Here is a 54,298-nt window from a genome sequence, read left to right on the forward strand (position 1 = left end):
AATGCGGTGTGTCAGATGACATGTTCGTCAACTGACACACCGCATTCGCGAGCAAGCCCGCTCCCACAGTGGGATTTGCGTCAGGCGTTGGGTTACTCGGCTATCTGCAACTTGCGCGACTCGGTGTACACGTAGCGCACCTTTTCATATTCGAACGGCGTGTTCAGTTGGCCGTAGCGGAAACTGGTCTGGTAGCGCTTGTCCACGCCGCGCAGGAGCAAGAGCTCCGGGTGGTTGGAGCTGACTTCCGAGACGTTCAGGAAGTTGATTGCCGATTCAGCGGTGTAGTCCACCAACAGTCCCGAGGTGTCGCGCAGGTTCGAGGGGCCGAAGATCGGCAACACGAAATACGCGCCGCCCGGCACGCCGTAGAAGCCCAAGGTCTGACCGAAATCTTCGCTCTGGCGCGGCAGGCCCATGGCGGTGGCCGGGTCCCACAGGCCGGCGATGCCGACGGTGGTGTTGAGCAACAGGCGCGCCGTGGTTTCCATCGAACGCTTGCCCTTGAATTGCAGCAGGCTGTTCATCAGGTTCGGCACGTCTCCCAGGTTATTGAAGAAATTGCTGACCCCGGTGCGCACGAAGCCGGGGGTGATGTAGCGATAACCATCGACCACGGGCAGGAAGACCCATTGGTCGAAGCGGTAGTTGAAGTGATAGACCCGGCGGTTCCACGATTCCAGCGGGTCATAGACGTTCAATGCGTTAAGGGTCGAACGCTCGAACTCGCGTTGGTCCAGCCCCGGGTTGAACTTGAGCTTGGTCAGCGGTTCCTTGAAACCGTCCGAATCCACCACCACAGGTGCATCGGCCTTGCTGTTGTCGGCCTGGACCATGCCCGCACTGATTAACGCAGCGATAAGCAGCAGATATTTAGCCACGGAAAAACTCCAGCATGGCGTCGCTGTTGACGCGGTAATTAAGGTTGCCGCAGTGGCCGCCCAGTGGATAAACCGTCAGGCGATCGCCAAAGGTCTTGCGCAGGAAGCCCAGGTCGCCCGGGCCGAGAATGACGTCGTCGGCGTTGTGCATGACCGAAATCTTCGGGCTGGCCTGCAAATAATCCTTCAGTGCGTACAGGCTGACCTGGTCGACCAGTTGCAGCAGGCTGCCGCCGTCGGTGCGCGCGCGCCACATCGGGATCACCTGCTCGGTGAGGTAGCAGTCGAAATCGCATTGCAGCGCGCGCTTGAGAAATGGCGTCAGGCTGGTGCTTTCGGTGATCGGGAATTTCGGCGGGATGATCAGGCCGCGACGGTTGATCAGGTCCGAGGTGAAGGCGATGTCGGCCGCCGAGAAACGGAACGAGGTGCCGATCAACATCGCCATTTGCTCGTTGCTCAGGTGTTGCTTGGACTGCTGGAAGTCATACAGCAACGCATCGTTGAGGTCGATGTAGCCTTTTTGCTGGAAGTAGCGGGTCAGCTTGTTCAACACCAGTTCATAAAAAGTCGTGGTGCTGTTGATGCCCTTGACCTCGGTCTGGACCAATTTGTCCAGGTTGGTGATCGAGGTGTAGAGGTTCACCGGCGGGTTCAGCAGCAGCACCTTCTTGAAATTGAAGCTGCGCCGGGTTTCGTCCAGGTGGGCGACGAAGGCCGCGTCCAGGGCGCCGAGGCTGTAGCCGGTGAGGTAGTACTCGGTGACGGGGACTTTCGGGTTCTGGGCGCGTACCGCCTGCATCACCCGGTACATGTCTTCGGCGTCTTCCTTCGTGATGCCCGGCGTGGCGAAGCGCGAAGCGGCACTCATGAAGTCGAAGCTGGTGGGCGAGGACAACTGCACCACGTGGTAGCCGGCCTTGTAGTAGAGGCGCTTGAGGTACTCGTTGAGGGTGCTGTCGTAGCGGGCACCGGTGCCGGCGATCAGGAAAATCAGCGGCGCGGGTTTGTCCTGGGTGGCCATGCGGTAGGTGAGGCTTTTTACCGGCCAGAAGTTGTCCGGCAGGATGAACTCGCGTTCCGGGCGCAGGGTCAGGCTGTGGTCCGCCTGATTGATGTCTTCGATCAGTGGCAGCTCCGGACGCAGGTCCGGCGGCGTGGTGGCGATGGTCGCCTCGAACGGGTTGGTCAAGGGGTAGCCATAGCTGGCGGCGTCAATATCTGCCGCCAGCGCGGACGCACTCAGGATAAGGCCGCCGAGGAGGGCAGCGAAGCGCAAGGAACGGAGCATGACTAGATCCCTTAGAGGAAGGTGCCGAATGAGGTTCGCAGCCTATGACCACCGAAGCGGAGCCAAGTGCCATGACAGGCACAAAACAGGCACGGACGGGGCGCGATAGTAGCGGGACGATACACGGTCACGCGCAGTGGCGGCTAGTTATCTGGTATTTACTGTATTTCGTCTGCAAACCTCACTGGGAGGGGCGCCAATTGCGCGAAATCATTAGCTGGCGTTCTGATGTCGTTTCTCGTTGCTTCGACGTCGCAGGCAGAGCAGGTTCCGGAGCGGCACAGGTTGATGATCGATCCTGTCAGTACTCCACTGGCGTTCAGACCGGTTTGAGGGCGAGCGTGATGGGGGCGCTGAGCATCATAACTATACGTTGACGCCGCCCGGCATCCGTCGGGCGCAGCACTTTCGGGGAAGTAACGATGAAGATGCGACGACTCTTGGGCGCAGGTGCCGCACTGGTACTGGCCATCAGTTCCACCTTGGCCAGCGCCGAAACCAAAACCCTGAGCATCGGTTACGTTGACGGCTGGTCCGACAGCGTCGCGACCACCCACGTGGCCGCCGAAGTGATCAAGCAGAAACTCGGTTATGACGTGAAGCTGCAAGCGGTCGCGACCGGGATCATGTGGCAAGGCGTGGCCACCGGCAAACTCGACGCGATGCTCTCGGCCTGGCTGCCGGTGACTCACGGCGACTATTGGACCAAGAACAAGGACAACGTGGTCGATTACGGCCCCAACTTCAAGGATGCCAAGATCGGCCTGATCGTGCCGGAGTACGTCAAGGCCAAGTCGCTCGAGGATCTCAAGACAGACGACTCGTTCAAGAAGCGCATCGTCGGCATCGACGCCGGTTCAGGCGTGATGATCAAGACCGAGCAGGCGATCAAGGATTACGACCTGACCGGTTATCAACTCAAGGCCAGTTCCGGCGCCGGCATGATCGCCGAGCTGACCCGTGCCGAGAAGAAAAACGAATCCATCGCCGTTACCGGTTGGGTGCCGCACTGGATGTTCGCCAAGTGGAAACTGCGTTTCCTGGAAGACCCGAAAGGCGTCTACGGCGCGGCTGAGACTGTAAACAGCATCGGCAGCAAGGAACTGGGGACCAAGGCGCCAGAAGTGGCGGAATTCCTGAAGAAGTTCCAGTGGGCTTCGAAGGACGAGATCGGCGAGGTCATGCTGGCCATCCAGGAAGGCGCCAAGCCGGACGCTGCTGCCAAGGATTGGGTCGCCAAGCACCCGGACCGCGTGAAGGAGTGGACCGGCAAGTAATCGGCCTGGTTTGACTGTTCCGAAAACCGCATGACGTTGTGTCATGCGGTTTTTTTGTGCCCGCAGATCCTTAGTCTTGCACAAAACCCTGGGGGAGCGGGCTTGCTCGCGAATGCGGTGGGTCAGTCAACCATGTGTTGACTGACCCACCGCATTCGCGAGCAAGCCCGCTCCCACAGGTTGGGCTGCGCAAATGTTCGGGAAGCACACTTAGCCGTCATGTCGTTCTAATACTAAGGTCGTCTGGAACCTGGCCTGGAGCCGCATAGAGTAGAGCTGTTCCAAATAAATCTGTGCTGCGAGGATAAAAACAATGAACGACAGCATTTACCTCTCGATTCAAAACAGCCCGCGCTTCAAGGAGCTGGTGAAGAAACGAGAAAGGTTCGCCTGGATTCTCTCGGCGATCATGCTTGGGCTGTATTCCGGCTTCATTCTTCTGATCGCCTACGGGCCGCATATTCTCGGGGCCAAGATGAGCCCTGGGGCCACCATCACTTGGGGTATCCCCATCGGGGTCGGCCTGATTCTCTCGGCCTTCGTCCTGACCGGTATCTACGTACGGCGCGCCAACGGCGAGTTCGACGACCTGAACAATGCGATTCTCAAGGAGGCTCAGCAATGATCCGGCGTCTACTGGCTCTATTGAGCGTCGCAGCGTTCGCACCGGGCGCCTGGGCGGCTGATGCCCTGACCGGTGCCGTGCAGAAACAACCCCTCAACGTCGCCGCTATCCTGATGTTCGTGGCCTTTGTCGGCGCGACGCTATACATCACCTACTGGGCGTCCAAGAAAAACAATTCGGCGGCCGACTACTATGCGGCCGGCGGCAAGATCACCGGCTTCCAGAACGGCCTGGCAATCGCGGGCGACTACATGTCGGCGGCGTCCTTCCTGGGCATTTCCGCGCTGGTGTTCACCTCCGGCTACGATGGCCTGATCTACTCCATCGGCTTCCTGGTGGGCTGGCCGATCATTCTGTTCCTGATCGCCGAACGCCTGCGCAACCTGGGTAAATACACCTTTGCCGACGTGGCGTCCTATCGCCTCGGGCAAACCCAGATCCGCAGTCTGTCCGCCTGCGGCTCGCTGGTGGTGGTGGCGTTCTACCTGATCGCGCAAATGGTCGGTGCCGGCAAGCTGATTCAGCTGCTGTTCGGCCTGGACTACCACGTCGCGGTGATCCTGGTGGGTATCCTGATGTGCCTCTACGTGTTGTTCGGCGGCATGCTGGCCACCACCTGGGTGCAGATCATCAAGGCGGTGCTGTTGCTGTCGGGTGCTTCGTTCATGGCCCTGATGGTCATGAAGCATGTCAACTTTGACTTCAACATGTTGTTTGCCGAAGCGGTCAAGGTCCACCCTAAAGGCGAGGCGATCATGAGCCCCGGCGGCCTGGTGAAGGATCCGATCTCGGCCTTCTCCCTCGGCTTGGCGCTGATGTTCGGCACCGCTGGCCTGCCACACATCCTGATGCGCTTCTTCACCGTGAGCGACGCCAAGGAAGCGCGCAAGAGCGTGCTGTATGCCACTGGCTTCATCGGCTACTTCTACATCCTGACCTTCATCATCGGCTTCGGCGCGATCCTGTTGGTCAGCACCAACCCGGCCTTCAAGGACGCGGCAGGTGCCTTGCTGGGCGGCAACAACATGGCGGCGGTGCACCTGTCCAACGCAGTGGGCGGCAGCATCTTCCTGGGCTTCATCTCGGCGGTGGCGTTCGCGACCATCCTGGCGGTAGTAGCGGGCCTGACCCTGGCCGGTGCCTCGGCGGTGTCCCATGACCTGTATGCCAGCGTGATCAAGAAAGGCAAGGCCAACGAGAAGGATGAGATTCGGGTCTCGAAAATCACCACCATCTGTCTGGCGGTGCTGGCGATCGGCCTGGGCATCCTGTTCGAGAAGCAGAACATCGCGTTCATGGTGGGCCTGGCGTTCTCCATCGCGGCGAGCTGCAACTTCCCGGTACTACTGCTTTCGATGTACTGGAAGAAACTGACCACCCGTGGCGCGATGATCGGCGGCTGGCTGGGCCTGGTCAGTGCCGTGGGCCTGATGGTCCTCGGCCCGACCATCTGGGTGCAGATCATGGGTCACGAGAAGGCGATCTTCCCGTACGAATACCCAGCGCTGTTCTCGATGGCCATTGCGTTCGTCGGCATCTGGTTCTTCTCCATCACCGACAAATCGGCTGAAGGCGTCAACGAGCGGGCGCTGTTCTTCCCGCAGTTCGTGCGTTCGCAGACTGGTTTGGGGGCGAGTGGGGCGGTTAGTCACTGATGTAGAGACAAGTGCTTGAAGAAATACCCTGGTCGAGAGGCTGGGGTATTTTTTTGCATGTGATATTGCGTGGTCTGTGAGGGCGCTTTCGCGAGCAAGCCCGCTCCCACACTGGATCTGTGTACGACGCAAATCCCCTGTGGGAGCGGGCTTGCTCGCGAAGGCGTCAGACCAGTCACCGCGGATGTAAAAGAGGGCATAAAACAAAACAGCCCCTGCTCTTATATAAGAAGCAGGGGCTGTTCCGGTAACGCTTGGGACCTAGCGCAAGGCAGGTCTTACTTGCGATCTTCCAGCTGGGTAATGTCACGCGACTCGTAGCCGGTGTACAACTGGCGCGGGCGGCCGATCTTGTACGGGCTGGAGAGCATTTCCTTCCAGTGGGAGATCCAGCCCACGGTCCGCGCCAGGGCGAAGATCACGGTGAACATGCTGGTTGGAATGCCGATCGCCTTGAGGATGATCCCCGAGTAGAAGTCGACGTTCGGGTACAGCGAGCGCTCGATGAAGTACGGGTCGGTCAGGGCGATCTCTTCCAGGCGCATGGCCAGTTCGAGTTGCGGATCGTTCTTGATCCCCAGTTCCTTGAGCACTTCGTCGCAAGTCTGCTTCATCACGGTGGCGCGTGGGTCGCGGTTCTTGTAGACCCGGTGACCGAAGCCCATCAGCTTGAACGGATCGTTCTTGTCCTTGGCCTTGGCGATGAACTTGTCGATGTTCGAGACATCGCCGATTTCATCGAGCATGGTCAGTACCGCTTCGTTGGCACCGCCGTGGGCCGGGCCCCAGAGCGCGGCGATACCGGCGGCGATACAGGCGAACGGGTTGGCACCCGACGAGCCGGCCAGGCGCACGGTGGACGTGGAGGCGTTCTGCTCGTGGTCGGCATGGAGGATGAAGATCCGGTCCATGGCCTTGGCGAGCACCGGGCTGATCGGTTTGATCTCGCACGGGGTGTTGAACATCATATGCAGGAAGTTCTCTGCATAGGTCAGGTCGTTGCGCGGGTACATCATGGGCTGGCCCATGGAGTACTTGTAGACCATGGCTGCCAGGGTCGGCATCTTCGCCACCAGGCGGATCGCGGAGATTTCGCGATGCTGGGGGTTATTGATGTCCAGGGAGTCGTGGTAGAAGGCGGAGAGGGCACCGACGACGCCGCACATGACGGCCATCGGGTGGGCATCGCGACGGAAACCGTTGAAGAAGGTCTTCAACTGTTCGTGAACCATGGTGTGGTTCTTCACCGTGCTGACGAACTGGGCCTTTTGCTCTGCGGTTGGCAGCTCGCCGTTGAGCAGCAGGTAGCAGGTTTCCAGGTAGTCCGATTTTTCAGCCAGTTGCTCGATCGGGTAGCCGCGGTGCAGCAGGATGCCGTTGTCGCCATCGATGTAGGTGATTTTCGACTCGCACGAGGCGGTCGACATGAAACCTGGGTCAAAGGTGAAACGGCCCGTGGCCGTCAGGCCCCGTACGTCGATTACATCGGGACCAACGGTGCCGGTTAAAATGGGCAGCTCGACGGGGGCTGCGCCCTCGATGATCAACTGCGCTTTTTTGTCAGCCATGTGGCCTCCTATTAATGCTTGGAATCATCAGACAGACCCCCCACGCAGGGCCCGCACCACTATAGTGAGATAAATCCGAATGTCAATTTGCCTAAAGTCTTGCTCCAGAAGGCTTTAACCGGACTTTTTCCGCGAAATTGCCTGCCGTTTACGCCTTTTGCGCCATATGTGCAATGCGCTATTAGGGGAAGGTGAACGCGTTGTCATTAGTAGCCTAACTGTCTATACTCGGCCACCGACCGCCAGGGGCTTTTGGGCCTGCTTTCTTGGGGGTCGTCACTCCCTGGGTGGTGAGTACCTGACCAGTGCGCGCCCCAACAACTTTGCCCTGATTGTTAGGGGCTCTTCAGTGTGAAAAAAAAGCCGTGAAAAGCCAACGACCTGTAAACCTAGACCTAAGGACCATCAAACTCCCAGTCACTGCTTACACGTCCATTCTTCACCGTATTTCCGGTGTCATCCTCTTCGTCAGCCTGGCCATCATGCTTTATGCATTGGACAAGTCGCTCGATTCGGAAGAAGGCTTCGGTCAGGTGAAGGCGTGTCTGACCAGTCCGCTAGCCAAGCTAGTGATTTGGGGCATCCTGTCCGCCTTGCTGTATCACTTGGTTGCCGGTGTGCGCCACTTGATCATGGACATGGGCATCGGTGAGACGCTGGAAGGCGGCAAGCTGGGCTCGAAAATCATTATCGCCGTGTCTGCGGTGCTGATCGTTCTGGCAGGAGTCTGGATATGGTAACCAACGTCACGAACCTTTCGCGTTCGGGCCTCTACGACTGGATGGCCCAGCGTGTGTCTGCGGTCGTTCTCGCGGCTTACTTCATTTTCCTGATCGGATATGTCGTGGCAAACCCTGGCATTGGCTATGCCCAATGGCATGAACTGTTCGCAAACAACTGGATGCGTATCTTCAGTCTGCTGGCACTTGTCGCACTGGGCGCCCACGCCTGGGTCGGCATGTGGACCATCGCGACCGACTACCTGACGCAAATGGCGTTCGGCAAGTCGGCGACTGCCGTACGTTTCCTCTTCCAGGCGGTATGCGGCGTTGCGATGTTCGCTTACTTCGTCTGGGGTGTGCAGATTCTCTGGGGTATCTGATTCATGGCTAACATTCCAACGATTTCTTTCGACGCCATCATCATTGGTGGTGGCGGTGCCGGCATGCGCGCGGCGCTGCAACTGGCGCAGGGCGGTCACAAGACTGCCGTGATCACCAAGGTTTTCCCGACGCGCTCGCACACCGTTTCCGCCCAGGGTGGCATCACCTGCGCCATCGCTTCGGCCGACCCGAACGATGACTGGCGCTGGCACATGTACGATACCGTCAAGGGTTCCGACTACATCGGTGACCAGGACGCTATCGAATACATGTGTCAGGAAGGCCCGGCCGCGGTGTTCGAGCTGGACCACATGGGCATGCCGTTCTCCCGTACCGAGCAAGGTCGTATCTACCAGCGTCCGTTCGGCGGGCAGTCCAAGGACTACGGCAAGGGCGGCCAGGCTGCGCGTACTTGCGCGGCGTCCGACCGTACCGGTCACGCACTGCTGCACACCCTGTACCAGGGCAACCTGAAGGCCGGTACCACGTTCCTGAACGAGTACTACGCGGTTGACCTGGTGAAGAACCAGGACGGCGCCTTCGTCGGTGTGATCGCGATCTGCATCGAAACCGGCGAAACCACCTACATCCGCGCCAAGGCCACCGTACTGGCGACCGGCGGTGCGGGCCGTATCTACGCATCCACCACCAATGCCCTGATCAACACCGGTGACGGCGTCGGCATGGCCCTGCGTGCTGGCGTGCCGGTACAAGACATCGAAATGTGGCAGTTCCACCCGACCGGCATCGCCGGCGCCGGTGTACTGGTGACCGAAGGTTGCCGTGGTGAAGGTGGTTACCTGATCAACAAGCACGGCGAGCGTTTCATGGAACGTTATGCGCCGAACGCCAAGGACCTTGCCGGTCGTGACGTCGTGGCTCGTTCGATGGTTAAAGAGATCATCGCCGGCAACGGCTGTGGCCCGAACGGCGACCACGTGATGCTCAAGCTCGATCACCTGGGCGAGGAAGTGCTGCACAGCCGCCTGCCAGGGATCTGCGAACTGTCCAAGACCTTCGCTCACGTCGATCCGGTCGTCGCGCCGGTTCCAGTGGTTCCAACCTGCCACTATATGATGGGCGGCGTTGCCACCAACATCCACGGCCAGGCGATCACCCAGAACGGCGAAGGCGTGGACGAAATCATCCCTGGCCTGTTCGCGGTGGGTGAAGTGGCTTGCGTATCGGTCCACGGTGCCAACCGCCTGGGCGGCAACTCGCTGCTCGACCTGGTGGTCTTCGGTCGTGCTGCCGGCCTGCACCTGGAGAAGGCGCTGTCCGACGGTATCGAGTATGACGATGCCACCGACGCCAACATCGAAGCCGCCCTGGCGCGTCTGTCCGCTCTGAACGAGCGTACCGAAGGCGAAGACGTGGCAACCCTGCGTCGCGAGTTGCAAAACTGCATGCAGAACTACTTCGGTGTGTTCCGTACTGGCGAATACATGCAGAAGGGTATCGCCCAGCTGGCGCAATTGCGTGAACGAATCGCCAACGTGAAGATCAACGATAAGTCGCAGGCGTTCAACACTGCCCGTATCGAAGCGCTGGAATTGCAGAACCTGCTGGAAGTGGCCGAAGCCACCGCCATCGCCGCAGAAGTGCGTAAAGAGTCCCGTGGCGCCCACGCCCGCGAAGACTTCGAAGACCGTGACGACGAAAACTGGCTGTGCCACACCTTGTACTTCCCGGGTGAAAAACGCGTCGCCAAGCGTGCCGTGAACTTCTCGCCGAAGACTGTTCCGACTTTCGAACCAAAAGTCCGGACTTATTAAGGGTGACCGCTATGTTGCAAGTCAGTGTTTATCGCTACAACCCTGATCAGGACGCTGCGCCGTTCATGCAGGACTTCCAGGTCGACACCGGTGGTAAAGACCTGATGGTGCTGGACGTGCTGGCCCTGATCAAAGAGCAGGACGAGGGTTTCTCCTATCGTCGCTCTTGCCGCGAGGGCGTTTGCGGCTCCGACGGCATGAACATCAACGGCAAGAACGGCCTGGCCTGCATCACGCCGTTGTCGGCCGTGGTCAAGGGCAACAAGCTGGTGGTGCGTCCGTTGCCAGGTTTGCCGGTTATCCGTGACCTGGTCGTCGATATGAGCATCTTCTACAAGCAATACGAGAAGGTGAAGCCATTCCTGCAGAACGACACGCCGGCTCCGGCCATCGAGCGTCTGCAGTCTCCGGAAGAGCGTGAGAAGCTCGACGGTCTGTACGAGTGCATCCTGTGCGCTTGCTGCTCGACCTCGTGCCCATCGTTCTGGTGGAACCCGGACAAGTTCCTGGGCCCGGCCGCCCTGCTGCAAGCGTATCGCTTCCTGGCAGACAGCCGTGACACCAAGACGTCCGAGCGTCTGGCTTCGCTGGATGACCCGTTCAGCGTATTCCGCTGCCGCGGGATCATGAACTGCGTCAACGTCTGTCCGAAAGGCCTGAACCCGACTAAGGCCATCGGTCACATTCGTAACATGCTGCTGCAAAGCGGCGTGTGATTCAGCTGCTGTACCCGTAGGACCGTTGTACCCGTAAAGGCCAGGGCGCGGGCTTCAACCCGCGTCATGGCTATAACCAGAACAGCCGCTTACAAAGCGGCGGTTCTTATTTTGAAGAAATGAGACAAGCAGGGGCATCCGGGCTGGTACCCGGACTATCAGCGTGATCCTAAGTGGCTTGTTTTAGTCGCTGCACTCGGACTTCTGCAAGTTTGCTCGGTGTTTTCGCCGGTGGTGTTCCCCTAATCGAGGGTGACCAAGCATGCAAGAAAGCGTGATGCAGCGCATGTGGAACAGTGCCCACCTCTCCGGTGGTAACGCTGCCTATGTGGAAGAGCTCTACGAGCTCTACCTGCACGACCCTAACGCTGTGCCAGAAGAATGGCGCACCTACTTTCAGAAGTTGCCCGCTGACGGTAACTCTGCCACCGATGTTTCGCACTCGACGATTCGCGATCATTTCGTGCTGCTGGCAAAGAACCAGCGCCGCGCTCAACCGGTGTCTGCCGGCAGCGTGAGCTCCGAGCACGAGAAGAAGCAAGTTGAAGTGCTGCGACTGATCCAGGCCTACCGGATGCGTGGCCACCAGGCAGCCCAGCTTGACCCGCTGGGGCTGTGGCAGCGTCCTGCACCTGCAGACCTGTCGATCACTCACTACGGCTTGACCAATGCCGACCTTGATACGACCTTCCGTGCCGGCGACCTGTTCATCGGCAAAGAGGAAGCGAGCCTACGCGAAATTCACGAAGCGTTGCAGCAGACATATTGCCGCACCATCGGCGCTGAATTTACGCACATCACCGATTCCGAGCAGCGCCAGTGGTTCCAGCAGCGTCTGGAAAGCGTTCGTGGCCGTCCGACGTACTCCGCCGACATCAAGAGCCACTTGCTCGAGCGCGTCACCGCCGGTGAAGGCCTGGAAAAATACCTGGGTACCAAATACCCGGGCACCAAGCGTTTCGGCCTGGAAGGCGGCGAAAGCCTGATTCCGATGCTCGACGAGCTGATCCAGCGTTCCGGTTCCTACGGCACCAAGGAAGTCGTCATCGGCATGGCCCACCGTGGCCGCCTGAACGTTCTGGTCAACACCTTCGGCAAGAACCCGCGCGAGCTGTTCGACGAGTTCGAAGGCAAGAAGAAGGTCGAGCTGGGCTCCGGTGACGTGAAATACCACCAGGGCTTCTCGTCCAACGTGATGACCACCGGCGGCGAAGTCCACCTGGCCATGGCCTTCAACCCGTCCCACCTGGAAATCGTTTCCCCGGTGGTCGAGGGTTCGGTCCGTGCCCGCCAGGATCGTCGCAACGATCCGACCGGCGAGAAGGTGCTGCCGATCTCCATCCACGGTGACGCGGCATTCGCCGGTCAAGGCGTGGTCATGGAAACCTTCCAGATGTCGCAGACCCGCGGTTTCAAGACCGGCGGCACCGTGCACATCGTGATCAACAACCAGGTCGGTTTCACCATCAGCAACCCGCTGGACTCGCGCTCCACCGAGTACGCAACCGACGTCGCGAAAATGATCCAGGCGCCGATTCTCCATGTGAATGGCGATGACCCGGAAGCCGTGCTGTTCGTGACCCAGTTGGCCATCGACTACCGCATGCAATACAAGCGCGACGTGGTGATCGACCTGGTCTGCTACCGTCGTCGCGGTCACAACGAGGCCGACGAGCCAAGCGGCACCCAGCCGCTGATGTACCAGCAGATCGCCAAGCAGCGCACCACCCGTGAGCTGTATGCCGAGCGCCTGACCCAGAGCGGCGTGCTGGATGCCGGCCGCGTCCAGGAAAAAGTCGATGAATATCGCAACGCCCTGGATAACGGCCTGCACGTGGTAAAAAGCCTGGTCAAGGAACCGAACAAGGAACTGTTCGTGGACTGGCGTCCGTACCTGGGCCACGCCTGGACCGCGCGTCACGACACGCGTTTCGACCTCAAGACCCTGCAGGAATTGTCAGCCAAGCTGCTGGAAATCCCGGAAGGCTTCGTGGTCCAGCGCCAGGTTGCGAAAATCTACGAAGACCGGCAGAAGATGCAAGCCGGTGGCCTGCCGATCAACTGGGGTTACGCCGAAACCATGGCGTACGCGACCCTGGCGTTCGAAGGTCACCCGATTCGCATCACCGGCCAGGACGTAGGCCGCGGCACTTTCTCGCACCGCCACGCGGCGCTGCACAACCAGAAAGACGCCAGCACCTACATCCCGTTGCAACACCTGTACAAGGGCCAGCCACGTTTCGACCTGTACGATTCGCTGCTGTCCGAAGAAGCCGTCCTGGCGTTCGAATATGGCTATTCCACCACCGAGCCAAATGCCCTGGTGATCTGGGAAGCGCAGTTCGGCGACTTCGCCAACGGTGCCCAGGTGGTTGTCGACCAGTTCATCACCAGCGGCGAGCACAAGTGGGGCCGTCTCTGCGGTCTGACCATGCTGTTGCCACACGGTTATGAAGGGCAGGGGCCGGAGCACTCTTCGGCACGTCTGGAGCGTTACCTGCAACTGTGTGCCGAGCACAACGTCCAGGTTTGCGTACCGACGACTCCGGCGCAGATCTACCACCTGCTGCGTCGTCAGGTCATCCGTCCGCTGCGCAAGCCGCTGATCGTGCTGACACCGAAGTCGCTGCTGCGTCACAAACTGGCGATCTCCACGCTCGAGGATCTGGCCGAAGGCTCGTTCCAGACGGTCATTTCGGAAATCGACACCCTGGACGCGGCGAAGGTCACTCGCCTGGTCATGTGCAGCGGCAAGGTCTACTACGACCTGCTGGAAAAACGTCGTGCCGAAGGCCGCGAAGACATCGCCATCGTGCGTATCGAGCAGCTTTACCCGTTCCCGGAAGAAGACCTGATGGAGGCCATCGCGCCTTACACCAACCTCACCCATGTGGTGTGGTGTCAGGAAGAGCCGATGAACCAAGGCGCGTGGTACAGCAGCCAGCATCACCTGCGTCGCAGCATCGGCAACCATAACAAGGCCCTGGGCCTGGAATATGCCGGCCGTGATGCTTCTGCTGCACCTGCGTGTGGTTATGCGTCGATGCACGCCGAGCAGCAGGAAAAACTGCTGCAAGATGCCTTCACTGTTTAACGCCTTCGCGCTGACTGAAACCGAATTTTAAGGACCCACAGATAATGGCTATCGAAATCAAAGCCCCGTCATTCCCGGAATCGGTTGCCGATGGCACCGTTGCCACCTGGCACAAGAAACCAGGCGAGGCCGTCAAGCGTGACGACCTGATCGTCGACATCGAGACCGACAAGGTCGTGCTGGAAGTATTGGCCGAAGCTGACGGCGTGCTGGGCGCAATCATTGCCGAGGAAGGCGCTACCGTTCTGTCGAACCAGGTCCTGGGCTCGATCGAAGAGGGCGGCGCTGCTGCTGCCGCTCCAGCCGCCGCTGCTGCACCGGCTGCCGCTCAGGCAGCTGCGCCTGCTGCTTCGGGCGAAGACGATCCAGTCGCCGCGCCTGCTGCTCGCAAGTTGGCTGAAGAGAATGGCATCAACATCGCTTCCGTTGCCGGCACTGGCAAGGGCGGTCGTGTGACCAAGGAAGACGTGGTGGCAGCCGTTGCCGCCAAGAAAGCCGCGCCAGCCGCCGCGCCTGCCAAGCCTGCCGCACCTGCCGCCGCCGCTCCGGTGTTCGCTGCCGGTGATCGCGTTGAAAAACGCGTTCCGATGACCCGCGTTCGCGCCACCGTGGCCAAGCGTCTGGTTGAAGCCCAGTCGAACATGGCGATGCTGACCACCTTCAACGAAGTCGACATGACCGAAGTCATGGCGCTGCGTTCGAAGTACAAGGACCTGTTCGAGAAGTCCCACAACGGCGTACGCCTGGGCTTCATGTCGTTCTTCGTCAAGGCTGCCACCGAAGCGCTGAAACGCTTCCCGGCCGTCAACGCGTCGATCGACGGTTCCGACATCGTCTACCACGGCTACGCCGACATCGGTGTCGCGGTCTCCAGCGACCGTGGCCTGGTGGTTCCGGTACTGCGCAATGCCGAACTGATGAGCCTGGCCGAAATCGAAGGCGGCATCGCCACCTTCGGCAAGAAGGCCCGTGACGGCAAGCTGTCCATCGAAGAGATGACCGGCGGTACGTTCACCATCACCAACGGTGGTACATTCGGTTCGATGATGTCGACCCCGATCGTCAACCCGCCGCAAGCGGCTATCCTGGGCATGCACAACATCCTGCAGCGTCCGATGGCGATCAACGGTCAGGTCGTGATTCGTCCGATGATGTACCTGGCTCTGTCCTACGATCACCGCCTGATCGACGGCAAAGAAGCCGTGACGTTCCTGGTCACCATCAAGAACCTGCTTGAAGATCCGGCTCGTCTGCTGCTGGATATCTGATTTTCGCCGCGAGGGCCGGTCTGTCGACCGGCCTCTTGCTGAAACAACCGGTTTCGTCCCTCGACGGTCACCCCCAGTGATCGTCCGGTTTGATTCGAAAAGGAATGACTCATGACTCAGAAATTCGACGTGGTAGTGATTGGTGCGGGCCCTGGCGGCTACGTAGCGGCCATCAAGGCTGCGCAACTGGGCCTCTCCACTGCCTGCATCGAGAAATACACCGACAAGGAAGGCAAACAGGCCTTGGGCGGTACTTGCCTGAACGTCGGTTGCATTCCGTCCAAGGCGCTGCTGGACAGCTCCTGGAAATACAAGGAAGCGAAAGAAAGCTTCAACGTTCACGGTATCTCTACCGGTGAAGTGAAGATGGACGTCGCCGCGATGGTTGGCCGCAAGGCTGGCATCGTCAAGAACCTGACCAGCGGTGTCGCCACCCTGTTCAAGGCCAACGGCGTGACCTCCATCGAAGGCCACGGCAAGCTGCTGCTGGGCAAGAAAGTCGAAGTGACCAAGCCAGACGGCTCGGTTGAAGTGATCGAAGCCGAAAACGTCATCCTGGCACCCGGCTCGCGTCCAATCGACATTCCACCGGCTCCGGTCGACCAGAATGTGATCGTCGACTCCACCGGCGCCCTGGAATTCCAGACCGTGCCAAAACGCCTGGGCGTGATCGGCGCTGGCGTGATCGGCCTCGAGCTGGGTTCGGTATGGTCGCGCCTGGGCGCTGAAGTGACCGTGCTCGAAGCCCTCGACACCTTCCTGATGGCCGCTGACACCGCGGTATCCAAGGAAGCGCTGAAAACCCTGACCAAACAGGGCCTGGACATCAAGCTGGGCGCTCGCGTGACCGGTTCGAAGGTCAACGGCGAAGAAGTCGTGGTGACCTACACCGACGCCAAGGGCGAGCAGACCATCACCTTCGACAAGCTGATCGTTGCGGTCGGCCGTCGTCCGGTGACCACCGACCTGCTGGCTGCCGACAGCGGCGTGGAAATCGACGAGCGCGGCTTCATCGCGGTCGATGACCATTGCGCTACCGCCGTACCGGGCGTGTTCGCCATCGGTGACGTGGTTCGCGGCATGATGCTGGCCCACAAGGCATCCGAAGAAGGCATCATGGTTGTCGAGCGCATCAAGGGCCACAAAGCCCAGATGAACTACGACCTGATCCCTTCGGTTATCTACACCCACCCGGAAATCGCATGGGTTGGCAAGACCGAGCAGGCCTTGAAAGCCGAAGGCGTTGAAGTTAACGTCGGCACCTTCCCGTTCGCCGCCAGTGGCCGTGCCATGGCAGCCAACGATACCGGTGGTTTCGTGAAAGTCATCGCCGATGCCAAGACGGATCGCGTATTGGGCGTTCACGTCATTGGCCCAAGCGCTGCCGAGCTGGTACAGCAAGGCGCGATCGGCATGGAATTCGGCACCAGCGCTGAAGATCTGGGCATGATGGTCTTCTCCCATCCGACCCTGTCCGAAGCCTTGCACGAAGCGGCCCTGGCCGTAAATGGCGGCGCCATCCACGTGGCCAACCGCAAGAAGCGTTAATAGACAATAAGAAACCACGGCGGTATGGCCCGTCGTGAGCCTTGCGAGCAAGACTCACCGCGGAATATCCGCTGGACGCAGCCTTGCGTAGCGACACCGGTTCACCGGAACGCTACGCAAGCAGCAGTCACAGGTGGTGCGGCACCAGAACGGTGCAGCACCGAATGCGCAGTACCTAACGAAGACGGTAATAAGCATGAATCTTCACGAGTATCAGGGTAAGCAGCTGTTCGCTGAGTACGGCCTGCCAGTATCCACCGGCTACGCGGTAGACACCCCGGAAGCGGCAGCAGAAGCTTGCGACAAAATCGGCGGCAGCGAATGGGTTGTCAAAGCCCAGGTTCACGCCGGTGGTCGCGGTAAAGCGGGCGGCGTCAAGCTGGTTCGCAGCAAAGAAGACGCCAAAGCCTTCGCACAGCAGTGGCTGGGCAAGCGTCTGGTGACTTACCAGACTGACGCCAACGGCCAGCCAGTCACCAAGATCCTGGTTGAATCGTGCACTGATATCGCTAAAGAGCTGTACCTGGGCGCTGTCGTTGACCGTTCGAGCCGCCGCATCGTGTTCATGGCATCCACCGAAGGTGGCGTGGACATCGAGAAAATCGCTCACGATACCCCTGAGAAAATCCTCAAGGCCACCATCGATCCACTGGTTGGCGCACAGCCATTCCAGGGTCGCGAGCTTGCATTCCAGCTGGGTCTGGAAGGCAAGCAGGTCACTCAGTTCGCCAAGATCTTCGTAGGCCTGGCCAAGCTGTTCCAGGACCACGACCTGGCCCTGCTGGAAGTGAACCCGCTGGTGATCAAGGCCGACGGCGACCTGCACTGCCTCGATGCCAAGATCAACATCGACGCCAACGCCATGTACCGTCAGCCTAAGCTGAAGACTTTCCACGATCCGTCGCAAGACGATCCGCGCGAAGCGCACGCTGCCAAGTTCGAACTGAACTACGTAGCCCTGGAAGGCAACATCGGCTGCATGGTCAACGGTGCCGGCCTGGCCATGGGTACCATGGACATCGTCAACCTGCATGGCGGCAAGCCAGCCAACTTCCTCGACGTGGGCGGCGGTGCTACCAAGGAACGTGTTACCGAAGCGTTCAAGATCATCCTGTCCGACACCAACGTCGCTGCAGTACTGGTCAACATCTTCGGCGGCATCGTTCGCTGCGACATGATTGCCGAAGGCATCATCGGCGCCGTGAAAGAAGTCGGCGTGAAAATCCCGGTTGTTGTTCGCCTTGAAGGCAACAACGCTGAGCTGGGCGCTAAAGTACTGGCAGAAAGCGGTTTGAACATCATCGCTGCTACCAGCCTGACCGACGCTGCTCAACAAGTCGTTAAAGCTGCGGAGGGCAAATAATGAGCGTCCTGATCAACAAAGACACCAAGGTTATCTGCCAGGGCATTACCGGTTCGCAAGGTAGTTTCCACACCCAGCAAGCCCTGGAATACGGCACCAAGATGGTTGGCGGCGTAACTCCGGGCAAAGGCGGCACCGAGCACCTGGGCCTGCCCGTGTTCAACACCGTGAAAGACGCTGTAGCCGCCACTGGCGCCACTGCCAGCGTGATCTACGTTCCAGCACCTTTCTGCAAGGACTCCATCCTTGAAGCAGCGTTCGGCGGCATCAAGCTGATCGTCTGCATCACCGAAGGCATCCCGACCATCGACATGCTGGAAGCCAAGGTCAAGTGCGACGAGCTGGGTATCACCCTGATCGGCCCTAACTGCCCAGGCGTGATCACTCCGGGCGAATGCAAGATCGGCATCATGCCAGGTCACATTCACTTGCCAGGCAAGGTCGGTATCGTGTCCCGTTCCGGCACCCTGACCTACGAAGCCGTGAAGCAGACCACTGACGCCGGTTTCGGTCAGTCGACTTGCGTCGGCATCGGCGGTGACCCGATCCCAGGCTCGAACTTCATCGACATCCTGAAGCTGTTCCAGGAAGACCCGAAGACCGAAGCGATCGTCATGATCGGTGAGATCGGCGGTTCGGCTGAAGAAGAAGCGGCTGCCTACATCAAGGCCAACGTGACCAAGCCGGTTGTTTCCTACATTGCTGGTGTGACTGCTCCTCCGGGCAAGCGCATGGGCCATGCTGGCGCAATCATCTCTGGCGGCAAAGGCACTGCAGACGAGAAGTTCGCTGCGCTGCAAGACGCAGGCGTAAAAACCGTGCGTTCGCTGGCAGACATCGGCAAGGCCCTGGCCGAGCTGACTGGCTGGGAAATGAAGAAGTAAGCTTCGGCTGACCTTTTCGTTCCAGCAACAAAGGCCACCTCCGGGTGGCCTTTGTCGTTTCTGGCCGACTGTACAGCCGTTTTACTTGGGAAATGTAGGGAGGTCCTTGTGGCGAGGGAGCTTGCTCCCGCTCGGCTGCGAAGCAGTCGTAAACCAGGCTGCGCCGTCTTACCTGAATAGATCCGGTTTGCCTGTATTGGGGCTGCTGCGCAGCCCAGCGGGAGCAAGCTCCCTCGCCACAAAGGCATGAGCGCATTGCATTGTGGGAGCGAGCTTGCTCGCGATGACGGAATTACAGTCGTCAACCATTTAGATGCAAAAACGCGACACAGGGAGCGTCGTGCATCGGATAGTTTGCCCCTTTACAGTGCGTTTTATCGCCAAATTCGTTAGGCTAGCAGCCATTTTTGCGATCGCTGCCCAAAAGGAAGCGCCGCGCTAAACGGGTCGGTCCCATACGGATCGGCAGCATTTCCCTCTACCCTCGGGGAAATCCCTCTCTAAATTCCGATTCAGTAGTGTGGTTTCCTTAATGAAAGTGTTGAAAGGCCAGGACATCCTGGCGCTTGGTTTCATGACATTTGCCCTGTTCGTCGGGGCTGGCAACATCATCTTCCCGCCTATCGTCGGTTTGCAGTCCGGGCCCCATGTCTGGATGGCGGCGCTGGGCTTCTTGATCACCGCGGTCGGGCTGCCGGTCATCACGGTCGTTGCGTTGGCCAAGGTCGGTGGCGCGATGGATGCCCTGAGCAGCCCCATCGGCAAAATCGCCGGTGGGTTGCTGGCGGCGGTGTGCTACCTGGCTGTCGGCCCGCTGTTCGCCACGCCACGTACCGCCACCGTTTCGTTCGAAGTCGGCTTGGCGCCTCTGACCGGTGAAAGCCCGCTGGCGCTGTTCCTCTACAGCGCGGTGTATTTCCTGCTGGTGTTTTTCATCTCGCTCTACCCGGGCCGCCTGCTGGACACCGTCGGACGTTTCCTTGCTCCCCTGAAGATCATCGCCCTGGCCGTGCTCGGCATCGCTGCGTTTGCCTTGCCGGCCGGCGATATCGGCGTGGCCACGCCTGAATACGTGGCGGCGCCGTTTTCCCAAGGCTTCATCAATGGCTACCTGACCATGGATACCCTGGGCGCCTTGGTGTTCGGCATTGTCATCGTCAATGCGATCCGCTCCCGGGGCGTCGAGTCACCGGCCCTGATCACCCGTTACGCGATCATCGCCGGGCTGATTGCCGGCGTGGGTCTGGCGCTGGTCTACGTCAGCCTGTTCCGCCTGGGTTCGGGCAGCCATGAAGTGGCCGCGGGCGCAACCAATGGCGCCGCGGTGCTGCACGCCTATGTGCAACACACCTTCGGCAGCCTGGGCAGCGGTTTCCTGGCGGTGCTGATTTCCCTGGCGTGCCTGGTGACCGCGGTCGGCCTGACCTGCGCCTGCGCCGAGTACTTCAGCCGCGTGTTGCCGCTGTCCTACAAGACCTTGGTGGTGATCCTGGCGGCCTTTTCGCTGCTGGTGTCCAACCTGGGCCTGACCAAGCTGATCGCGTTCTCGATTCCGGTCCTCACCGCGATCTACCCACCGTGCATCGCCCTGGTGGCCCTGAGCTTCTGCAAGGATTTCTGGCACGAGCAGGGGCGCATCGTTGGCCCGGTGATGCTGGTGTCGTTCCTGTTTGGCCTGATCGATGCGCTCAAGGGCGCGGGGCTGGCGGACTGGATGCCGACGCAGCTGGCTCACTTGCCGCTGAGCGAGCAAGGCCTGGCCTGGCTGGTGCCTTCGGTGATGACCCTGGCGGTCGCGGTGGTGTGTGATCGCCTGCTGGGCAAGCGCAGCGAAGCGTTGGCGTAAGCGACAACAGGCAGATCCACCGGCAAGAACCGAAATGCCCCGTATCAATCGATACGGGGCATTTTTTTTGGGCGGCAGTGTCTTTTTCCGTGGGTAAACGTCGAAGCAGTGTCTTGAAAAACCTGCAGAACCCTGTGGGAGCGGGCTTGCTCGCGAATGCGGTGTACCAGCTACAAATATGCCGTTTGACACACCGCATTCGCGAGCAAGCCCGCTCCCACAGGGGTCCATTGCAAGTTGCCACAGCTTTGTTTTCGTCACAGGAAATCGAATGTCATTCATCCAAGCCAACCTGATCCATCTGCTTGCCGCCGCCTGGTTCATCATCTGCTGGGCGGGCTACACCCGTTACGCCTCCTGGAAGGCCCGCGACACGGCCTGCCTGGCCAGTGTCATGCACCTGTACCGCGAAGACTGGATGCGCCGCATGCTGCTGCGCGAGAACCGCATCGCCGATGCCAGCGTGATCGGCAACCTGGAGCGCAACGCGTCATTCTTCGCTTCCAGCACACTGATCATCCTGGCGGGCATCCTGACAGTGCTTGGGGCCTCGGATCGGGCGGTGTCGTTGCTGGCGGACATCCCCTTGGTGCAACAGGCTTCCCAGGGCATGGCGGAGGTCAAGTTGCTGTGCCTGGCACTGGTGTTCGTGTATGCGTTCTTCACGTTCAGCTGGTGCATGCGCCAATACAACTTCGCGGCGGTGCTGATTGGTTCGGCACCGATGATCGGCGAGCGCCATGTCTCGGAGCAAGAGCGCAAAGCCTTCGCACTAAGGGCGGCGCGGGTGATTTCCATGGCGGCCAACCAATTCAACTTCGGCCTGCGTGCCTATTACTTCGGCATGACCATGTTGGCGTGGTTTGTCAGCCCCTGGTTATTCATGTTGATGAGTGCTGGCGTGGTGTTCGTGTTGTATCAGCGTGAGTTTCACTCCGATGTGCTGGATGTGATGGTCTATACCCCCACCGAAGCACCAGCGCCCGAGGCCGGCAAGGAAGCGGCCTGACAGACGCCGCCTCCAAATCACAGGCAAAAGAAAACCCGCGCCAGGCGGGTTTTCTTTTACTGCTAAAACCGTATCAGTTGGTTTTAGGCGCTTCAGGAGCAGGAGCAGGAGCTTGTTCCTGCTGCGCGGCACTGTTCGATTCAGACTGAGCTTTGGCGGCTTCGGCGTTTTCTTTCGCCGCGTCGTTCACTTTATCCTGTGCTTTGTTCATGTCTTGCTGAGCTTGCTCAGCGTGTTGTTGGGCATCTTGAGCTTTGTCCTCGGATTTTTTATCGCAGGCAGCGAGGCCGAGGGAAGCGGCCAACATCAAGGCAATAGCAAAAGTCTTACGCATGGGGTGTTTCTCCTTATGGAAATAACTACTGGCCTTTTGAGCGCGCCCCTTCAGGTTAAGTTCCTCTTTTGCTACAGATATATAACTTTGGACGCTCGCGGAACTTTAGCGAACACGCCCGTTGCCGGGCCTCTGCACAAACGAGGGCATTGATGGACATGGCTGAAGATCCCATTTTTGAGCGTGCGACGCGCTTTTTATCGGCCCTGCGACATTGCCAGGTGCTGGGCTTGAAGTTGCACGGCGCCAATCGTGACGGGCTGACGCTCGTCCTGCCGTTCAGCCCGAAAATCGTCGGCAACCCTCTGACGGGCATCATCCACGGCGGCGCGTTGACCTCATTGATGGACACCGCGTGCGGCATGTCGACCTTATGCGTGCTGCCGCAATTCGAAGTCTGCCCCACCCTCGACCTGCGCATCGACTACATGCACGCCGCCGAGCCCCACAAGGACGTCTACGGCTTCGCTCAATGTTATCGGGTGACCCCGGACGTGATTTTCACCCGGGGGTTCGCCTATCAAGACGATCCCGAACAACCCATTGCCCATGTGGTGGGCACGTTCATGCGCCTGGGCCAGCATGCCAGGGGCATGGGCAAGGCCAGTCCGATAACCACCGTGGGCCAACCATGACCGATACCACCCAGGAACAACTGCGCCGCGCCTGCGAGCAGGGTGACTACGCGCTGCTGCTCGCCTCGATCCCCTATGCCCAACTCATCGGTGTCGAATGCACGCGCCAGGGCGACGACTTGGTGTTCCGCCTGCCGGCCAACAAAGACAACATTGGTAACCCTTTGCTGCCGGCCATCCACGGCGGGGTCATCGCCGGCTTCATGGAGCTGGCAGCCGCCGTTCATCTGTTGATCGCCACCGGCACGCCGGGCATACCCAAAATCATCGACTTTTCCCTGGATTACCTGCGCACCGGACAGTTTCGCGACACCTACGCCAAATGCCAGGTCTGGCGCCAGGGCCGACGGGTCGCCAACGTCGCGATCACCGCCTGGCAAGACGTCGAGGCGCAACCCATCGCCACTGCCCGGGCACATTTCAAGATCCAGGAACCCTCAAAACCCGATCGCCCTTGAAATCATCCGCGTCGCCCCCACCTTGAGGACATCCCGCCGCCAATCTCAGCGAGGCGGACACCACCATCCACTTGGAGTTTGATGACCATGAGCGTGGAAACTCAAAAGGAAACCCTGGGCTTCCAGACCGAGGTGAAGCAACTGCTGCACCTGATGATTCACTCGCTGTATTCGAATAAGGAAATTTTCCTTCGCGAGCTGATTTCGAACGCCTCTGACGCTGTCGACAAATTACGTTTCGAAGCCCTTTCCAAGCCTGAACTGCTGGAAGGCGGCGCCGAGCTGAAAATCCGTGTGAGCTTCGACAAGGACGCGAAAACCGTCACTCTCGAAGACAACGGCATCGGCATGAGCCGCGAAGAAGTGATCACGCACCTGGGCACCATCGCCAAGTCCGGCACGGCCGACTTCATGAAGAACCTGTCCGGCGACCAGAAGAAAGATTCCCACCTGATCGGTCAATTCGGCGTCGGTTTCTATTCGGCGTTCATCGTGGCCGACCAGGTCGAAGTGTTCAGCCGCCGTGCCGGCCTCGCTGCGAGCGAAGGCGTGCATTGGTCGTCCAAGGGTGAAGGCGAGTTTGAAGTCGCCACCGTCGACAAGGCTGATCGCGGTACCCGCATCGTGCTGCACCTCAAGTCCGGCGAAGACGAGTTCGCCGACGGTTGGCGCCTGCGCAACATCATCAAGAAGTACTCCGACCATATCGCGCTGCCCATTGAGCTGCCGAAGGAAGTCACCGCCGCCGAAGGCGAAGAAAAGCCTGAAGTGGAGTGGGAAACCGTCAACCGCGCCAGTGCTCTGTGGACCCGTCCACGCACCGAAGTGAAAGACGAGGAATACCAGGAGTTCTACAAGCACATCGCCCACGACTACGAGAACCCGCTGAGCTGGAGCCATAACAAGGTCGAAGGCAAGCTGGAATACAACTCGCTGCTGTACGTGCCGGCCCGCGCACCGTTTGACCTGTACCAGCGCGAAGCGCCACGGGGCTTGAAGCTGTACGTGCAGCGTGTGTTCGTGATGGACCAGGCCGAATCGTTCTTGCCGCTGTACCTGCGCTTCATCAAGGGCGTGGTGGATTCCAACGATTTGTCGCTGAACGTTTCGCGGGAAATCCTGCAGAAAGATCCGATCATCGACTCCATGAAGTCGGCACTGACCAAGCGCGTGCTGGACATGCTGGAAAAACTGGCGAAGAACGAGCCTGATCAGTACAAGAGCTTCTGGAAGAACTTCGGCCAAGTGATGAAGGAAGGTCCGGCCGAGGATTTCGCCAACAAAGAGAAAATCGCCGGCCTGCTGCGCTTTGCGTCGACCCAGGGTGACGATGGCGAGCAGATCGTTGGCCTGGCCGATTACCTGGCCCGCGCCAAGGAAGGCCAGGACAAGATCTACTACCTGACCGGTGAAACCTATGCGCAGGTCAAGAACAGCCCGCACCTGGAAGTCTTCCGCAAGAAAGGCATCGAAGTGCTGCTGCTGACCGACCGCATCGACGAGTGGCTGATGAGCTACCTCAACGAGTTCGACGGCAAGAGCTTCGTCGATGTGGCCCGTGGTGACCTGGACCTCGGCAACCTGGATTCGGAAGAAGACAAGAAAGCCGCCGAAGAAGTCGCCAAGAGCAAGGAAGGCCTGGTGGAGCGGATCAAGACCGCCCTGGGTGACGCTGTCAGCGAAGTGCGCGTCTCGCACCGCCTGACCGACTCCCCGGCGATCCTGGCCATCGGTGAGCAGGACCTGGGCCTGCAAATGCGCCAGATCCTCGAAGCCAGCGGCCAGAAAGTCCCGGACTCCAAGCCGATCTTCGAATTCAACCCGGCCCACCCGCTGGTGGAAAAACTCGACAACGAGCAGAGTGAAGAGCGTTTCGGCGATCTGTCGCACATCCTGTTCGACCAGGCGGCCCTGGCGGCCGGCGACAGCCTGAAGGACCCGGCGGCGTATGTGCGTCGCCTGAACAAGCTGTTGGTTGAACTGTCAGCTTAAACAAGTGCAGGAAAAACCCGCTTCGGCGGGTTTTTTCATTTCTGGTGTTCAGTCAAAGAGGAGTCCGTCATGAGTCAGGTTACGGTTCGTTCGCTGGTCTATCAGATCGATGGTCAAAGTTATGAAGGGCGCCTGGCCTTCGACATTAACCAGCAGGGCCCGCGCCCGGGTTTGCTGATGGCGCCGAACTGGATGGGTGTCGGGGCGGGTGCCGAGGACATTGCCAAGTCGGTGGCGGCCAACGGTTATGTGGTGCTGATCGCCGACTTGTATGGGCAAACGGTGCGCCCGACCAATGCCGATGAGGCGGGGGCGGCGATGATGCCCCTCAAGAACGACCGGGCATTGTTGCGCAAGCGCATGCAGGCTGCGTTCGAGCAGTTGCAAAGCCAAGGCGAAGCCGAGGTCGACACGACGAAGCTGGCCACGTTCGGCTTCTGCTTCGGCGGTTGCTGTTCACTGGAGTTGGCGCGCACCGGCGCACCGCTCAAGGCCGCGATTTCCTTCCACGGCACCCTGGATACACCGAACCCGGCCGATGCGCAGAACATCAAGGGCGCGGTGCTGGTGATGCATGGCGCTTGCGACCCGCTGGTGCCGAAAGAGCAGCTGCCGGCCTTTGAAGAGGAAATGAATGCCGCCGGGGTGGATTGGCAGTTGCTGAGCTACGGCGGTGCGGTGCACTCGTTCACTGATCCGCAGGCCAATGTGCCGGGCAAGATGATGTACGACGCCAAGGTCGCCGGGCGGGCGTTCCGCTCGATGCATAATTTGTTGGATGAAGTGTTCAAGGGCTGAGGTTGGGGCGGGTACTGAGCATTGTTGGTGTCAGGACTGGCCCCTTCGCGAGCAAGCCCGCTCCCACAGTGGATCTGCGATGCCCACAGTGCTGCGGGCGACTCGGTCCTTGTGGGAGCGGGCTTGCTCGCGAAGGGGCCCAGCCAGACAACCCTGAACTCAGGGCAGCTCGATCCGCTCGCTTTCCCCCGGCACCGTCGGCCAGTCCCCAGCCGCCCAGCGCTGGCGGGCTTCATCGATCCGGGCCGGGTCGCTGGAAACGAAATTCCAGTTCATCCGCCGCGGCCCGTCCAGGGGCGCGCCGCCGAACAGCACGGCATGGCAATCGCTGTCGGCAAACAGTGTCATTGCTTCCCCGGCTGGCAATATCACCAGGGAATGGGCTTCTACCGGCTCACCCTCCAATAACGCCTCGCCACTGAGCACATACAGGGCCCGTTCTTCATGCTCGGTGGGAATCAGCAAGGTCGTTGCGGTCTGCAGGTTCAGCTCGGCGTACAGCGTTGGCGAGAGCACCGGTACCGGTGATTCCAGGCAAAAGCCTCTCCCGGCGATCATGCGGATGCCGACCCCCAGGTTCTCACTGACCGGCAGGCTCTGCGCGGGGTGATGGCTGTAGTGCCCCGGGCCCTGTTCGTGGGACTTGGGCGAGGCCAGCCAGACTTGCAACCCGTGCATGGCGAAAGGGCTGCCCAGCAATGACTCCGGGGTGCGCTCGACGTGGGCGATGGTGCTGCCGGCGGTCATCCAGCTGACATCGCCAGCGTCCACCACCTGGTCGGAGCCCAGGCTGTCCTTGTGCTGGAGTTTGCCTTCGAACAGGTAGGTGAGGGTGGACAGGCCAATGTGTGGATGCTGGCGGATGTTCATGCCTTTGCCGGCCGGGTAGGTGGTTGGCAGCATGTGATCGAAAAACACGAAAGGCCCGACGCTGCGGCATTTGGCGGACGGCAGCGGGCGAAGGATCGGCTGGCCTTCGACGTCTTCGGCGCGGGGACGAACGGTCAGGGGAGTGGTCATGTTGTCTTCCAGGTTGAACAACGGTTGGCCGAAGCATAACCCGCCGCCGGCAGACACTGCACATGCGCCTTGAACCCAGGCGGGACGGCGAGGGTCTACGCTGTTCATGGCTTCTGGAGACCGCCCGTGCCTTTGACCCGTTTGATCCTTGCCTGGCTGCTGGTCGTTTCGAGCGCCACCGCCATGGCCCGCGAATATGCCTACAGCGATGCGCACCTGCATTACGTCGATTTCTTCCAGGAAAGCGCCGGCATGCCCAAGCTGCTTCAGGCGATGGCGGACAATCGCATTGAGCATGTGATGATTTCCGGCGTGCCGGTGGCCAAGAAATGGCATGAGGACGAGCCCAAGCGTCCGCGTTATTACGCCGGTGATGACGCGGACGCCTATTGGTACAGCGCCACCGATGTGATCGTCGCCGCGGCAGTGAGCAAGCTGACCGACGAACAGCGCCAGCACTTCCATCCGTTCCTGTCGGGCTTCAATCCCAACGACAAGAACTCCGCCGCCCATATCCAGCGCATGCTCGATCTCTATCCGGGGTTGTGGCAGGGCATCGGTGAGGTCTTCACCCGCCATGACGACCTGACGGCGCTGACCTCGGGCGACACGCCACGAGCCAACAACGAAGCCATGACGCGGATCTATCACCTGGCGGCGGAAAACGACCTGCCAGTGATGCTGCATTCCAACATCACGTCCAAGCGTGAGAAAAATCCGCTGTACCTGGCGGAAATCGAGGAACCGTTGCGCAATCACCCGCACACGCGCTTCATCTGGGCCCATGCAGGCACCAGCATGGAAATCCATCGTCACCAGACCCGCTTGGATTTTCTGCTGCCGACCCTGACCCGCCTGCTCGAGGCCTACCCCAATCTCTACGTCGACCTGTCCTGGAGCGTACTCACGCCGTACTTGCTGGATGAGGCGGGCAAGCCTCGGGTTGAGTGGGTAAAGCTGGTGGAGCGCTTTCCTGAGCGTTTCATGGTGGGGTCGGATGTGGTTGGGCGTTTCAACAAGTTGGGTGAGGAACTGCGCAGCTTCGATCCGTTCCTCGATGCCTTGCCGCAAGACGTGGCGAGGAGAGTGGCGCGGGATAACTTCCTGGCGGTGCTGCCCCGCTCAGTGGCCCGCTAAGCCCGCTTTTGTGGCGAGGGAGCTTGCTCCCGCTGGGCTACGCAGTAGCCCCAAAATCTGGCGACTGCTGCGCAGTCGAGCGGGAGCAAGCTCCCTCGCCACAGGGGCAACCCTATCCCCGGGCCATAGCTGGCATGGCCAACATCGCTTTGTCATCAGCCTGTCACTCCCGCGTCATACCCTCGCGCTCATCTCAATCAAGGAGCGCACTATGCACCTCACCCGTTCAAGCGCACTGGTCGCGCTGTTGTTGACCTGCGGCCTGGCCCAGGCGGAAGTTCGTGTCGAAGGCCCGGTGGAATATGGTGTCTTTGAAGGTCCCCAGGCTGAGTTGCAATCGGGCGAGCGGGTCCTGCGGCGCAGCAACGAGCAGATCCGCCAGACCGAGAGCGTACCGGCGAAGCTGGGCACCAAATTCGGCATGCGCTATCAGTTGGCTGGCAAGGTTGCTGACGACCAGCCGTTGACCCTGTTGTACTTCACTCCCGGTATCCGCACCCCCGATGGCGTGCGCCACGACAAATTCGAGGTCATCCAGAAACTGGTACCTGGCGCACCCCAGGATGTCATGGCCTACGAATTCACCGAAAGCCACGAAGTGGTGCCGGGAGAGTGGCGATTCATGGTGTTCCAGGGTGATCGGCTGCTGACACAGCAGCGGTTTGTCGTGCGCTGAATTCCACCCACTGCAGATCTCATGTGGGAGCGGGCTTGCTCGCGAATGCGGAGTGTCAGCTAGCAATGTGCCGTCTGACCCGCCGCATTCGCGAGCAAGCCCGCTCCCACAAGGTATTCAGGCATATCCGTCAGGCAAAAAAAAACGCCCCGAACCAGTCGGGGCGTTTTTTTGTGTGGCGTAGCAGCGGGGCTTACTTGCCCTGCCAGCGCTTCATCACCAGGGTGGCGTTGGTGCCACCGAAGCCGAAGCTGTTGCTCATCACGGTATTGATGGTGGCGTTTTCGCGAGTCTTGGTCAGGATGGGCAGGTCGGCCACTTCCGGGTCCAGCTCGTCGATGTTGGCCGAACCGGCCATGAAGTTGCCTTCCATCATCAGCATGCAGTAGATCGCTTCGTGAACGCCGGCGGCGCCCAGGGAGTGACCCGACAGGCTCTTGGTGGAGCTGATGGCCGGGGCCTTGTCGCCGAACACTTCGCGCACACCCTTCATTTCCGCGACATCGCCGACCGGGGTCGAGGTGCCGTGGGTGTTCAGGTAGTCGATCGGTGCATCGACGGTGGACATGGCCATCTGCATGCAGCGCACCGCACCTTCGCCGCTTGGCGCGACCATGTCGTAGCCATCGGACGTGGCGCCGTAGCCGACGATTTCCGCGTAGATCTTCGCACCACGGGCCAGGGCGTGTTCCAGCTCCTCGACCACGACCATGCCGCCGCCGCCAGCGATGACGAAGCCGTCACGGTCGGCATCGTAGGCACGGGAAGCTTTTTCTGGCGTGTCGTTACGCTTGCTGGACAGGGCGCCCATGGCGTCGAACAGGAACGACTGGCTCCAATGTTCTTCTTCACCGCCGCCGGCGAACACGATGTCCTGCTTGCCCATCTGGATCTGTTCCATGGCGGTACCGATGCAATGGGCACTGGTGGCGCAGGCAGAAGCGATGGAGTAGTTCAGGCCCTTGATCTTGAACGGCGTGGCCAGGCAGGCCGAAACGGTGCTGCTCATGGTCCGCGTGACGCGGTATGGGCCGACACGCTTGACGCCTTTTTCACGCAGGATGTCCAGCGCTTCCATCTGGTTCAAGGTGGAGGCACCGCCGGAGCCGGCGACCAGGCCGGTGCGCGGGTTGGAAACCTGCTCTTCGGTCAAGCCGGAGTCAGCGATGGCGTCCTTCATGGCCAGGTAGGCGTAGGCCGCCGCATGGCCGACGAAACGGTAGATCTTGCGATCGATCAGTTCTTCGAGGGGAAGGTCAATGGAGCCGGAAACCTGGCTACGCAGACCCATTTCGGCATATTCCGGGTTGAACCGGATGCCAGGGCGACTTGCACGCAGGTTAGCGGAGACGGTCTCTTTGTCATTGCCCAGGCACGAAACGATGCCCAGACCAGTGATAACGACGCGGCGCATGCGGATAACCCTTAGAAGTTGTCAGTGGAGGTGAAAACGCCGACCCGGAGGCCTTCGGCGGTGTAGATCTCGCGACCGTCCACGGCAACCGAACCATCGGCAATGGCCATGTTCAGCTTGCCCTTGAGGACGCGTTTGATATGAATGTTATAGGTGATTTTCTTGGCGGTCGGCAGGACCTGACCAAAGAACTTCACTTCGCCCGAACCCAGGGCGCGTCCGCGACCTGGCAGGCCTTGCCAGCCGAGGAAAAAACCGACCAGTTGCCACATGGCGTCCAGGCCCAGGCAGCCCGGCATCACCGGATCGCCTTCGAAGTGGCAGGCGAAGAACCACAGGTCCGGAGTGATATCCAGCTCGGCGACCAATTCACCTTTGCCGTACTTGCCACCCTCTTCGCTGATATGGGTGATGCGATCCACCATCAGCATGTTCGGGGCGGGCAGTTGCGCGTTACCTGGGCCGAACAGCTCACCGCGACTGCAGCGCAGCAGATCTTCCCGGGTAAAGGCGTTTTGTTTGGTCATGCGAGCTCCTCAATAGTCCCATGCGGCAGGGTGGGGCAAATCTTCCCGGCCGATCGAAGCGTTCATGCCTCGAATCGACAGCCTACTCATAGACTATTGCGTTGTAGTGAAAGTCACAGCACACGGGAAATGAATGTACACCTGTGCACTGAAATTTTTATTCAAGCCCCAATCGAGGCTCGTTCGGGTGCCTAAGACTGCCGCACTTTCGCCTTTCACGCCAGTCACAGATGGTCTGGCGAGCTGTTCTAATTCACCCAGCGCTGCAGAATCTGTTGCAGTTCGTTCCTTTTGAACGGCTTGGCCAGGTAATCGTTCATGCCCGCCGCGAGGCAGGCTTCGCGGTCGCCCTGCAAGGCGTTGGCCGTCAGGGCGATGATCGGCACCTGGTCGCAACCCGGCAACTGGCGGATCTGCCGCGTGGCTTCGTAGCCATCGATGATGGGCAACCGGCAATCCATGAGGATCGCTTCGAAAATCAGGCTTTCGGCGCTGCGTACGGCCTGGGCGCCATCGGTGGCGATGCTGACGGTGAAACCCAGGCTGCGCAGCATGGCTTCGACCACCGTCTGGTTGACCGGATTGTCTTCCACCAGCAACACGTTGCGGCCTTCGCCATCGCCGCTGCCGCTGCCGATAGGCAGGCGCGGCACCAGGGTCGCTGGTGTCTGGCGCGACAGGGCCAGCGGGATCTCGAGAGTGAACACCGAGCCTTGGCCTTCTTCGCTCTGGGCCCGCAGCGTCCCGCCCATGCGTTCGGCCAGGGTGCGGGCGATCGGCAGGCCCAGGCCTGTGCCGCCGTAGCGCCGGGAAATCGAATTGTCGGCCTGCTGGAAGGCATCGAACATGCGCTCCAGGCTCTCGGCGGGGATGCCGATGCCACTGTCGCGCACCGTGCAGGTGAACCACAGCAGTTCGTGGTCCAGGGCCTGCCATTGGCATTGCACGGTGACACGGCCTTGCTCGGTGAATTTCAGCGCGTTGCCGATCAGGTTCACCAGGATCTGCCGGATCCGCGTCGGATCGCCCTGGACCTGCAAGGCCTGCATGTCGTCCGGGACCAGCAGGTCCAGACCCAGCTTGCGCTGCGCGGCGCTGTGCTGGAAAGACTGCGCGCAACTGCCCACCAGTTCGGCCAGGTTGAACGGGATGTGCTCCAGTTCCAGGGCCGAGCGCTCGATGCGCGAGAAGTCGAGGATGTCGTTGATCACTTTCAACAGGTGTTCGGTGGATTCCGAAGCCAGCGCCGTGTACTCGTGCTGCTCGTCGGTCATGCGGGTGGTTTCCAGCAGCTGCAACATGCCCAGTACGCCGTTCATGGGCGTGCGCAGTTCATGGCTCATCATCGCCAGGAACTCGGACTTGGCGCTGTTGGCTTTTTCCGCTTCTTCGCGGGTCTTGATCAACTGCGCCATGGCCTGCTGCTGTTCGCGGCTGGCTTGTTCCAGGCCGTCGGCCAGGTTGTTGATGTGCCGCGACAAGGCCCCCAGTTCGGTGTCATCGACGATGGGCAGCGGGGTACTGTAGTCGCCTTGCTGGATAGCCTTGACCGCGTTGCCGATGTCGCGGATCGGCCGGGACAGGCTGGTCGCCAGCCGACGTGCCACCAGGAAGGTGAACAGCAGGGCGAACAACGCCAGGATCGCGGCCTTGAACAGGATTTCCTGTTGCCGCTGGCTGAAGGCGTCGCTGGACATGCCGACGATCACGCGGCCCAGGTAATCCTCGCCAGCCGCCTCCATGGCGCTGCTGTTGCCTTGCAGGAAATCATTGTTCAGGGCAATGCGCTGCAGGCGCACCGGGGCCTGGAAGACGTCGATCTGCTGGGCACGGCTGTGGACCTGCTCGGGTTGTTCGACATACACCAGGACCTTGTCGGCGCTGTCCTGGACTTCCAGGAAGCGCACGTGTGGGGTCGCCAGGGTTGCGGTGAGCAGGCTTTCGAGCACCTCTTTGTTGCCGGAAATCACCCCGTATTCCGTGGCGGGGGCCAGTTGGTTGGCGATCAGTTGCCCGGTGTGATTGAGCTCCTGGCGCAAGTCCTGGATCCGCACGAAGGTAAAGAAAGTGATCAGCAGCAAGGTCAGCAGCAACGCCGGGCCGAGGGCGATGAGCTGGGTGCGGGTGTTGATGTCCCAACGGCGACGCAAGGTCATGGGCGGTGTTCTCCTTCGGCCAACGTTGCCGCGACGGATTCGGCGTCAATCGGTTCGATCCCCAGCGAGCGGGAGACCTGCCGGTTGCCCAGGACTTTGAAGCGGTCCGGATACAGCGTGCGCGGCCAGGTCGTGGCGGGGCGGTCAAGCAGGTCGTCGAGAATCGCCAGCCAGTCTTGTTGGTCGCTGTAGGTGCTGGCCAGGCTGCCGGCCTTGACGAATGCGGCGCTGGGCCCGATCAGCGCGCGTTGCCGGGCATAGCTGCTGAGCAACAGGTTCTTCACGGTCTTGGGGTTGTACAAGTCGGGGTCATCCAGGCCCAGCAGCACATCGCTTTGGCCCAGCAGGTTTTGCAGGGGACGGCTGTCGCTGGTGTCGTCCCAACGTTCGCTGACGATGACCAGGCCCAGCGGTGCCGCGGCCTGTTGGAGATCCTTGAGCAGGAATTCACTGTGGGTGTCATACAGCACGCCGACCCGTCGCACTTGCGGCAGGATGGTGCGGATCAGCCGCAGTTGCCGCGCCATCGGTGGATCGCTCCACAGCAGGCTGAGGTGCGCGGGCGTCGCATCGCCCAGGCGGTCGCGGGCTTGCTGGCGGCTGATGCGCAGGACCAGGGTGGCCGGGCCCCGCGCGTCTTGCAGGCGCCACTCCAGGCTGGGCAAGTCAAGCAGGATCAGGCGCACAGTGTCCGGCAGCTTGTCCGGCGTCGGCAGGTTGGCCAGTGGTGTAAAGCGTACGCTGTCTTCGGGGCGCAAGGTTTTCAGGGCCTGGGTGAAAGACTGTACGCCGGGGCTGTCCTCGGCGCCGGTCAACAGGATTTCGGCGGCCCTGGCCTGGAGGGTTGCCAGCCAGCCGGCAAACACCAGGCACAGGGCCAGCGTCAGGCGGCCATGAAATGGCGTCTTGCGGGGGCGGCGCCGGGACATCTAGAACGATAGCTCCGCGCTGAAGTACACCACATGGCGGGAGTCGTAGCGGTTGTCGACGAAGGTCATGGGCTGGTTGTCCAGGCGCTGTTGCAGCACGCCCGCCAGTTCCAGGCTGGCCTTGCCCAGGGGAATGCGCCGGGCGAGGCGGGTGTCGACCCGTTCGAAGCGATAACCGTTGAGGTCGTCGGCGGCGTAGTAGAACAGCGCACTGTTCCAGCCCTGGCCCCAGTCCCGTAGCCAGCCGGCCGAACCGCTGTTGCGGGCGGTCAGTTGTTCGTCGAGGGGGTTGCTGGCCTGGGCGTCGACATAGGCATAGGTCAGGCGCAGACGGTCAGCGCTGGTCATGCGCCAGTCGAACTGGGTCTCGACCCCGGAGAACTGCGATTCATTGGCATTGCTGGCGATGTACTGATTGTTGCGCAGCGGCTCGCTGATCATGCCGGTGATTTCGTCATGGAACAGCTTCACGTCGACCGCCAGGCCCACGTCCACGAAATAACCGTTGTAGCCCAGTTCCCGAGAGCGCATGTGCTCTTGCTCCAGGTTGCCCGGGCCGCGGGTCCGGACGAAATAACGGGCACTGTTCTGGCCGAAGGCGGCAGGCTGCAGGTTGGTGACCTGGTAGCTCCAGTTGACGTTGTTCTCGAACATGTCCGGCGAGCGCACGGCTTCGGAGTACACCGCCCGCAGGCCGTGGCGCGGGGTGATCAGGTAGTTGACCGCGACCCGTGGGGTCAGCGAGCTGCCGGTCAGGCGGGTGTCCTCGAACATCGCGCCACCCTGCAATAGCCAATGCTCGGTAGCCCGCCATTCGAGCTGGCCGAACAGGCGCCAGGTGGTGTCGTCCAGGGTGCCGTTGAAGTACGTCTCCGAGTCGGCCCGGTCGTAGCGATAATTGGCGCCGGTGACCAGTCGCAGGCTGTCGGACAGGCTCAGGGTGTCCTGGATCTCCAGGTCGTAGCGCGATTCCCGGGCGCTCTGGTCGATATCGCCGCACAGGGTCCGCGAGGCGCCGTTGCGCCACTGATCGAGCACCTGGTTGGCCAACGCCTGTTCCTGTGGCGTGCCGGGTGGCGCGCCGATGCTGGTATAGCTGGGGATATTGCGCGCCAGCTTCTCGGCATAGTTGGGGTTGAGCTGCCACAGGTCGGTCAGTTGCGGGCTGAAAGACACCTCGGCGTCACAGGCGCGCCAGGTCTGTTGGCGATCCCAGTGCTGGATCGAGCCTTGTACATAAAGGCTGTGGTCGGGATCCAGGTCCAGGTTCCAGCGCAGTGAGCCGGCATAGTCCTTGGCGATGACGTCGGAATTATCCCCAGCGGCGGTAATCCCGGCGAACACGGGACGGTAGGTATAAGGTCGCTGGTTGGTCCCGTCCTTGGCGTTCAATTGCCAGTCGATGCTCTGCCGTTCGTCCAGGGTCTGGCTGACGGACAGATTGAAGCGATTCAGGCGGCGGCTGTCGCGGTAGTCGGCACCGTTGCGGTCGCTGTCAAAGCCATCGTCCTCCTGGCCGGACAGCGACAACCGCAGGTCGCCGCCTTCCCAGCCGCTGCCCTGGCTGGCGTACCAGTCACTGATGCCACGCTGGCCCCGGGTGATTTTCAACCGGGTGCCATGGCTGTCGGCCGGGACGCGGGTGATGATGTTGACCACCGCCATCAGCGCGTTGGCGCCATAGCTGACGGTGTTGGGGCCGCGGAAGACTTCGATCCGCTCGATGTCTTCCATGGCCACCGGAATATCGCTCCAGTCCACGGTGGCCAGGCCGGCGCGGTACACCGAGCGGCCGTCGATCAGCACTTGCATGCGCCGCGCTTCGCTGGCGTTGGTGCCGTGGTAGTTCACGGCGGCCTGGTTGCCGGTGATGTTGCCGACCATCATGCCCGGTACCAGGCGCAGCAATTCGCTGATGTCCCGGGCGCCGCTGGCCTTGATCAGCTCGCTGTCGAGCACGGTCATGCTGCCTGGCACCGCCGCCGGCGATTGCTTCAGGCGCGTGGCCGTCAGTACCTGGGGCAGGGGCTGGCTGTCCACGAACAAGTCGTCGGCCAGCACTGGCGGGCTGATGATCAGCGCCAAGAGCAGGGACGAACCTGAACGGGAAGGGCCAACGGACACGGCACAGCCTATGAGAATGGACGGATGACGGGCATGTTAACTGAGCTGAACGACTTTTCCATTCACGTTGACAGCATTTTCCTGGGAATTGGTGGTCAGCTTCCTACAGCTGGCGGTAATTGTTGCCGGGGCTGGTCGCCATCCGGCCGCTCCGTATAATGCCCCGCATTGCCACTTGGTATGGATGAACGGATTGCATATGACTGAACAGCGCCCGATTGCGGTCCTGGGGGGCGGGAGTTTCGGTACCGCCGTGGCTAACCTGCTGGCCGAGAATGGCCACCCGGTGCGCCAGTGGATGCGTGACCCGGAACAGGCCGAGGCCATCCGGGTCAACCGCGAGAACCCACGTTACCTCAAGGGCATCAAGATCCGCCCGGAAGTGGTGCCGGTGACTGACTTGCAGGCCACCCTGGAGGGTAGCGACCTGTTCTTCGTCGCCTTGCCGTCCAGCGCCTTGCGTTCGGTGTTGGCACCCCATGCCGAGCGCCTGAGCGGCAAACTGTTGGTGAGCCTGACCAAGGGCATCGAAGCCCAGACCTTCAAGCTGATGAGCGAAATTCTCGAAGAAATCGCCCCCAAGGCGCGAATCGGTGTGATTTCCGGCCCGAACCTGGCGCGGGAAATCGCCGAGCACGCGCTGACCGCCACGGTGGTCGCCAGTGAGGATGAGCAATTGTGCCAACAGGTCCAGGCCGCACTCCATGGCCGCACCTTTCGGGTCTACGCCAGTGCTGACCGTTTTGGAGTGGAGTTGGGCGGTGCACTGAAGAACGTCTATGCCATCATCGCCGGCATGGCGGTGGCGCTGGACATGGGCGAGAACACCAAGAGCATGCTGATCACCCGCGCGCTGGCGGAAATGACCCGCTTCGCCGTCAGCCAAGGCGCCAACCCGATGACCTTCCTGGGATTGGCCGGAGTGGGCGACCTGATCGTCACCTGTTCCTCGCCCAAGAGTCGCAACTATCAGGTCGGCTTTGCCCTTGGCCAAGGCTTGAGCCTTGATGAGGCTGTGTCGCGCCTGGGTGAAGTGGCCGAAGGGGTCAATACCCTCAAGGTGCTCAAGGCCAAGTCCCAGGAGGCGGGGGTGTACATGCCGCTGGTCGCCGGGCTGCACGCGATCCTGTTTGAAGGGCGCACGCTGGAACAGGTGATCGAGCTGTTGATGCGTGGTGAACCGAAGACCGACGTTGATTTCATTTCCACCAGCGGTTTCAACTGAACCGCTATTGACGCAAGCAGGAGCGAGCCATGAACGATCCGCAAGGGCAACCCCAATACGAATCCATCCTGCTGCGTGTGCTGTGGATGGTGGTTTACCTGCTGGTCTGGCAGGTGGCGCAATTCATCCTCGGCGCCGTGGTGCTGGTGCAATTGATCTATCGGCTGATCTACGGCGCGCCCAGCGCGAGCCTGATGAATTTCGGTGACAGCCTGAGCCAGTTCCTGGCGCAGATCGGCCGTTTCGGCACCTTCCACAGCGACCAGAAGCCCTGGCCGTTCGCGGACTGGCCGACCCCACGCACGCCGGAAGGTGAAGCGCCTCACGCCGTGGCGCCGGCGCCGCATCCGGTCCGGGACGAGGAGCCGAAGCTATGAAACTGTGGGTATTGCGTCACGGAGAGGCAGAGCCCCATGGTGTGCGTCCCGATCCAGAGCGGGTCTTGACGGTACATGGCCGCGAGGAAGTGTTGCTCAGTGCCGGCCGGTTGATGGGTGAGCCATTGCGAGCCATCTATGCCAGCCCTTATGTGCGTGCCCAACAGACCGCGCAACTGGTGCGCGAAGCACTGGGCTTTGAACCTGAACTGATCACCGTCGACTGGCTCACGCCGGAGACCCGGCCGGCCGATGTGTTGCGGCATCTGAAGGATCAGGACGACGTGCTGCTGGTCAGCCATAACCCGTTGGTGGGCAGCCTGCTGGGCCTCCTGCAGCACGGCCACCTGCAACAGCCCGAGCAAGTGCAAACGGCTGGGCTGGCCGAGCTGGAAGGCGATATGCCGCTGGCCGGGGCGATGAGTCTCAAGCGCCTGTAATACCTGATCCACCCCAGCGTCTGCATCGCGGGCAAGCCTTGCTCCCACCGTGCTGTGCAGGATTGAATGTAATAAAAACCAAAAAGGAAGGGCAGCGATGAGTCTGTGGCGCACCACCCCCAACATCGAGCAACTGAACGCCGCCGGTAAAAACACCATCAGCGAAGTGCTGGATATCCGTTTCGAGTCGTTCGACGACGAGTCCCTGACCGCCAGCATGGTGGTCGATCAGCGTACCCACCAGCCGTTCGGCCTGTTGCATGGCGGTGCTTCGGTGGTCCTGGCCGAAACGGTCGGGTCCATGGCTGCCTACCTGTGTGTGGATGCCAGCAAGTTCTATTGCGTCGGCCTGGAGATCAATGCCAACCACCTGCGCGGCGTGCGCAGCGGACGGGTAACGGCCACGGCTCGGATGGTTCACCTGGGCCGTACCACCCAGGTCTGGGACATTCGCCTGGTCAATGACGAGGGCAAGCTCAATTGCGTGTCGCGCCTGACCATGGCCGTGGTGCCGTTGGGTGAGCAACCACCGGCGCGTTGAACCCCTTGTGGCGGGTGAAAGGCCCTTGTGGCGAGGGAGCTTGCTCCCGCTGGACTGCGCAGCAGGCCCAAGACCAGGCGCTGCGGTTTGTCAGGCGGAGGGTTTGGGGGCCGCTTCGCGGCCCAGCGGGAGCAAGCTCCCTCGCCACAGGTTTCATCGCTCATACAACCCCATAGCCCAAGCCCGACTGTCATCATTCCTGTCAGTTACGGTCATTGCCGCGCCGTCGGGTTCTGCGGACAATCTGCCGCAGTTCCCCAATGGATCGGCTGTCATGTCGCAACAGATTTTTTTCGCCCACGCCAATGGGTTTCCCTCGGCCACCTACGGCAAGTTGTTCGCCGCGCTGGCGCCGCAGTATCAGGTCGCGCATTTGGAATTGCACGGCCATGACCCGCGCTTTCCGGTCGACGACAACTGGCACAACCTGGTGGACGAACTGATCCATCACCTGGAACAGCAGCCGGCGCCAGTGTGGGGCGTCGGCCACTCCCTGGGCGGCGTGCTGCACCTGCACGCGGCGTTGCGCTGCCCTGAGCTGTACCGCGGCGTGGTCATGCTCGATTCGCCAGTGCTGACCCGTACCGACCAGTGGGTCATCCTGGCGGCCAAGCGCTTGGGGTTTATTGATCGCCTGACCCCGGCCGGCCGGACCCTGGGGCGGCGCGAGGAGTTTGCCGACCTGGCGTCGGCCCGGCAGTATTTTGCCGGCAAGACACTGTTTCGCGGTTTTGACCCGGATTGCTTCGACGCCTACCTGCAACACGGCCTGCAACAAGTCGGCGACCGGCTGCGGCTGCGCTTCGACCCGGCCACGGAAATCAGCATTTACCGCGGCGTGCCGCACACCAGCCCGGGTCGGCCCCGTAAGCTCAAGGTGCCATTGGCCGTGGTGCGCGGCCGGCAGAGTCGCGTGGTGATGCGCCATCACACCCGTTCGGTGGGACGCATGCTCCATGGCGAATCCCTGAGCATGCCCGGCGGTCACATGTTCCCCCTCGAACGTCCACAAGACACGGCGAACCTGCTCAAGAACCTCTTCCAGCGTTGGGAAGGGCGCAGCGCATGAGTGTGGTCGAAGAGGTCCGCCTGAGCCTGCCTCACATCGAACTGGCGGCTCACTTGTCCGGCCCGGACGACGGGCTGCCGGTGATTGCCCTGCACGGTTGGCTGGACAACGCCAACAGCTTCGCCCGCCTGGCGCCCAGGCTCGAAGGGCTGCGGGTGATCGCCCTGGACATGGCCGGCCACGGTCATTCCGGGCACCGGCCGCCGGGTGCCGGCTATGCCTTGTGGGACTACGCCCACGATGTGCTGCAAGTGGCCGAACAACTGGGCTTGAGGCGCTTCGCCCTGTTGGGGCATTCCATGGGCGCCATCGTGTCGCTGGTGCTGGCCGGTTCCCTGCCGGAACGGGTGACGCACCTGGGGTTGATCGACGGGGTGATTCCTCCAACCGCCAAAGGTGATAACGCGGCCGAACGCATGGGCATGGCCCTGCAAGCCCAGTTGGATTTGCAGCAAAAACGCAAGCCGGTCTACAAAACCCTCGACCGAGCCATCGAAGCGCGCATGAAGGGGCTGGTGGCGGTCAGCCGTGAGGCTGCCGAGTTGCTGGCCCAGCGCGGCCTGATGCCGGTGCCGGGGGGGTACACCTGGCGCACCGACAACCGCCTGACCCTGCCATCGCCCCTGCGCCTGACCGAAGAGCAGGCCATGGCGTTCGTTGCCCGGGTCGCTTGTCCGGCGCATCTGGTGGTGGCGGCCGACGGCATGCTTGGCCAACACCCGGAGCTGCTGGAGCGTCTACCCTTCAGTCATGAGCAGTTGCCCGGCGGCCATCATTTGCACCTGAACGACGAGGTCGGTGCCGGGCTTGTAGCAGACTGTTTCAATCGGTTCTTCACCGTTCCTTGACTTGCGCCGGGCAACTGTCGAGGCTGGGCGGGTTGAAAAGGAGACAACCATGACAGACCTCTGTTTGCCAGCTTCGCAGTGCATCGACGACGCCCGTTGCGTTCAAGCGTCCCAGGCCAAGCCGATCCGATGAAATTATCCGTTCACTCACTCGTCCTGCTGGCGCTGGCCTGCCTCAGCCCGGCGTCGTTCGCCGTCGATGTGCCGGGCAGTCGCGACTTGGAACGCGTGCCGCGCATGCCCGATGCCCAAATCGTCGATTACCGGCAAGGCAGCGATCTGGAACGCGTCTACCCCATGGGCTCGATCCGCAAGATCAGCGGCCAGTTGCGCTTTGACGGCCAGGTCGATGCCCGTGGGAATGTCACGTCGGTCACCTACGAACTGCTGCCGGAACATTCCGCCACCCAAGCCTTTACCGCGGCTCGCGAAGCGTTGCAGAAACAGGGTGCCGAGCTGTTGTTCTGGTGCCAGGCCCGCGATTGCGGCGAAAGCAGCCTGTGGGCCAACGACGTCTTCGGCAATGCCAAGCTCTATGGCGCCGACAACGGCCAGGCCTTCCTGCTGCTGCGCCTGGCGCCGCCGGCGGACAACACGCTGATCGCGCTTTATTCCATCACCCGCGGCAATCGCAAGGCCTACCTGCATGTCGAGCAGTTCGAGGCGAACGCAGCGCTGGGGGACTTGCTGCCGACATCGGCCACGCTGTTGCGCCAGCTCAAGGACACCGGTGTCCTGGACTTGCCGCGTCTTGCCGGTGAGCCGGACGACACCTGGTTGCGCCTGTTGTCCCGGGCGCTGAACCTGGACACGGGCCTGCGGGTCGGTATCGCCGGTCCCCGGGCCGAGGACTGGCGTGAGGCACTGGCGGGCCAGGGCGTCCGGGCGGCGCGCATGGAGGCCGCCAGCGGCGAAGCGACGGGATTGCGCCTGGAACTGCTGCGCTAAGCTGTGTCGGGGCAGCGGGTTTCACGCCGCTGTCTCGGTCCTGTTCATTTTTTCGAGACCCTACATGCTCAATAACGATCGGCTGTTGGTGCAGATCCTGCTCCTGGTGTTGTTCGGCGCAAGCCTCTGGGTCATGGCGCCGTTCTGGTCGGCGCTGTTCTGGGGCGCGGTGCTGGCGTTCGCCAGTTGGCCGTTGATGCGCCTGCTGACCCGCTGGGTCAATGGCCGCGAATCCCTGGCGGCGGCGTTGCTGACGGTGGGCTGGATGCTCTTGGTAGCGGTGCCGCTGGTGTGGCTGGGTTTCAACCTGGCCGACCATGTGCGTGATGCCACTGCGTTCATCAAGGACGCACAAGTCGATGGCTTGCCGGAAGCGCCCGACTGGCTGGCCGGCGTGCCGCTGGTGGGCGGGCGGCTGGTTGGCATCTGGAACAGCATCGACCAGCAGGGCGCGGCCATGATGGTGTCCATCAGGCCGTACCTGGGGCAGGTCGGCAACTGGCTGCTGGCACGTAGCGCGCAGATCGGCGGGGGGATCCTCGAACTGACCCTGAGCATCGTGTTCGTGTTCTTTTTCTATCGCGACGGCCCGCGTCTGGCGGTATTCGTCCATGGGCTGCTGGAGCGCCTGATCGGCGACCGTGCCGGTTACTACATCGAACTGGTGGCCGGTACGGTGCAACGGGTGGTCAACGGCGTGATCGGCACCGCGGCGGCCCAGGCCGTGCTGGCGCTGATCGGCTTCCTGATCGCCGGGGTGCCAGGGGCGCTGGTGCTGGGGATCGTCACGTTCCTGCTGAGCCTGATTCCCATGGGCCCACCCCTGGTCTGGATCCCCGCCACGGCGTGGCTGGCGTGGAAGGGCGAATACGGGATGGCGGTGTTCCTCGGCATCTGGGGCACGTTCATCATCAGCGGCGTGGACAACGTGCTCAAACCCTACCTGATCAGCCGTGGCGGCAACCTGCCCTTGGTCATTGTGTTGCTGGGGGTGTTTGGCGGGTTGATCGCCTTCGGTTTCATCGGCCTGTTCATCGGCCCGACCCTGCTGGCGGTGGCGTACAGCCTGTTGACGGACTGGAGTAAAAGCCAGGCGCGGTAGGTTGAGTGGCGAGTACCTTGTGGCGAGGGAGCTTGCTCCCGCTGGGTTGCGAAGCGACCCCAAACCAATACCTCGGTCAGCCTGATACTCCGCAGTGCCTGGTTTCAGGGCTGCTGCGCAGCCCAGCGGGAGCAAGCTCCCTCGCCACAGGGTGATCGCCGACCCATCAGGCTCCACAAAGCCTCCAGATCAATGCTGGCCCAGGCTCCACAAAGCCTTCAGATCAACGCCGCCCCTGTGGGAGCGAGCTTGCTCGCGATAGCGGTATGTCAGTCAATGTCGATGTTGGCTGACGGGGCCTCATCGCGAGCAAGCTCGCTCCCACAGGGAAGATAAGCGGGCTTATGGGCGAGGCAAGCTGATCACCGCCGTCAAGCCACCTCCGGGCGTCTCCTCCAGGCTCAACTGCCCGCCCAGGCGTTCCGTGGCTTCCCGAGCGATGGTCATGCCCAGGCCAACACCGCCGGAGTTGCGATTGCGCGAACCTTCCAGGCGGAAAAAGGGTTCGAACACTGCCTCGCGCTTGTCCGCGGCAATACCGGGGCCGTGGTCGATGACTCGGATCAGCAGCAGATGTTTCTGGTCCTGCAAGGTAATCAAGGCATGGCCGGCGTAGCGCAGGGCATTGTCGATGAGGTTGTTGAGGCACGAGCGCAGTGCCATCGGTTGCACCTGCAGCGGCGCGCAGGTCCCGCTGACCTGCACATCCGAGCCCTGGTCCTGGGCGTTTTCGCTCAATGATTCGGCCAAGGCCTGCACGTCCATCCATTGCAGCGCTTCACTGGTGCGCTGTTCGTGCAAGTAGGTCAGGGTGGCATCGAGCATGCCGATCATGTCGTCCAGGTCCTGGCGCATCTGGCCTTGCAGCTTGACGTCATCGATCTGCTCCAGGCGCAGCTTGAGCCGCGAAAGCGGTGTGCGCAGGTCATGGGACACCGCGCCGAGCATGCGCGAGCGCTGCTGCACCTGCTCGCGGATCCGTTGCTGCATCAGATTGAACGTATGGGCCGCCTGCCGTGCCTCACGAGGGCCGTTTTCCTCCAGCGGCGGGCTGTCGAGGTTTTCGCTCAGGCGCTCGGCGGCATCGCTCAGGCGCTGGATGGGTCGGGTCAGAAGCTTGGCGCCGTACCAGGCCGCAATGATCAGGCACACGAATTGAAACGTCAGCGGCACCACCGGGCCGCCGAACCAGGGGCGTGGACGGCGGTTGGAGGGCGGACCGAAGCGCGGCGGACCGTCACCTTGCTGGTCCATTCCAGGCGGCCCGGGAGGTGGCGGTTGGTCGTAATGGAAAAACCAGGCAAAGGCCAGCAAATGCGCCAGGACAATCGCCAGCAGCAGCACGCCAAACAGGCGACCGAACAAGGAGTCCAGGCGCAATCGCATCAACCGATGTCCCTGGCGTCGAACAAATAACCCTCACCGCGTACGGTCTTGATCAGTTGCGGGGCCTTGGGGTCGTCGCCCAGCTTTTGGCGCAGGCGTGACACGAGCAAGTCGATGCTGCGGTCGAACGCTTCGATGGAGCGACCACGGGCCGCATCCAGCAACTGCTCGCGGCTGAGCACCCGGCGCGGTCGTTCGATGAAGACCCACAACAGGCGGAACTCGGCATTGGACAGTGGCACCACCAACCCGTCGCCCGAGATCAGTTGGCGCAACACGCTATTGAGCCGCCAGTTGTCGAAACGAATATTGGCCCGCTGCTCGGTGCGGTCGTCGCGCACCCGGCGCAGGACGGTCTGGATGCGCGCCACCAGTTCCCTGGGCTCGAACGGCTTGGCCATGTAGTCATCGGCGCCCAGTTCCAGGCCGATGATGCGGTCGGTGGGCTCGCAACGGGCCGTGAGCATCAGGATCGGGATGTCCGATTCGGCGCGCAACCAGCGGCACAACTGCAAGCCGTCCTCACCCGGCAGCATCAGGTCGAGCACGACCACGTCGAAGTGCTCAGCCTTCATCGCCTGGCGCATGGCCGCGCCATCGGTCACCCCGCTGGCCCGAATGCTGAAGCGGGCCAGGTAATCGATCAGCAGTTCGCGGATCGGCACGTCATCATCGACGATCAGCGCGCGGGTGCTCCAGCGCTTGTCATCTTGAGCGTCAGAATTTGCAACAGGGGTGTTCTGCATGGATGCATCATCTGCCAGGTTGGCTGCCAACCACAAAGAAGGCGGCGAGGTTGAGGCTTCAGCATAGGCGTCGTGCCGCGAGGCGTGAAGCGCCGAAAGAGCGGGTTGCGGCGGACGGTAGCGTGACGACGTGTTGTACGCATGTCATATATGTATCGGCTTCGACACAAAAGTCGGTATTGTCCGTATTGCCCGGGGAGGCGGTGAGATTTACCGATCATCGGGTCCCGCACGGGCGCTCGTTCCGCTACAATGCGCGCCGATTTCGACTTGCCTGAGAGCCCGCTCATGTCCGCCTGCCAGACGCCCATCATCGTCGCCCTGGATTTCCCCACCCGTGACGCCGCCCTGAAGCTGGCCGACCAGTTGGACCCCGCGCTTTGCCGGGTCAAAGTCGGCAAGGAACTGTTCACCAGTTGCGCGGCGGAAATTGTCGGGACCCTGCGTGACAAGGGTTTCGAAGTGTTCCTGGACCTGAAATTCCACGATATCCCCAACACCACCGCCATGGCCGTCAAGGCGGCGGCGGAGATGGGCGTGTGGATGGTCAACGTGCATTGCTCCGGTGGCCTGCGCATGATGGCGGCCTGCCGTGAAGTGCTGGATCAGCGCAACGGCCCGAAACCGTTGCTGATCGGCGTGACTGTGTTGACCAGCATGGAGCGCGAGGACCTGGCCGGGATCGGCCTGGACATCGAGCCCCAGGAGCAGGTGCTGCGCTTGGCGGCGCTGGCGCAGAAGGCCGGCCTGGACGGTCTGGTCTGTTCGGCTCTGGAAGCCGGCGCTTTGAAAGCAGCCCATCCGGCGCTGCAACTGGTGACCCCGGGGATTCGTCCGGCGGGCAGCGCCCAGGACGACCAACGTCGCATCCTGACCCCGCGCCAGGCGCTGGATGCCGGCTCCGACTACCTGGTGATCGGTCGCCCGATCAGCCAGGCCGCCGATCCGGCCAAGGCCTTGGCGGCGGTCGTGGCCGAACTGGCCTGAGCAAACACCGAGAGCCCTTGTGGGAGCGGGCTTGCTCGCGAATGCGGAGTGTCAGGCGCCCTTTAGGCCTGCTGACCCACCGCATTCGCGAGCAAGCCCGCTCCCACAGTTGTTTTGTATCAGACCTTGAGTACCAACTTCCCGAAGTTCTCCCCGCTGAACAACTTGGTCAGCGTCTCGGGAAAGGTCTCCAATCCTTCGACGATGTCTTCCTTGCTCTTGAGCTGCCCCTTGGCCATCCAGCCGGCCATTTCCTGCCCGGCGGCAGCGAACTGCGAGGCGTAGTCCATGACCACGAAACCTTCCATGCGTGCCCGGTTGACCAGCAGTGACAGGTAATTGGCGGGGCCTTTCACCGCTTCCTTGTTGTTGTACTGGCTGATGGCGCCGCAGATCACCACGCGGGCCTTGAGGTTCAGGCGGCTGAGCACGGCATCGAGGATGTCGCCCCCGACGTTATCGAAATACACGTCCACGCCTTTGGGGCACTCGCGCTTGAGGCCGGCATGGACGTCTTCGTTCTTGTAGTCGATGGCGCCGTCGAAGCCCAGTTCATCCACCAGGAATTTGCATTTGTCGGCGCCACCGGCAATGCCCACCACGCGACAGCCCTTGAGCTTGGCAATCTGCCCGGCAATGCTGCCTACCGCACCGGCGGCCCCCGATAGCACCACGGTCTCGCCGGCCTTGGGCGCGCCGACATCCAGCAGGGCGAAGTAGGCGGTCATGCCGGTCATGCCCAGGGCAGACAGGTAGCGGGGCAGCGGTGCCAGTTTCGGATCGACTTTGTAGAAGCCTCTTGGCTCGCCGAGGAAATAATCCTGCACACCCAAGGCCCCGTTGACGTAGTCCCCGACCGCGAAACCCGGGTTGTTCGAGGCGATCACCTGGCCGACACCCAATGCCCGCATCACTTCACCGATGCCGACCGGCGGGATGTAGGATTTACCCTCGTTCATCCACCCGCGCATGGCCGGGTCCAGGGACAGGTATTCATTCTTCACCAGGATCTGGCCGGCTGCCGGTTCGCCCACCGGGACTTGCTGATAGGTGAACGTCTCGCGGGTCGCGGCGCCTACCGGGCGTTTGGCGAGCAGGAACTGGCGATTGGTCTGGGCGGTCATGGTTGGCACTCAAGATGAATGAAGTCTTGTTGATAGACCTTCGAAGCATTTGCCGCAAGCTTTGCCGATACAGCGAATGCAGTTCGATCCAACACAGTGATAGTTCGCCCAGTGGCCTTATCACTGGCGCCCATGAATGCTCAACCGTCAGTTGGATAGTGCTGCCGTGCTCTCGGGACCTGTGGCTAGACTGGCGTCATCTCCCGCATTCTTCGAGGAACTGACAATGAGCATGACGTTTTCCGGACAGGTCGCCGTGGTCACGGGCGCCGCCGCTGGCATTGGCCGCGCTACCGCTCAGGCCTTTGCGGCAGAGGGCCTGAAAGTCGTGGTGGCCGACCTGGACGTAGCGGGCGGCGAGGGCACCGTGCAGTCGATTCGTGATGCGGGCGGCGACGCGGTGTTCGTGCGCTGCAATGTCACGCTGGAAAATGAGGTGCGGCACCTGATGGATGAGGTGATCAGGACCTACGGTCGCCTTGACTATGCCTTCAACAACGCCGGGATCGAGATCGAGAAGGGCAAGTTGGCCGACGGTACCCTCGATGAGTTCGACGCGATCATGGGGGTCAATGTGAAGGGCGTCTGGTTGTGCATGAAGTATCAGTTGCCTTTGCTGCTGGCCCAGGGCGGCGGCGCTATCGTCAACACGGCCTCGGTGGCCGGCCTGGGCGCAGCGCCGAAAATGAGCATCTATGCCGCCTCCAAGCACGCCGTGATCGGCTTGACCAAATCGGCCGCCATCGAATACGCCAAGAAGAAGATCCGCGTGAACGCGGTCTGTCCGGCGGTGATCGACACCGACATGTTCCGTCGGGCCTATGAGGCAGACCCGAAAAAAGGCGAGTTCGCCAATGCCATGCACCCGGTGGGGCATATCGGCAAGGTCGAGGAAATCGCCAGCGCCGTGCTGTACCTGTGCAGCGACGGCGCGGCGTTCACCACCGGCCACTCCCTGGCGGTGGACGGTGGGGTCACGGCGTTCTGAGGACGCTTCCCTTGGCTTGTAGGACGAAGCCCGCACTGGTTGCGGGCTTTTTCTTTGGGGGGTGGAAACGCTCTATCAATGTGTTTCAAAGGGTGAGAATCGGCGGTTTTGGCGACTTTGTCGTACATCGCTCGGGGGTGGCCTGTGCTTAACTGTTTCCGGAAATAAAACAAACGCTTAGGAGCTTGGTTACTCATGGAGTTGAGAATCGACCGGCAGGCCTTGGTGCCTGTCGTGCAGCAAATCGTCGACGCGCTGACCGGATGGATCCGACAGGATGCGGTGCAACCAGGGACTCGCCTGCCGTCCGTGCGCCAACTGGCGCGGCAGAACCTGCTCAGCCAGTCCAGCGTCAATGAAGCCTGTGAGCGCCTGGTTGCCCAAGGCCTGCTGGCGTCCCGGCATGGTTCCAGCTTTTTTGTCGCACCATCCCCTGTGCCCGGGGTCGTGTCCACCGACCCGAGTCGCCAGCAGGACACGCTCGCTGAAGCCGGTGAAACCCCGCAATGGGCGTTGCCGCTGGGGTGTGGCGGGTTGCCCGAGAGCTGGCGTGAAAGCGATGACCTGGGTTATGCGATCCGTCAGGTCACCCGCACCGATATGGCGGGGTTGTTCAACTACAGCACGCCATTGGGGCTGCCCGCCTTGCGCGAGCAACTGTCCAGGCGCCTGAAGCACTTCAATATCGAGGCTGATAAAGACTCGATCCTGACCACCGCTGGGGCGACCCAGGGGCTGGACCTGATCGTGCGGACACTGTTGCAGCCAGGCGCTTGCGTGATAGTGGAGAGCCCAGGCTATTCAAACCTGTTTGACCTGCTCCGGTTGCACAAGATCGAAATGCTCGAACTACCCAGGACCCCGCGCGGCCCGGACGTCGATGTGCTGCAAGACTTGTTGGCGAAACACCGGCCCAGTGCGCTGTTCGTCAACAGCGCCTGTCACAATCCGACCGGCACCAGCCTGGCCCCGGCCGTGGCCCAACGGTTGCTGCAATTGACGAAGCAACACGCCGTGCTGGTGATCGAAGACGATGCCTATGGTGACTTCCAGAACTCGGCGCGGACCCGGCTGGCGGCGCTGGATGCCGACGTGGTCTACGTGGGCAGTTTCTCGAAGACCCTGAGCAGTTCGTTACGCGTCGGTTTTGTGCTGGCCGCGCCGTCCATCATTGCGCGTCTGAGCGAGGTCAAGGGCATTACCAGTATGGGTGTGTCGCGGTTCTGTGAGTCGGTGCTTGCCAATCTCCTGGCCAACGGGGCCTATCGCAAGCTGGTCCAGCGCCAGCGGCAACGCCTGGGCGTCGATACGGCGGCGCTGTTGCAGGTATTGGAGGACGCCGACTGGGAGGTGTTTGGCAAACCCACCGGAGGGCTTTTCATCTGGGCGAAACCGCCAATCAGTGACTACGCTGGATTACAGCGTCTGGCCAGGCGCTTCGGTGTGCTGCTGTCTTCGCCTACGGCCTTCAGTCCTTCGGGCGCTGACAGCGACTGGCTACGGATCAACGTGGCCTATGCCCGTGATCCCCGGGCGCTGGTTTTTTTCCGGGCCGCAACGCTGGATCGACCTCAAGTGTCCTGAAAACGACGAAGCTGTAGCTTTTTGCCATTATTCCGACGCCAGCATCTTGTGTTGCAGGGCGTCTCGTTGCGAATCTGCAATCAACACACACTGGCAGAGGACTGGGCGCAATGATTTCGGCCGTGCAAGGACGTTTTGCCAACTTGGGTATGGCAAAAAAACTGGGTATCGGATTTGTCCTGGTGCTGCTGTTGACCGCTGTGGTCGCGGCCATCGGCGTCTGGTCCCTGCAGACCATCAGCCATCGTTTCGGTGGCCTGAAACAGATGTCGTCCCTCAACAGCGGGTTGCTCAAGGTCCGGCTGCTGGAGCAGGAGTACGCCTCGCGCTCCGACCCCAAGACGGCCGATGCCCTGCGCCAAGGGGTCGACGGACTTGTGGCCCTGGCGAACGAGCTCAAGGCACAGTCGGCTGCCAATGTGCCGGTGATGAATGACGTCGAGCAGGCGCTGGGCGCGTACCGCAAGGCGTTCGACGAGTTTGTCGGATTGAGCCAGAGCAAGGACCTGGCACTGGAAATGGCCAGTTGGTCGGTGTCCAGCGTGGCCAACAACCTTGATGTGTTGCAGGCCGGGCTGGCGGATGACGGTACCTATACCTTGAAAGACTCCGAAGGCAAGGAGGGTGCCGAATTCATCGAGCAGGCCAACCAGATCAGCGAAGTGTCGCGGTTGATGTTGCAGGCCATGAATGAAGCGCGGGTCCGCCTGGACCAGAGCCGCAAAGGCAATGTCGAGGGCGCCGGAGAAGGCAGCATTGAACAGGCCGAGCAGGCGATGAAACAGGCCGAAGCGCTCAAGACCACGGTCAAGGACCCGGGTTACCAGACCGTGCTGAACGAAGTGGCCGGGCACATCGCCGGCTTCAACCAGCAACTGGCCGAGTACACCGGGCTGCTGGCGAAGGAAAAAATCGTCTACCAGCAACTGCACGAGCGGGCCGACCAGGTGGTGGCGCGGGTCGACCAGGCCTTCAGTGCCGAAGACCAGGCCATGCAGGCAGAATTGAAGAAGAACTCGCTGCTGATCGTCGGTTCGTCGGCCTTGGCGTTGCTGGTGGGGTTGATCGCGGCGTGGGTCATCACCCGGCTGATCGTGACGCCGCTGCGCAGCGTCATTCGCGTTGCCCAGCAGATTGCGGCGGGTGACTTGAGCGCCACGGTCGAAGTGACGCGCCGGGACGAGATTGGCCAGTTGATGCTGGCCATGCAACAGATGGGTGCAGGGCTGAGCAGTATCGTCAGCGGTTTGCAGGCCGGGATCGAGCAATTGGCCAATTCGGCGCAGTCACTGTCGGCGGTGACCGAGCAGACCAACCTGGAAGTCAGCAGCCAGAAAGAGGAAACCGAGCAGGTCGCCACGGCCATGAACCAGATGACCGCCACCGTGCACGATGTGGCGCGCAATGCCGAAGAAGCGGCGCAAGCGGCCCAGACGGCCGACGACAAGGTCGAAAGCGGCCAGCAGGTGGTGCGCCAGAGCATGGTGCGCATTGAACAACTGGCCGATTCGGCGACGTCGGCCAGTTCCAGCATCGAAAGCCTCAGCGCCGAGATCCAGAACATCGGCACGGTGCTGGAAGTCATCAAGAGCGTGGCCGAGCAAACCAACCTGCTGGCGCTCAATGCCGCTATCGAGGCGGCCCGCGCCGGGGAACAGGGCAGGGGCTTCGCGGTCGTGGCCGATGAAGTGCGGGCCCTGGCCAGGCGCACGCAACAGTCCACCGAGGAGATCGAACGGCTGGTGAGCGCCTTGCGTTCAGCGGCCCAGGCCTCCGTTCAGCAGATCCAGAGCAGCGGCGAGCTGGTGAAGATGGCGGTCAGCGACGCACTGCAGACCGAGAGCGCCTTGGGCAGCATTGCGGCGGCGGTGTCGTTGATCCAGCAGATGAACCAACAGATCGCCGCGGCGGCCGAGCAACAGAGCTCGGTGGCTGAAGAGATCAATCGCAGCGTGACCAGTATTCGCGCCAGCGCCGATCAATCCTCCCTGGCGATGCGCGGCAATGCCGCATCCAGCATCGAGCTGGCGCAGTTGGGAGTTGAGTTGAAGGGAATGGTGGGGCATTTCAGGTTGTAAGCCGGTGGCGGCTCTTCAGCGATACCTGTGGCGAGGGAGCTTGCTCCCGTTTGGGTGCGAAGCACCCACCGCTCAAGGACCGTTGCGCCCGAAATGTCGGGCCGGCCCAGCGGGAGCAAGCTCCCTCGCCACAAGGGAACTCGCTTCGGCCCTTAATCTCAGTCGTAGACCTTCTTCTTTTTCCACTCGTCGTTTATTTCGTCGTCCTTCAAGCCCTCAGTCAACTGGTTGACCTCGCCCTCGACCGGCTGGGTGCTGGCCAGGACCTGGGCATTGGCGCGGGCCAGGAGTTTCTCCAGGTAGGCCAGTTGTTCGGCGTAGACCTGGGGTTCCTGTTGCTTGCGCAGGTACTGCACGCCGCGCTCGAAGGCCAGGCGGGCTTGCCCGGGTTGTTCCTGCTGCAACGCCTGCTGGCCGAGATTGTTGAAGAACTCGATGTGCAGCAGCACCAGGATGTGCCGCACTTCGCGGATCCAGCGCTTGGCTTCGTTGGGCGGCAGGAAACCGTCCTGGGCGGCGCGGGTAATCTGGCCGTGCAACGCCTCGAGCAGAAAACGTACGTCCTTGGCCTTGGCTTCGGTCTGGATCGGTGCCGGCGGATTGTTCACCGGGATCGATTCACCTTGGGCGGCCAATGCGCTCAACTCGTCCAGGCGTGCCTTGACCGTGGAATTGGTTTTCTCCAGGTTCAGCAAGCGCTGGCAGACGTTCATCTCGAGGCGGGTCATCAACAGCTTCAGGGCAGGGGTCATCAACTGCCCGGGAAAGGTTTCGGTGAGCTCGCCACAGCGACGCATGCGGTCGTTGAGTTCTACCTTGGTGCGGGCCTTTTCCAGCTTGTTGTTTTCCACCACGTGGTTCATGTAGCCAATGGCGATCAACAGGGCGATCCCGGCTACGACGAGCAGGGTGATCATGAGTGGTGTCACCGGTAAGACCTCTTTATTAGGGTACGCATGTCATGAGTGTAGTGGCTTGGCTTTTAAGCGCATAGGCCCGAGCGACGCGATTAGACGGGCGTCGTGCTGTTTATAGGAAGCATAACCGGGTAGGAGCACATTGCCATCATTTGCCGGGCGCGACTATAGCGTCTCGGCGGGCGACAGAATATAGGCGTCAGAGACCGGACGAGGGAAATGCGCGGATCGCCCCCTCAAACCGGGCGAAGTCATTGATTTAAATAAATTTATATCTGGGGGTTGACGACCCTTCAATCCATCCATAGAATGCGCGCCACTTACAGCGTAAAGCACTCAGCCAAACGCTCTAAGCAGTGAATGTTGTACGTGTGTCCCCTTCGTCTAGTGGCCTAGGACACCGCCCTTTCACGGCGGTAACAGGGGTTCGAGTCCCCTAGGGGACGCCAATGCGGGAATAGCTCAGTTGGTAGAGCACGACCTTGCCAAGGTCGGGGTCGCGAGTTCGAGTCTCGTTTCCCGCTCCAATTTAAACAGCGTTGCTTTCGGGCAGGGCTGAGTGAAGCCAGAGCCGACATCTTCGGATGCGGATTTGGGCACTGAAATACACACCATGTATTTCAGTTAGTGTGTCCCCTTCGTCTAGTGGCCTAGGACACCGCCCTTTCACGGCGGTAACAGGGGTTCGAGTCCCCTAGGGGACGCCATTTGCGGGAATAGCTCAGTTGGTAGAGCACGACCTTGCCAAGGTCGGGGTCGCGAGTTCGAGTCTCGTTTCCCGCTCCAAATTCAAAAAAACGCCGCTCATATGAGCGGCGTTTTTTTATGCCCGTAAAAAGGCCGTCCAGCGCTCTTGTGCCTACAACGAGCGATTTTCGTTGGCTGAGGAGACTGGCGGCGTTTTACCTTAAAAATGAAGGTGAAACGAAATGACTTCATGCAAAACTTAAGGGAAAACCTTAAGGAAGATTAATAGTTCATTCCTAAAAAAAAGCACTTCTCCTAACCTTCCAGTACCCATTCTGGAGGTGCACTTATGCTGGTTTTTATTAAATCGATGGTCATTGGACTATGTATTGCAGCCCCGGTGGGGCCCATTGGGTTGTTGTGCATACAAAGAAGCCTGATGCAGGGGTGGAGGGCTGGTTTCGCGACGGGATTGGGGGCGGCCACCGCCGATTCGATCTATGGATTCATCGGGGCCCTGGGGGTCACGGCCATCATCGCGACGCTGATCAGCTTTAAACCTTGGTTGTGTATCTTTGGCGGGCTGTTCCTCGCCTATATCGGCTATCAGACAATACGTGCGAAAGGCGGCGCGACCGCCATGGCGGGTGAGCGGGCCGATATGTTCAAAGCCTACTCGACCACGCTGTTCCTGACCCTGTCGAACCCCATGACCATCTTGTCGTTTATCGCGATATTTGCCGCATTGAGCGATGGCATGGCCAGCGGCCAAGGCGGCCAGCACGCCTTGTTGCCGATGGTGACCGGTATATTCCTGGGCTCGGCGGCCTGGTGGCTGGGGTTAAGCGGGTTCTCCTCCATTTTCAAGGCACGGATTGCCGAATCGAAGCTACGGCTGATCAACTACTTTTCAGGGGCGACTATCGCCGTTCTGGGGGCGTATCAGGTCGCCACGGGTGTCATGCTGGCGACGGCAACCTGATCGAAAATGATGCACAAAAAGAGGTCCTACTGCCTAATGCCTGTCAGTTAAGTGGATAGCACGGGCAAACACACAAACCGTGGCGAGGGAGCTTGCTCCCGCTGGGCCGGTCCGACGCCTCGGGCGTAGCAGCCCCAAAAACAGGGCCGCTTCGCGACCCAGCGGG

General features: G+C 61.2%; 47 protein-coding genes and 4 tRNA genes. 37 read left to right on the top strand and 14 right to left on the bottom strand.

Annotation, left to right across the window (positions count from 1 at the left end):
* Window positions 1-92: 92 nt before the first annotated feature.
* Window positions 93-881, bottom strand: a complete 789-nt coding sequence (locus HU767_RS22095; RefSeq protein WP_186708152.1) for a VacJ family lipoprotein — start codon at window positions 879-881, stop codon at window positions 93-95.
* The gene (locus HU767_RS22100; RefSeq protein WP_186708150.1) at window positions 874-2,172 is read right to left on the bottom strand and encodes a serine/threonine protein kinase; all 1,299 of its coding nucleotides are present in this window, start codon (window positions 2,170-2,172) and stop codon (window positions 874-876) included. Before HU767_RS22100 ends, HU767_RS22095 begins: the two co-directional genes overlap by 8 nt.
* A 422-nt stretch (window positions 2,173-2,594) precedes the next feature.
* On the opposite strand from HU767_RS22100, the gene HU767_RS22105 reads away from it, so the two are divergent.
* The 3 genes from HU767_RS22105 to HU767_RS22115 all read left to right on the top strand — a co-directional run bounded on the left by HU767_RS22105 (window position 2,595) and on the right by HU767_RS22115 (window position 5,729).
* Complete coding sequence (locus HU767_RS22105) at window positions 2,595-3,449, top strand: glycine betaine ABC transporter substrate-binding protein (protein WP_186708148.1); 855 nt, start codon at window positions 2,595-2,597, stop codon at window positions 3,447-3,449.
* Window positions 3,450-3,762: 313 nt separating this feature from the next.
* A complete protein-coding gene (locus HU767_RS22110) occupies window positions 3,763-4,074 on the top strand; it encodes a DUF485 domain-containing protein (RefSeq protein WP_186708146.1) in 312 nt (103 codons plus the stop codon).
* Complete coding sequence (locus HU767_RS22115; protein ID WP_186708144.1) at window positions 4,071-5,729, top strand: cation acetate symporter; 1,659 nt, start codon at window positions 4,071-4,073, stop codon at window positions 5,727-5,729. The genes HU767_RS22110 and HU767_RS22115 overlap by 4 nt, the downstream gene beginning before the upstream one ends.
* Window positions 5,730-6,007: 278 nt before the next feature.
* On the opposite strand, the gene gltA is transcribed toward HU767_RS22115, so the two are convergent.
* A complete protein-coding gene (gltA, locus tag HU767_RS22120) occupies window positions 6,008-7,297 on the bottom strand; it encodes a citrate synthase (RefSeq protein WP_003204440.1) in 1,290 nt (429 codons plus the stop codon).
* Between the two features lie 365 nt (window positions 7,298-7,662).
* Between gltA and sdhC the strand changes: the two genes are divergently transcribed.
* The 11 genes from sdhC to HU767_RS22175 all read left to right on the top strand — a co-directional run bounded on the left by sdhC (window position 7,663) and on the right by HU767_RS22175 (window position 21,903).
* Window positions 7,663-8,037 carry a succinate dehydrogenase, cytochrome b556 subunit gene (gene sdhC / locus HU767_RS22125; protein ID WP_003179220.1) on the top strand — a complete coding sequence of 125 codons (375 nt, stop codon included), beginning with the start codon at window positions 7,663-7,665 and terminating at the stop codon, window positions 8,035-8,037.
* On the top strand, window positions 8,031-8,399 hold the full coding sequence (gene sdhD, locus HU767_RS22130; protein WP_030138327.1) for a succinate dehydrogenase, hydrophobic membrane anchor protein: 369 nt from the start codon (window positions 8,031-8,033) through the stop codon (window positions 8,397-8,399). Before sdhC ends, sdhD begins: the two co-directional genes overlap by 7 nt.
* A 3-nt stretch (window positions 8,400-8,402) precedes the next feature.
* The gene (gene sdhA, locus HU767_RS22135) at window positions 8,403-10,175 is read left to right on the top strand and encodes a succinate dehydrogenase flavoprotein subunit (RefSeq protein WP_053123969.1); all 1,773 of its coding nucleotides are present in this window, start codon (window positions 8,403-8,405) and stop codon (window positions 10,173-10,175) included.
* Window positions 10,176-10,186: 11 nt separating this feature from the next.
* On the top strand, window positions 10,187-10,891 hold the full coding sequence (locus HU767_RS22140) for a succinate dehydrogenase iron-sulfur subunit (RefSeq protein ID WP_053123967.1): 705 nt from the start codon (window positions 10,187-10,189) through the stop codon (window positions 10,889-10,891).
* Between the two features lie 262 nt (window positions 10,892-11,153).
* The gene (locus HU767_RS22145) at window positions 11,154-13,985 is read left to right on the top strand and encodes a 2-oxoglutarate dehydrogenase E1 component (protein ID WP_186730470.1); all 2,832 of its coding nucleotides are present in this window, start codon (window positions 11,154-11,156) and stop codon (window positions 13,983-13,985) included.
* Window positions 13,986-14,029: 44 nt separating this feature from the next.
* Window positions 14,030-15,253, top strand: coding sequence for a 2-oxoglutarate dehydrogenase complex dihydrolipoyllysine-residue succinyltransferase (odhB, locus tag HU767_RS22150; RefSeq protein ID WP_186730471.1), 1,224 nt, complete (start codon window positions 14,030-14,032; stop codon window positions 15,251-15,253).
* A 111-nt stretch (window positions 15,254-15,364) separates the two neighbouring features.
* A complete protein-coding gene (gene lpdA / locus HU767_RS22155; RefSeq protein WP_186708138.1) occupies window positions 15,365-16,801 on the top strand; it encodes a dihydrolipoyl dehydrogenase in 1,437 nt (478 codons plus the stop codon).
* A gap of 196 nt (window positions 16,802-16,997) precedes the next feature.
* Entirely contained in the window at window positions 16,998-18,164 is a 1,167-nt protein-coding gene (gene sucC, locus HU767_RS22160) for an ADP-forming succinate--CoA ligase subunit beta (protein ID WP_003179235.1), read from the top strand.
* Window positions 18,164-19,048, top strand: coding sequence for a succinate--CoA ligase subunit alpha (gene sucD / locus HU767_RS22165; protein ID WP_014339581.1), 885 nt, complete (start codon window positions 18,164-18,166; stop codon window positions 19,046-19,048). The genes sucC and sucD overlap by 1 nt, the downstream gene beginning before the upstream one ends.
* A gap of 532 nt (window positions 19,049-19,580) precedes the next feature.
* Entirely contained in the window at window positions 19,581-20,894 is a 1,314-nt protein-coding gene (gene brnQ / locus HU767_RS22170) for a branched-chain amino acid transport system II carrier protein (RefSeq protein ID WP_053123957.1), read from the top strand.
* Between the two features lie 271 nt (window positions 20,895-21,165).
* Window positions 21,166-21,903 carry a DUF599 family protein gene (locus HU767_RS22175; protein ID WP_186708136.1) on the top strand — a complete coding sequence of 246 codons (738 nt, stop codon included), beginning with the start codon at window positions 21,166-21,168 and terminating at the stop codon, window positions 21,901-21,903.
* A 73-nt stretch (window positions 21,904-21,976) separates the two neighbouring features.
* Here the strand turns inward: HU767_RS22175 and HU767_RS22180 are convergent, their stop codons facing one another.
* Window positions 21,977-22,237, bottom strand: coding sequence for a hypothetical protein (locus HU767_RS22180; protein ID WP_186708134.1), 261 nt, complete (start codon window positions 22,235-22,237; stop codon window positions 21,977-21,979).
* 158 nt (window positions 22,238-22,395) lie between these two features.
* Between HU767_RS22180 and HU767_RS22185 the strand changes: the two genes are divergently transcribed.
* The 4 genes from HU767_RS22185 (at window position 22,396) to HU767_RS22200 (ending at window position 26,120) form a co-directional block, all read left to right on the top strand.
* Window positions 22,396-22,872: a PaaI family thioesterase gene (locus tag HU767_RS22185; RefSeq protein ID WP_186708132.1), complete on the top strand. Its 477-nt coding sequence runs from the start codon at window positions 22,396-22,398 to the stop codon at window positions 22,870-22,872.
* On the top strand, window positions 22,869-23,330 hold the full coding sequence (locus HU767_RS22190) for a PaaI family thioesterase (RefSeq protein WP_053189657.1): 462 nt from the start codon (window positions 22,869-22,871) through the stop codon (window positions 23,328-23,330). The genes HU767_RS22185 and HU767_RS22190 overlap by 4 nt, the downstream gene beginning before the upstream one ends.
* An 87-nt stretch (window positions 23,331-23,417) precedes the next feature.
* A complete protein-coding gene (gene htpG / locus HU767_RS22195; RefSeq protein WP_186708130.1) occupies window positions 23,418-25,322 on the top strand; it encodes a molecular chaperone HtpG in 1,905 nt (634 codons plus the stop codon).
* 69 nt (window positions 25,323-25,391) lie between these two features.
* On the top strand, window positions 25,392-26,120 hold the full coding sequence (locus HU767_RS22200) for a dienelactone hydrolase family protein (RefSeq protein WP_186708128.1): 729 nt from the start codon (window positions 25,392-25,394) through the stop codon (window positions 26,118-26,120).
* A 159-nt stretch (window positions 26,121-26,279) separates the two neighbouring features.
* On the opposite strand, the gene HU767_RS22205 is transcribed toward HU767_RS22200, so the two are convergent.
* Complete coding sequence (locus tag HU767_RS22205) at window positions 26,280-27,140, bottom strand: pirin family protein (RefSeq protein WP_186730472.1); 861 nt, start codon at window positions 27,138-27,140, stop codon at window positions 26,280-26,282.
* A gap of 183 nt (window positions 27,141-27,323) precedes the next feature.
* Here HU767_RS22205 and HU767_RS22210 point away from each other — a divergent pair, with 183 nt between their 5' ends.
* Entirely contained in the window at window positions 27,324-28,277 is a 954-nt protein-coding gene (locus tag HU767_RS22210) for an amidohydrolase family protein (protein ID WP_238349511.1), read from the top strand.
* A gap of 211 nt (window positions 28,278-28,488) precedes the next feature.
* Window positions 28,489-28,953 (top strand): DUF3859 domain-containing protein, encoded by a 465-nt coding sequence (locus HU767_RS22215; RefSeq protein WP_018610122.1) that lies wholly within the window; start codon window positions 28,489-28,491, stop codon window positions 28,951-28,953.
* A gap of 193 nt (window positions 28,954-29,146) precedes the next feature.
* Here HU767_RS22215 and fabB read toward each other — a convergent pair whose 3' ends face one another.
* The 5 genes from fabB to HU767_RS22240 form a co-directional block, all read right to left on the bottom strand.
* Window positions 29,147-30,367, bottom strand: coding sequence for a beta-ketoacyl-ACP synthase I (gene fabB / locus HU767_RS22220; protein ID WP_186708122.1), 1,221 nt, complete (start codon window positions 30,365-30,367; stop codon window positions 29,147-29,149).
* 11 nt (window positions 30,368-30,378) lie between these two features.
* Window positions 30,379-30,894, bottom strand: coding sequence for a 3-hydroxyacyl-[acyl-carrier-protein] dehydratase FabA (gene fabA / locus HU767_RS22225; RefSeq protein ID WP_003204400.1), 516 nt, complete (start codon window positions 30,892-30,894; stop codon window positions 30,379-30,381).
* Window positions 30,895-31,142: 248 nt separating this feature from the next.
* Entirely contained in the window at window positions 31,143-33,050 is a 1,908-nt protein-coding gene (locus HU767_RS22230; protein ID WP_186708120.1) for an ATP-binding protein, read from the bottom strand.
* Complete coding sequence (locus HU767_RS22235) at window positions 33,047-33,979, bottom strand: ABC transporter substrate-binding protein (protein WP_186708118.1); 933 nt, start codon at window positions 33,977-33,979, stop codon at window positions 33,047-33,049. The genes HU767_RS22230 and HU767_RS22235 overlap by 4 nt, the downstream gene beginning before the upstream one ends.
* On the bottom strand, window positions 33,980-36,103 hold the full coding sequence (locus tag HU767_RS22240; RefSeq protein WP_186730474.1) for a TonB-dependent receptor: 2,124 nt from the start codon (window positions 36,101-36,103) through the stop codon (window positions 33,980-33,982).
* Window positions 36,104-36,302: 199 nt separating this feature from the next.
* Here HU767_RS22240 and HU767_RS22245 point away from each other — a divergent pair, with 199 nt between their 5' ends.
* The 8 genes from HU767_RS22245 to HU767_RS22280 all read left to right on the top strand — a co-directional run bounded on the left by HU767_RS22245 (window position 36,303) and on the right by HU767_RS22280 (window position 42,653).
* Window positions 36,303-37,328, top strand: a complete 1,026-nt coding sequence (locus HU767_RS22245) for an NAD(P)H-dependent glycerol-3-phosphate dehydrogenase (protein ID WP_186708114.1) — start codon at window positions 36,303-36,305, stop codon at window positions 37,326-37,328.
* Window positions 37,329-37,357: 29 nt separating this feature from the next.
* A complete protein-coding gene (locus HU767_RS22250; RefSeq protein WP_053123936.1) occupies window positions 37,358-37,705 on the top strand; it encodes a DUF4389 domain-containing protein in 348 nt (115 codons plus the stop codon).
* Window positions 37,702-38,145: a phosphohistidine phosphatase SixA gene (gene sixA / locus HU767_RS22255; RefSeq protein WP_186708112.1), complete on the top strand. Its 444-nt coding sequence runs from the start codon at window positions 37,702-37,704 to the stop codon at window positions 38,143-38,145. The genes HU767_RS22250 and sixA overlap by 4 nt, the downstream gene beginning before the upstream one ends.
* 97 nt (window positions 38,146-38,242) lie before the next feature.
* On the top strand, window positions 38,243-38,686 hold the full coding sequence (locus HU767_RS22260; RefSeq protein ID WP_186708110.1) for a hotdog fold thioesterase: 444 nt from the start codon (window positions 38,243-38,245) through the stop codon (window positions 38,684-38,686).
* A 274-nt stretch (window positions 38,687-38,960) separates the two neighbouring features.
* Window positions 38,961-39,755, top strand: coding sequence for an alpha/beta hydrolase (locus tag HU767_RS22265; protein ID WP_057451981.1), 795 nt, complete (start codon window positions 38,961-38,963; stop codon window positions 39,753-39,755).
* Window positions 39,752-40,603: an alpha/beta hydrolase gene (locus HU767_RS22270; protein ID WP_186730475.1), complete on the top strand. Its 852-nt coding sequence runs from the start codon at window positions 39,752-39,754 to the stop codon at window positions 40,601-40,603. Before HU767_RS22265 ends, HU767_RS22270 begins: the two co-directional genes overlap by 4 nt.
* Before the next feature lie 129 nt (window positions 40,604-40,732).
* Window positions 40,733-41,551: a DUF4892 domain-containing protein gene (locus tag HU767_RS22275; protein ID WP_186730476.1), complete on the top strand. Its 819-nt coding sequence runs from the start codon at window positions 40,733-40,735 to the stop codon at window positions 41,549-41,551.
* 64 nt (window positions 41,552-41,615) lie between these two features.
* Window positions 41,616-42,653 carry an AI-2E family transporter gene (locus HU767_RS22280; protein WP_186708104.1) on the top strand — a complete coding sequence of 346 codons (1,038 nt, stop codon included), beginning with the start codon at window positions 41,616-41,618 and terminating at the stop codon, window positions 42,651-42,653.
* 342 nt (window positions 42,654-42,995) lie between these two features.
* Here HU767_RS22280 and HU767_RS22285 read toward each other — a convergent pair whose 3' ends face one another.
* Window positions 42,996-44,039: an ATP-binding protein gene (locus HU767_RS22285; protein WP_186708102.1), complete on the bottom strand. Its 1,044-nt coding sequence runs from the start codon at window positions 44,037-44,039 to the stop codon at window positions 42,996-42,998.
* On the bottom strand, window positions 44,039-44,785 hold the full coding sequence (locus HU767_RS22290) for a response regulator (protein ID WP_186708100.1): 747 nt from the start codon (window positions 44,783-44,785) through the stop codon (window positions 44,039-44,041). The genes HU767_RS22285 and HU767_RS22290 overlap by 1 nt, the downstream gene beginning before the upstream one ends.
* A gap of 288 nt (window positions 44,786-45,073) precedes the next feature.
* On the opposite strand from HU767_RS22290, the gene pyrF reads away from it, so the two are divergent.
* The gene (pyrF, locus tag HU767_RS22295; protein ID WP_186708098.1) at window positions 45,074-45,772 is read left to right on the top strand and encodes an orotidine-5'-phosphate decarboxylase; all 699 of its coding nucleotides are present in this window, start codon (window positions 45,074-45,076) and stop codon (window positions 45,770-45,772) included.
* Window positions 45,773-45,891: 119 nt separating this feature from the next.
* Here pyrF and HU767_RS22300 read toward each other — a convergent pair whose 3' ends face one another.
* A complete protein-coding gene (locus HU767_RS22300; protein WP_186730477.1) occupies window positions 45,892-46,896 on the bottom strand; it encodes an NADP-dependent oxidoreductase in 1,005 nt (334 codons plus the stop codon).
* A 226-nt stretch (window positions 46,897-47,122) separates the two neighbouring features.
* On the opposite strand from HU767_RS22300, the gene HU767_RS22305 reads away from it, so the two are divergent.
* From HU767_RS22305 to HU767_RS22315, 3 genes are all read left to right on the top strand, one after another.
* Entirely contained in the window at window positions 47,123-47,884 is a 762-nt protein-coding gene (locus HU767_RS22305) for an SDR family oxidoreductase (RefSeq protein WP_186730478.1), read from the top strand.
* 195 nt (window positions 47,885-48,079) lie between these two features.
* The gene (locus HU767_RS22310; protein ID WP_186730479.1) at window positions 48,080-49,468 is read left to right on the top strand and encodes a PLP-dependent aminotransferase family protein; all 1,389 of its coding nucleotides are present in this window, start codon (window positions 48,080-48,082) and stop codon (window positions 49,466-49,468) included.
* 110 nt (window positions 49,469-49,578) lie between these two features.
* Window positions 49,579-51,546 (top strand): methyl-accepting chemotaxis protein, encoded by a 1,968-nt coding sequence (locus HU767_RS22315; protein WP_186708090.1) that lies wholly within the window; start codon window positions 49,579-49,581, stop codon window positions 51,544-51,546.
* A 158-nt stretch (window positions 51,547-51,704) separates the two neighbouring features.
* Here HU767_RS22315 and HU767_RS22320 read toward each other — a convergent pair whose 3' ends face one another.
* On the bottom strand, window positions 51,705-52,463 hold the full coding sequence (locus HU767_RS22320) for a hypothetical protein (RefSeq protein ID WP_186708088.1): 759 nt from the start codon (window positions 52,461-52,463) through the stop codon (window positions 51,705-51,707).
* Window positions 52,464-52,836: 373 nt separating this feature from the next.
* Between HU767_RS22320 and HU767_RS22325 the strand changes: the two genes are divergently transcribed.
* The 5 genes from HU767_RS22325 to HU767_RS22345 all read left to right on the top strand — a co-directional run bounded on the left by HU767_RS22325 (window position 52,837) and on the right by HU767_RS22345 (window position 54,132).
* Window positions 52,837-52,912, top strand: a tRNA-Glu gene (locus HU767_RS22325).
* A gap of 2 nt (window positions 52,913-52,914) precedes the next feature.
* Window positions 52,915-52,990: transfer RNA gene (locus HU767_RS22330), tRNA-Gly, on the top strand.
* Window positions 52,991-53,094: 104 nt separating this feature from the next.
* Window positions 53,095-53,170 (top strand) — tRNA-Glu (locus HU767_RS22335).
* Between the two features lie 3 nt (window positions 53,171-53,173).
* A tRNA-Gly gene (locus tag HU767_RS22340) sits at window positions 53,174-53,249 on the top strand.
* 250 nt (window positions 53,250-53,499) lie between these two features.
* A complete protein-coding gene (locus HU767_RS22345; RefSeq protein ID WP_186730480.1) occupies window positions 53,500-54,132 on the top strand; it encodes a LysE family transporter in 633 nt (210 codons plus the stop codon).
* The last annotated feature ends 166 nt before the right edge of the window (window positions 54,133-54,298 follow it).

This window comes from Pseudomonas sp. SWRI179 (assembly GCF_014268705.1).
Lineage (GTDB): Bacteria > Pseudomonadota > Gammaproteobacteria > Pseudomonadales > Pseudomonadaceae > Aquipseudomonas > Aquipseudomonas zanjanensis.

What these genes read in the sequence shown, in the direction of transcription:
- HU767_RS22100 (WP_186708150.1), bottom strand. Translation starts at nt 2,172, where the DNA reads ATGCTCCGTTCCTTGCGCTTCGCTGCCCTCCTCGGCGGCCTTATCCTG.
- HU767_RS22105 (WP_186708148.1), top strand. Translation starts at nt 2,595, where the DNA reads ATGAAGATGCGACGACTCTTGGGCGCAGGTGCCGCACTGGTACTGGCC.
- HU767_RS22110 (WP_186708146.1), top strand. Translation starts at nt 3,763, where the DNA reads ATGAACGACAGCATTTACCTCTCGATTCAAAACAGCCCGCGCTTCAAG.
- HU767_RS22115 (WP_186708144.1), top strand. Translation starts at nt 4,071, where the DNA reads ATGATCCGGCGTCTACTGGCTCTATTGAGCGTCGCAGCGTTCGCACCG.
- gltA (WP_003204440.1), bottom strand. Translation starts at nt 7,297, where the DNA reads ATGGCTGACAAAAAAGCGCAGTTGATCATCGAGGGCGCAGCCCCCGTC.
- sdhD (WP_030138327.1), top strand. Translation starts at nt 8,031, where the DNA reads ATGGTAACCAACGTCACGAACCTTTCGCGTTCGGGCCTCTACGACTGG.
- sdhA (WP_053123969.1), top strand. Translation starts at nt 8,403, where the DNA reads ATGGCTAACATTCCAACGATTTCTTTCGACGCCATCATCATTGGTGGT.
- HU767_RS22140 (WP_053123967.1), top strand. Translation starts at nt 10,187, where the DNA reads ATGTTGCAAGTCAGTGTTTATCGCTACAACCCTGATCAGGACGCTGCG.
- HU767_RS22145 (WP_186730470.1), top strand. Translation starts at nt 11,154, where the DNA reads ATGCAAGAAAGCGTGATGCAGCGCATGTGGAACAGTGCCCACCTCTCC.
- odhB (WP_186730471.1), top strand. Translation starts at nt 14,030, where the DNA reads ATGGCTATCGAAATCAAAGCCCCGTCATTCCCGGAATCGGTTGCCGAT.
- lpdA (WP_186708138.1), top strand. Translation starts at nt 15,365, where the DNA reads ATGACTCAGAAATTCGACGTGGTAGTGATTGGTGCGGGCCCTGGCGGC.
- sucC (WP_003179235.1), top strand. Translation starts at nt 16,998, where the DNA reads ATGAATCTTCACGAGTATCAGGGTAAGCAGCTGTTCGCTGAGTACGGC.
- sucD (WP_014339581.1), top strand. Translation starts at nt 18,164, where the DNA reads ATGAGCGTCCTGATCAACAAAGACACCAAGGTTATCTGCCAGGGCATT.
- brnQ (WP_053123957.1), top strand. Translation starts at nt 19,581, where the DNA reads ATGAAAGTGTTGAAAGGCCAGGACATCCTGGCGCTTGGTTTCATGACA.
- HU767_RS22175 (WP_186708136.1), top strand. Translation starts at nt 21,166, where the DNA reads ATGTCATTCATCCAAGCCAACCTGATCCATCTGCTTGCCGCCGCCTGG.
- HU767_RS22180 (WP_186708134.1), bottom strand. Translation starts at nt 22,237, where the DNA reads ATGCGTAAGACTTTTGCTATTGCCTTGATGTTGGCCGCTTCCCTCGGC.
- HU767_RS22185 (WP_186708132.1), top strand. Translation starts at nt 22,396, where the DNA reads ATGGCTGAAGATCCCATTTTTGAGCGTGCGACGCGCTTTTTATCGGCC.
- HU767_RS22190 (WP_053189657.1), top strand. Translation starts at nt 22,869, where the DNA reads ATGACCGATACCACCCAGGAACAACTGCGCCGCGCCTGCGAGCAGGGT.
- htpG (WP_186708130.1), top strand. Translation starts at nt 23,418, where the DNA reads ATGAGCGTGGAAACTCAAAAGGAAACCCTGGGCTTCCAGACCGAGGTG.
- HU767_RS22200 (WP_186708128.1), top strand. Translation starts at nt 25,392, where the DNA reads ATGAGTCAGGTTACGGTTCGTTCGCTGGTCTATCAGATCGATGGTCAA.
- HU767_RS22205 (WP_186730472.1), bottom strand. Translation starts at nt 27,140, where the DNA reads ATGACCACTCCCCTGACCGTTCGTCCCCGCGCCGAAGACGTCGAAGGC.
- HU767_RS22210 (WP_238349511.1), top strand. Translation starts at nt 27,324, where the DNA reads ATGGCCCGCGAATATGCCTACAGCGATGCGCACCTGCATTACGTCGAT.
- HU767_RS22215 (WP_018610122.1), top strand. Translation starts at nt 28,489, where the DNA reads ATGCACCTCACCCGTTCAAGCGCACTGGTCGCGCTGTTGTTGACCTGC.
- fabB (WP_186708122.1), bottom strand. Translation starts at nt 30,367, where the DNA reads ATGCGCCGCGTCGTTATCACTGGTCTGGGCATCGTTTCGTGCCTGGGC.
- fabA (WP_003204400.1), bottom strand. Translation starts at nt 30,894, where the DNA reads ATGACCAAACAAAACGCCTTTACCCGGGAAGATCTGCTGCGCTGCAGT.
- HU767_RS22230 (WP_186708120.1), bottom strand. Translation starts at nt 33,050, where the DNA reads ATGACCTTGCGTCGCCGTTGGGACATCAACACCCGCACCCAGCTCATC.
- HU767_RS22235 (WP_186708118.1), bottom strand. Translation starts at nt 33,979, where the DNA reads ATGTCCCGGCGCCGCCCCCGCAAGACGCCATTTCATGGCCGCCTGACG.
- HU767_RS22245 (WP_186708114.1), top strand. Translation starts at nt 36,303, where the DNA reads ATGACTGAACAGCGCCCGATTGCGGTCCTGGGGGGCGGGAGTTTCGGT.
- HU767_RS22250 (WP_053123936.1), top strand. Translation starts at nt 37,358, where the DNA reads ATGAACGATCCGCAAGGGCAACCCCAATACGAATCCATCCTGCTGCGT.
- sixA (WP_186708112.1), top strand. Translation starts at nt 37,702, where the DNA reads ATGAAACTGTGGGTATTGCGTCACGGAGAGGCAGAGCCCCATGGTGTG.
- HU767_RS22260 (WP_186708110.1), top strand. Translation starts at nt 38,243, where the DNA reads ATGAGTCTGTGGCGCACCACCCCCAACATCGAGCAACTGAACGCCGCC.
- HU767_RS22265 (WP_057451981.1), top strand. Translation starts at nt 38,961, where the DNA reads ATGTCGCAACAGATTTTTTTCGCCCACGCCAATGGGTTTCCCTCGGCC.
- HU767_RS22270 (WP_186730475.1), top strand. Translation starts at nt 39,752, where the DNA reads ATGAGTGTGGTCGAAGAGGTCCGCCTGAGCCTGCCTCACATCGAACTG.
- HU767_RS22275 (WP_186730476.1), top strand. Translation starts at nt 40,733, where the DNA reads ATGAAATTATCCGTTCACTCACTCGTCCTGCTGGCGCTGGCCTGCCTC.
- HU767_RS22280 (WP_186708104.1), top strand. Translation starts at nt 41,616, where the DNA reads ATGCTCAATAACGATCGGCTGTTGGTGCAGATCCTGCTCCTGGTGTTG.
- HU767_RS22285 (WP_186708102.1), bottom strand. Translation starts at nt 44,039, where the DNA reads ATGCGATTGCGCCTGGACTCCTTGTTCGGTCGCCTGTTTGGCGTGCTG.
- HU767_RS22290 (WP_186708100.1), bottom strand. Translation starts at nt 44,785, where the DNA reads ATGCAGAACACCCCTGTTGCAAATTCTGACGCTCAAGATGACAAGCGC.
- pyrF (WP_186708098.1), top strand. Translation starts at nt 45,074, where the DNA reads ATGTCCGCCTGCCAGACGCCCATCATCGTCGCCCTGGATTTCCCCACC.
- HU767_RS22300 (WP_186730477.1), bottom strand. Translation starts at nt 46,896, where the DNA reads ATGACCGCCCAGACCAATCGCCAGTTCCTGCTCGCCAAACGCCCGGTA.
- HU767_RS22305 (WP_186730478.1), top strand. Translation starts at nt 47,123, where the DNA reads ATGAGCATGACGTTTTCCGGACAGGTCGCCGTGGTCACGGGCGCCGCC.
- HU767_RS22310 (WP_186730479.1), top strand. Translation starts at nt 48,080, where the DNA reads ATGGAGTTGAGAATCGACCGGCAGGCCTTGGTGCCTGTCGTGCAGCAA.
- HU767_RS22315 (WP_186708090.1), top strand. Translation starts at nt 49,579, where the DNA reads ATGATTTCGGCCGTGCAAGGACGTTTTGCCAACTTGGGTATGGCAAAA.
- HU767_RS22320 (WP_186708088.1), bottom strand. Translation starts at nt 52,463, where the DNA reads ATGATCACCCTGCTCGTCGTAGCCGGGATCGCCCTGTTGATCGCCATT.
- HU767_RS22345 (WP_186730480.1), top strand. Translation starts at nt 53,500, where the DNA reads ATGCTGGTTTTTATTAAATCGATGGTCATTGGACTATGTATTGCAGCC.